The 57,671-nt window shown below is 64.3% G+C and carries 48 protein-coding genes (1 of these 48 running past the window's edge); 32 read left to right on the top strand and 16 right to left on the bottom strand.

From position 1 onward, the window contains the following. Positions 1-485 carry the 3' portion of a RibD family protein gene (locus CIC12_RS21055; protein ID WP_168666610.1) on the top strand. The gene continues 193 nt to the left of window position 1, outside the view, so only the last 485 of its 678 coding nucleotides appear in the window; the start codon falls outside the window, past its left edge; it ends in the stop codon at positions 483-485. Positions 486-578: 93 nt separating this feature from the next. On the opposite strand, the gene CIC12_RS21050 is transcribed toward CIC12_RS21055, so the two are convergent. Both CIC12_RS21050 and CIC12_RS21045 read right to left on the bottom strand, forming a co-directional pair. Continuing rightward, on the bottom strand, positions 579-1,346 hold the full coding sequence (locus CIC12_RS21050; protein ID WP_168666608.1) for a DUF4410 domain-containing protein: 768 nt from the start codon (positions 1,344-1,346) through the stop codon (positions 579-581). 637 nt (positions 1,347-1,983) lie between these two features. Further along, positions 1,984-2,442 carry a hypothetical protein gene (locus CIC12_RS21045; RefSeq protein ID WP_168666606.1) on the bottom strand — a complete coding sequence of 153 codons (459 nt, stop codon included), beginning with the start codon at positions 2,440-2,442 and terminating at the stop codon, positions 1,984-1,986. Between the two features lie 367 nt (positions 2,443-2,809). On the opposite strand from CIC12_RS21045, the gene CIC12_RS21040 reads away from it, so the two are divergent. The 3 genes from CIC12_RS21040 (at position 2,810) to CIC12_RS21030 (ending at position 5,542) form a co-directional block, all read left to right on the top strand. Further along, entirely contained in the window at positions 2,810-3,235 is a 426-nt protein-coding gene (locus tag CIC12_RS21040) for a phasin family protein (RefSeq protein ID WP_121323486.1), read from the top strand. A gap of 565 nt (positions 3,236-3,800) precedes the next feature. Further along, a complete protein-coding gene (locus CIC12_RS21035; protein WP_174772127.1) occupies positions 3,801-4,253 on the top strand; it encodes a DUF2844 domain-containing protein in 453 nt (150 codons plus the stop codon). 11 nt (positions 4,254-4,264) lie between these two features. Next, positions 4,265-5,542 carry a DUF3443 domain-containing protein gene (locus CIC12_RS21030; RefSeq protein ID WP_168666602.1) on the top strand — a complete coding sequence of 426 codons (1,278 nt, stop codon included), beginning with the start codon at positions 4,265-4,267 and terminating at the stop codon, positions 5,540-5,542. Here CIC12_RS21030 and CIC12_RS21025 read toward each other — a convergent pair. Beyond that, complete coding sequence (locus CIC12_RS21025; protein WP_168666600.1) at positions 5,536-6,609, bottom strand: zinc-binding metallopeptidase family protein; 1,074 nt, start codon at positions 6,607-6,609, stop codon at positions 5,536-5,538. The two genes, CIC12_RS21030 and CIC12_RS21025, sit on opposite strands and share 7 nt — an antisense overlap. A 330-nt stretch (positions 6,610-6,939) precedes the next feature. On the opposite strand from CIC12_RS21025, the gene CIC12_RS21020 reads away from it, so the two are divergent. The 18 genes from CIC12_RS21020 (at position 6,940) to CIC12_RS20935 (ending at position 28,023) form a co-directional block, all read left to right on the top strand. After that, entirely contained in the window at positions 6,940-10,425 is a 3,486-nt protein-coding gene (locus CIC12_RS21020) for a transglutaminase family protein (RefSeq protein WP_168666598.1), read from the top strand. A gap of 30 nt (positions 10,426-10,455) precedes the next feature. Then, positions 10,456-13,116, top strand: a complete 2,661-nt coding sequence (locus tag CIC12_RS21015; RefSeq protein WP_168666596.1) for a circularly permuted type 2 ATP-grasp protein — start codon at positions 10,456-10,458, stop codon at positions 13,114-13,116. Continuing rightward, positions 13,113-14,003: a transglutaminase family protein gene (locus CIC12_RS21010; protein ID WP_168666593.1), complete on the top strand. Its 891-nt coding sequence runs from the start codon at positions 13,113-13,115 to the stop codon at positions 14,001-14,003. The genes CIC12_RS21015 and CIC12_RS21010 overlap by 4 nt, the downstream gene beginning before the upstream one ends. Positions 14,004-14,145: 142 nt before the next feature. After that, positions 14,146-14,895, top strand: a complete 750-nt coding sequence (locus tag CIC12_RS21005; protein ID WP_168666591.1) for an IclR family transcriptional regulator domain-containing protein — start codon at positions 14,146-14,148, stop codon at positions 14,893-14,895. An 82-nt stretch (positions 14,896-14,977) separates the two neighbouring features. After that, positions 14,978-15,733: a transporter substrate-binding domain-containing protein gene (locus CIC12_RS21000; RefSeq protein ID WP_168666589.1), complete on the top strand. Its 756-nt coding sequence runs from the start codon at positions 14,978-14,980 to the stop codon at positions 15,731-15,733. A gap of 17 nt (positions 15,734-15,750) precedes the next feature. Beyond that, positions 15,751-16,419: an amino acid ABC transporter permease gene (locus CIC12_RS20995; RefSeq protein ID WP_121323477.1), complete on the top strand. Its 669-nt coding sequence runs from the start codon at positions 15,751-15,753 to the stop codon at positions 16,417-16,419. Next, positions 16,416-17,192, top strand: coding sequence for an amino acid ABC transporter ATP-binding protein (locus CIC12_RS20990; protein WP_168666587.1), 777 nt, complete (start codon positions 16,416-16,418; stop codon positions 17,190-17,192). Before CIC12_RS20995 ends, CIC12_RS20990 begins: the two co-directional genes overlap by 4 nt. Then, entirely contained in the window at positions 17,189-18,157 is a 969-nt protein-coding gene (gene hutG / locus CIC12_RS20985) for a formimidoylglutamase (protein WP_168666585.1), read from the top strand. Before CIC12_RS20990 ends, hutG begins: the two co-directional genes overlap by 4 nt. Before the next feature lie 247 nt (positions 18,158-18,404). Further along, entirely contained in the window at positions 18,405-18,827 is a 423-nt protein-coding gene (locus tag CIC12_RS20980; RefSeq protein ID WP_168666668.1) for a MarR family winged helix-turn-helix transcriptional regulator, read from the top strand. A gap of 78 nt (positions 18,828-18,905) precedes the next feature. Then, positions 18,906-19,328 (top strand): MarR family winged helix-turn-helix transcriptional regulator, encoded by a 423-nt coding sequence (locus tag CIC12_RS20975; RefSeq protein ID WP_168666583.1) that lies wholly within the window; start codon positions 18,906-18,908, stop codon positions 19,326-19,328. A gap of 81 nt (positions 19,329-19,409) precedes the next feature. Further along, complete coding sequence (locus CIC12_RS20970; protein WP_174772122.1) at positions 19,410-20,510, top strand: HlyD family secretion protein; 1,101 nt, start codon at positions 19,410-19,412, stop codon at positions 20,508-20,510. A gap of 10 nt (positions 20,511-20,520) precedes the next feature. Next, positions 20,521-22,092, top strand: a complete 1,572-nt coding sequence (locus CIC12_RS20965; RefSeq protein ID WP_168666581.1) for a DHA2 family efflux MFS transporter permease subunit — start codon at positions 20,521-20,523, stop codon at positions 22,090-22,092. Between the two features lie 10 nt (positions 22,093-22,102). Continuing rightward, positions 22,103-23,542, top strand: a complete 1,440-nt coding sequence (locus CIC12_RS20960) for an efflux transporter outer membrane subunit (RefSeq protein WP_168666579.1) — start codon at positions 22,103-22,105, stop codon at positions 23,540-23,542. Positions 23,543-23,626: 84 nt separating this feature from the next. Continuing rightward, positions 23,627-24,814 carry a thiolase family protein gene (locus CIC12_RS20955; RefSeq protein WP_168666577.1) on the top strand — a complete coding sequence of 396 codons (1,188 nt, stop codon included), beginning with the start codon at positions 23,627-23,629 and terminating at the stop codon, positions 24,812-24,814. A 282-nt stretch (positions 24,815-25,096) separates the two neighbouring features. Further along, positions 25,097-25,486 carry a cytidine deaminase gene (locus CIC12_RS20950; RefSeq protein WP_168666575.1) on the top strand — a complete coding sequence of 130 codons (390 nt, stop codon included), beginning with the start codon at positions 25,097-25,099 and terminating at the stop codon, positions 25,484-25,486. Next, positions 25,483-26,457, top strand: a complete 975-nt coding sequence (locus CIC12_RS20945) for a nucleoside hydrolase (protein ID WP_168666573.1) — start codon at positions 25,483-25,485, stop codon at positions 26,455-26,457. Before CIC12_RS20950 ends, CIC12_RS20945 begins: the two co-directional genes overlap by 4 nt. Before the next feature lie 259 nt (positions 26,458-26,716). After that, positions 26,717-27,652 (top strand): 2-dehydropantoate 2-reductase, encoded by a 936-nt coding sequence (gene panE, locus CIC12_RS20940; protein WP_168666571.1) that lies wholly within the window; start codon positions 26,717-26,719, stop codon positions 27,650-27,652. Positions 27,653-27,723: 71 nt separating this feature from the next. Further along, complete coding sequence (locus tag CIC12_RS20935; RefSeq protein ID WP_168666569.1) at positions 27,724-28,023, top strand: hypothetical protein; 300 nt, start codon at positions 27,724-27,726, stop codon at positions 28,021-28,023. A 94-nt stretch (positions 28,024-28,117) separates the two neighbouring features. Here CIC12_RS20935 and CIC12_RS20930 read toward each other — a convergent pair whose 3' ends face one another. From CIC12_RS20930 to CIC12_RS20900, 7 genes are read right to left on the bottom strand one after another with little or no spacing between them, the layout of a single operon-like run. Continuing rightward, positions 28,118-29,164 (bottom strand): ABC transporter substrate-binding protein, encoded by a 1,047-nt coding sequence (locus CIC12_RS20930; RefSeq protein ID WP_168666567.1) that lies wholly within the window; start codon positions 29,162-29,164, stop codon positions 28,118-28,120. Between the two features lie 31 nt (positions 29,165-29,195). Beyond that, positions 29,196-30,323, bottom strand: coding sequence for an NAD(P)/FAD-dependent oxidoreductase (locus CIC12_RS20925; protein WP_168666565.1), 1,128 nt, complete (start codon positions 30,321-30,323; stop codon positions 29,196-29,198). Continuing rightward, on the bottom strand, positions 30,316-31,749 hold the full coding sequence (locus CIC12_RS20920; protein ID WP_168666563.1) for an FAD/NAD(P)-dependent oxidoreductase: 1,434 nt from the start codon (positions 31,747-31,749) through the stop codon (positions 30,316-30,318). The genes CIC12_RS20925 and CIC12_RS20920 overlap by 8 nt, the downstream gene beginning before the upstream one ends. Then, a complete protein-coding gene (locus CIC12_RS20915; protein ID WP_168666664.1) occupies positions 31,746-32,123 on the bottom strand; it encodes a (2Fe-2S)-binding protein in 378 nt (125 codons plus the stop codon). Before CIC12_RS20915 ends, CIC12_RS20920 begins: the two co-directional genes overlap by 4 nt. A gap of 20 nt (positions 32,124-32,143) precedes the next feature. Continuing rightward, positions 32,144-32,938 carry an ABC transporter permease gene (locus CIC12_RS20910; RefSeq protein ID WP_168666561.1) on the bottom strand — a complete coding sequence of 265 codons (795 nt, stop codon included), beginning with the start codon at positions 32,936-32,938 and terminating at the stop codon, positions 32,144-32,146. Positions 32,939-32,965: 27 nt separating this feature from the next. Continuing rightward, positions 32,966-33,880: an ABC transporter permease gene (locus tag CIC12_RS20905; protein WP_168666559.1), complete on the bottom strand. Its 915-nt coding sequence runs from the start codon at positions 33,878-33,880 to the stop codon at positions 32,966-32,968. Continuing rightward, the gene (locus tag CIC12_RS20900) at positions 33,873-34,964 is read right to left on the bottom strand and encodes an ABC transporter ATP-binding protein (protein ID WP_168666557.1); all 1,092 of its coding nucleotides are present in this window, start codon (positions 34,962-34,964) and stop codon (positions 33,873-33,875) included. The genes CIC12_RS20905 and CIC12_RS20900 overlap by 8 nt, the downstream gene beginning before the upstream one ends. A 307-nt stretch (positions 34,965-35,271) precedes the next feature. Between CIC12_RS20900 and CIC12_RS20895 the strand changes: the two genes are divergently transcribed. The 8 genes from CIC12_RS20895 (at position 35,272) to CIC12_RS20860 (ending at position 45,414) form a co-directional block, all read left to right on the top strand. Continuing rightward, on the top strand, positions 35,272-36,150 hold the full coding sequence (locus CIC12_RS20895) for an IclR family transcriptional regulator (protein WP_168666555.1): 879 nt from the start codon (positions 35,272-35,274) through the stop codon (positions 36,148-36,150). A gap of 321 nt (positions 36,151-36,471) precedes the next feature. Then, the gene (locus CIC12_RS20890) at positions 36,472-38,013 is read left to right on the top strand and encodes a peptide MFS transporter (RefSeq protein ID WP_168666553.1); all 1,542 of its coding nucleotides are present in this window, start codon (positions 36,472-36,474) and stop codon (positions 38,011-38,013) included. A 211-nt stretch (positions 38,014-38,224) separates the two neighbouring features. Further along, positions 38,225-39,706, top strand: a complete 1,482-nt coding sequence (pdxR, locus tag CIC12_RS20885; RefSeq protein WP_168666551.1) for a MocR-like pyridoxine biosynthesis transcription factor PdxR — start codon at positions 38,225-38,227, stop codon at positions 39,704-39,706. A gap of 405 nt (positions 39,707-40,111) precedes the next feature. Continuing rightward, entirely contained in the window at positions 40,112-40,564 is a 453-nt protein-coding gene (locus CIC12_RS20880) for an HU family DNA-binding protein (protein WP_042326082.1), read from the top strand. Positions 40,565-40,939: 375 nt separating this feature from the next. Further along, positions 40,940-42,349 carry a circularly permuted type 2 ATP-grasp protein gene (locus CIC12_RS20875; protein ID WP_168666549.1) on the top strand — a complete coding sequence of 470 codons (1,410 nt, stop codon included), beginning with the start codon at positions 40,940-40,942 and terminating at the stop codon, positions 42,347-42,349. Between the two features lie 190 nt (positions 42,350-42,539). Continuing rightward, positions 42,540-43,490, top strand: a complete 951-nt coding sequence (locus CIC12_RS20870; protein WP_168666547.1) for an alpha-E domain-containing protein — start codon at positions 42,540-42,542, stop codon at positions 43,488-43,490. An 11-nt stretch (positions 43,491-43,501) separates the two neighbouring features. After that, on the top strand, positions 43,502-44,329 hold the full coding sequence (locus CIC12_RS20865) for a transglutaminase family protein (protein ID WP_168666545.1): 828 nt from the start codon (positions 43,502-43,504) through the stop codon (positions 44,327-44,329). Between the two features lie 212 nt (positions 44,330-44,541). Continuing rightward, a complete protein-coding gene (locus CIC12_RS20860) occupies positions 44,542-45,414 on the top strand; it encodes a proteasome-type protease (protein ID WP_168666543.1) in 873 nt (290 codons plus the stop codon). Positions 45,415-45,654: 240 nt separating this feature from the next. Here the strand turns inward: CIC12_RS20860 and CIC12_RS20855 are convergent, their stop codons facing one another. Beyond that, positions 45,655-46,839, bottom strand: coding sequence for a porin (locus CIC12_RS20855; RefSeq protein ID WP_168666541.1), 1,185 nt, complete (start codon positions 46,837-46,839; stop codon positions 45,655-45,657). 428 nt (positions 46,840-47,267) lie between these two features. After that, positions 47,268-48,557: a YihY/virulence factor BrkB family protein gene (locus tag CIC12_RS20850; protein ID WP_168666539.1), complete on the bottom strand. Its 1,290-nt coding sequence runs from the start codon at positions 48,555-48,557 to the stop codon at positions 47,268-47,270. Between the two features lie 291 nt (positions 48,558-48,848). Here CIC12_RS20850 and CIC12_RS20845 point away from each other — a divergent pair, with 291 nt between their 5' ends. Beyond that, complete coding sequence (locus tag CIC12_RS20845; protein WP_168666537.1) at positions 48,849-49,388, top strand: YbaK/EbsC family protein; 540 nt, start codon at positions 48,849-48,851, stop codon at positions 49,386-49,388. 227 nt (positions 49,389-49,615) lie between these two features. Beyond that, on the top strand, positions 49,616-51,175 hold the full coding sequence (locus CIC12_RS20840; protein ID WP_168666535.1) for a methyl-accepting chemotaxis protein: 1,560 nt from the start codon (positions 49,616-49,618) through the stop codon (positions 51,173-51,175). A gap of 423 nt (positions 51,176-51,598) precedes the next feature. Here the strand turns inward: CIC12_RS20840 and CIC12_RS20835 are convergent, their stop codons facing one another. The 4 genes from CIC12_RS20835 to CIC12_RS20820 form a co-directional block, all read right to left on the bottom strand. Continuing rightward, positions 51,599-53,086, bottom strand: coding sequence for a SulP family inorganic anion transporter (locus tag CIC12_RS20835; RefSeq protein ID WP_168666533.1), 1,488 nt, complete (start codon positions 53,084-53,086; stop codon positions 51,599-51,601). A gap of 264 nt (positions 53,087-53,350) precedes the next feature. Then, positions 53,351-53,941 (bottom strand): BPSL1445 family SYLF domain-containing lipoprotein, encoded by a 591-nt coding sequence (locus tag CIC12_RS20830; RefSeq protein ID WP_168666532.1) that lies wholly within the window; start codon positions 53,939-53,941, stop codon positions 53,351-53,353. A gap of 232 nt (positions 53,942-54,173) precedes the next feature. Next, positions 54,174-55,562, bottom strand: a complete 1,389-nt coding sequence (locus CIC12_RS20825; protein ID WP_168666530.1) for an FAD-binding oxidoreductase — start codon at positions 55,560-55,562, stop codon at positions 54,174-54,176. A gap of 350 nt (positions 55,563-55,912) precedes the next feature. Continuing rightward, positions 55,913-56,674 carry a 3-oxoacyl-ACP reductase gene (locus tag CIC12_RS20820; protein WP_168666528.1) on the bottom strand — a complete coding sequence of 254 codons (762 nt, stop codon included), beginning with the start codon at positions 56,672-56,674 and terminating at the stop codon, positions 55,913-55,915. Positions 56,675-57,671 lie beyond the last annotated feature (997 nt).

The raw sequence follows: 57,671 nt of genomic DNA, 5'->3' as shown, positions 1-57,671 counted from the left end.
AGAGCGCGCTGCCTCGCACGGATCATTTCGTCGAACGCAACGCGGCGCAATACGCGATCTCGATCGATTCGCAAGGACGTGTCGCATGGAAGAGCAACACGGCGCTCAAGTCGCACGTGATCGAGGTACTGACCGAAGAGGTCGCCGACGACTACCTCGCTTATCTGCAATCGATCGGCGTGTCGTACGTGTTCGGCGGCAAGCGCGGAATCGATCTGGACCAGGTGATGCAGACCCTGGCACGTGAACTCGGCGTGAAGAAGCTGATTGTCGAAGGCGGTTCGCATGTGAGCGGGGCGTTCGTGAACGCCGGTCTCGTCGACGAAGTCAGCGTCCTGATTCTGCCGCTCGTGGATGGCCGCAGCGAGCATCCTGCTTCGTTCGAAGTCCCGATGGACAAGTGGCGGGCGCCCGCGTATCTGAAGCTGACATCGGTTGAAAAAGCGCAGCACGACGCGGTGTGGCTGCGCTACACGAAGGCATGAACGACAACGCGCGGCAGGGTGGCGTTTGCTCCACGCCGCCGCGCCGCGTTTTTGCCTGTACCAGCGCTGCCGCTCAGATTCACTGGCGAGTCGTCAGCCCTTCATCTGTTGCGTCGACATCCACCCGCCGCTCACACCAATCTGCGCGATCTGTTTCGCCACCGCATCGGCGAGCCGCTTCGCGTCCGCTGACACGCCAGCCCGTTTGGTTTCGGATACGGCATGCAAACCGCCGCCGAGTGCCGCCGTGGTCGCGATGCTGCCGGCCGCCGCGCCCACGCCGGCGGTTTCGGCAACGCCCGGCGCCTTGCCGCTGTCCGCATCGGCATCGAAGCGCTGTACCAGACGCGGCGTGCCGCCCGCGGGTTTGTACAGAATCTGCACCGTGCTGCTCACCTGGCTCTTGCCTGCACCAAGGCCGATCATCGTGCGACGGCGGCGATTGCCCGAGTCGATCGTATCGAAGCTGCCTTGCACGAGCAGCACGTTCTGGTCGGCCGGGGCGGGGGCATCCGAGCGAACCGCGTGCAGACCCATCGACTGCAGTTGTTGCACGATTTCGTTGGCGACCTGCTCACGCACTGCGTCCGCATCGGCGACCTGCTTCTGTGCATCGGACGAACCGCTCAGGTGCGTCTTGAGTTTCTGCAGCATGCCGCTGTCGAGCTTGACCTGGTCCGGATCGGCGTCGAAGGTGTACACGTAAATGGTGTCCGGCCGCACTTGCAGCTGCGCGCCAGCTTCACTCGTGTTTCTGATGCCGCTGCCGGCGCAACCGGTCAGCAACGCGGTGCAGCAGACCATCGCCACGCAGACCAGACGGGTTGCGTTCTTTTTGAGGAAATTCACTGAAGTCAACATGTTCATCCTGTCGTCGGCACGCGGTGCCGGTAGCTTCGAACGTATCAGCCGATGATCGGGCAACCGTAGGATCGTTGATCATCGGCGAGACGTACTCGCACGTGAAACACCCTTGATCTCATGCGTCCTTGTTTGGTACGCACCGGCAGCGAACGAAGTATGGGCGAGTCGCCTGCCGAACTCCATTCAGCAATTATTTCGCGCGATGTCATGCGAAAAAGCGGGGACGCGCGCGGCGTCGATGCGGTGTCGAAGCGGAGTGCGACCGAGATGGGAGACACGCTAATGTGCCGCGAACGGCGTCATTCGCGTGCCATGTGAAATCGTGAAAGGGCGCGCGGTGTACCGCGAGAATCGGGCATCAGTGCAGTGCAAGCTTGATGATGCAACACAGGACCAACACAAGGAGGATGGCCGCAACTACCAGATTCATCGGGTATCGCATTCTTCACCACGCGCGAGCGTTTCAGTGCTCCTATCCTAATCACCTGATGGAAGATGAAAAGTGACACTGACGCGCGAGTGTGGGACAGCTAACGTTGCATGCCAGACGAGCGCATGGCGGACCGTCGGGAACTCTTCCAGGCGAGCGGCGAGTCGCCGCGTCGCGCATGAAAAGCTCCTGCTGCAGCGCGAATTACTGCGCCTGCACCGGCATCCCCGGCCCACCATGCGGTGCCTTGCTCTCTGCGGCAAGATCCTCCGCCAGACTGGTGCGCAACGTCGCAATCGCCTGCTCGGGATTCGCGGGCTTCAACTGCTCGCGAGCCAGCGAATCGTAGATGTAATGCCGCAGCATCGGGTCCTGCGTTTTGCCGAGCACCTCGTGATACACCGCGACGATTTCACCCGGATGGCCGCTCAGCGCATACAGACGGCGCAACTGCTCCAGATCGTTGATCACCGCAAAACCGGGACCCCTCGGACCCATCATCGGACCCATCGCGCCATGCGAAGGTGGACCGTCGCCGTGCTGCGCTTCGCCATGCATCTGGGCGGAAGGGGGTGAGGGCGGGGGCGCTTCCTGGGCGAGCGCCGCTGTCGCGGACATGGTCAGAACGGCGGCCACCGCCGCGCTGAAAATGGCTTTGTTCATGATGTCGATCCCATTGAGACAGAGCCGGCGCCACAGTGCGCCGGTGTAGGAGCAACGATAGTCGACATGCCGTTTCGTAGGGTTACTGAAGTCGTCATGTAACTTACCAAGCCTTGCATGCGCCGGGGCTCAAGCCGGTCGACATCGTCAAGGCGGAGAAGAACCGGCCTCGAGCCAGGGTGAGTGTCGGCTGGCGCAATGTGCCCGGATGGCGCATGATTGACCCGATGCGCCGTCCGACCCCAGATCCGGCAAGCTTCGGCGGATCGTGGGTCGCGCAGCGCACGTGCCTGTCGGTGCGCGCGTCGGTGCAACATGCCGCGCTTGCACTGCCGGCGAGTACTCAAACCATTAAGGAGGATTTCGAATGGACCGACCTGACGCCGCCAATCCATTTGGCGATTTCACCAAAATGCTGGAGCAGTTCAAGCTCCCCGGCTTCGACGTCCCCGCCATCATGGAAGCGCGACGCAAGGACATGGAGGCTCTGGTTCAGGCGAATCAGACGGCCTTCCAGGGAATGCAATCGTTGGCGCAGAAGCAGGCCGACATGCTGCGCACGACCCTGACCGAACTGCAGTCGCTGACGGGGCAGTTGTCGGCGGGCGGCGCAGCGCCTTCCACGAAAACCGCCGAGTTGATCCAGCAGAGTCTGCACAAGTCGCTCGCCGATATGCAGCAACTCGCGCAAGCCGCGTATCAGACGCAAGCCGAGTCGTATGCGGTCATCGCAAAACGCGTAGAAGAAAATGTGCAGGAATTAAAGTCGCTCCTGCAGCAGCAGAAAAAATAACGGGCACTGTCGCGTCGAATCATCTGATTCGAGCACGATGCAGCCTCTCGCTCGAATATGGACCGCTAATGGCGCTGCGCCATTAGCGGTTTTTTTTAGGGCTTTTTCGTCTTGAGAATACGCTGCACACATTGTTTCTTGTCAGAGGAAAGCGAGGCTCAAGGTCGTTATTTTCAGCGGGTACTTACATCGAACGGTTCGCTGCGGCACGCCTGAACATTTTTCTGAGGCCCGGCGATTTTGGTTTGCCTGTGTTCGCTTTAAACGGGCCGCAATGTAAAAATAACCGTAGAACGCCGTCCCACGGTGGTCGTGTCTTTAACGATCAACGCCGCCGATCGGCATCCCCGCCGCCAAAGGTTTAAATCGCGTCGCAAACGATTGCCGCCGCGTGCCGTTATCGCTCAAGTTTCATCCAGCCGCTCCGTAGACGCATTCACGCAGCCCGACCCGTGTGAAGGCGACACTGGCACCACCGGTCTGACGTGCGCCCCTAGTTTCTCGTTCGTGATCGGCGAATGCCGGGTCATGAGCGTTTCACCTCGAAGGAAATCTCGTGAAACCGATGTTCCACACCCGCAGTGCCCCCGCAATGTTCGGGGCGAGCTGCGCGCTGCTGTCGTTTGCCGCGCACGCCGCGCTCGGCCAGAACGTCAGCACTGTCGACAGCGATCAGATACACCTGCGCGCGGTCGCTCGCGCGGCTACCACGCAGAGCGCCTATTCCGTTCATCTGCTGACGATGCCGTCCGGCACGCAGGTGCGCGAGTACGTCGGGCGCAACGGCATCGTGTTCGGCGTCGCGTGGGAGGGCCCGACGCTGCCTGATCTGAAATCGATGCTCGGCGCCTCGTTCGACGCGTACGTCGCCGCCACCGCGACCCGGCGCGGCACGCCGCTCGCCGTGTCGAACAGCGACCTGGTGATTTACTCCGGCGGTCATCTGCGCGCGTTCTCGGGCCATGCGTATCTGCCGCAGGCGGTGCCCGCGGGCGTCGACGTCGGCGTCATTCAATAACGGAGCGGATCATGCGTCACAAGTGTTCGTGGATGACCCTGTTGTGCGCGACGCTGCTCGCGTTGCTCGTCACCGCGTGCGGCGGCGGAGGCGGCGGCTCCGGCGGCGCGAGTACCACGGCCAATTCCAGCAGCTCGAGCGGCGGTGCCGCCGGGCCGACCGTGACCAACACCTCGCCCGCGCCGCAAGTGCTCGCCGCGAACGCGGTGCGTGTAACGGTCGACGCCGGCGTGAGCAACGTGCCGAACATGCCGTTCGTCAGCATCACGCTGTGCGCGCCGGGTACGAGCGAATGTCAGACCATCGATCACGTGCTGGTCGACACCGGCTCGTGGGGTGTGCGGGTGTTCGCCTCGCAGCTGCCCGCGTCGATGAACCTTCCGCAGCAGAAGGATGCGTCGGGCAATCTGGTCGCCGAATGCATGCAGTTTTTCGACGGCTACACGTGGGGCTCGGTGCGACTCGCCGATCTGCAGATCGGCGGCGAAAAAGCCGCTTCGCTGCCGATCCAGGTGATCGACCCGAACTACCCGACGTTGCCCGCCGACTGTGCGAGCCTCGGCGCCTCGCGCAACACGCCGGGCACCTTGCAGGCCAACGGGATTCTCGGCATCGGCGTGTTCAGGCACGACTGCGGCGCGAACTGCGTGACGCAGGCGCTGGCCGGCACCTACTACGCTTGCCAGGGCTTGCCCTGTACGTCGATTCCGCTTGCCGAAGAATTTCAGGTGGCCAATCCGGTGCCGTACTTTGCGATCGACAACAACGGTTCGATGCTAAGCCTGCCTGTGGTCTCCGGCGGCGCGCCGTCGGTATCCGGACAACTGGTGTTCGGCATCGGCACGCAGGCCAACAATGCGCTCGGCAGTGCGCAGGTGATCGGCGTGAGTCCGTCGAACGGCACGTTCACGACGATGCAGAACGGCACCACGTATTCGCACAGCATCCTGGACAGCGGCTCGACCGGGCTCTTCTTCCAGACCAGCGCGATGGCGGCTTGCCCGAGTCCGAATAGCGCGTACTACTGCCCGGCGTCGACCCAGCAGTTGAGTGCGCTGATCGAAGGCGTGAACGGCGCGACGAGCGCGGTGAACTTCAGCGTGGGCAATGCCGCGTCGATCGCGCAGACCTATGCCGGCGATTCGGCATTGCCTTTGCTGGCGGGACCCGCTTTCGTGACGTCGACGATTTTCGACTGGGGGCTGCCGTTCTTCTATGGCCGCAATGTGTACGCAGCCGTCGAACAGCAGGTGACGCCCGGCGGCACCGGGCCGTATGTTGCCTATTGAGCGCCCTTGTCGCCCGCGTGCGCAATCACCCGATGCACGAAGCGCAGCTTGTCCACCACCGGCGCGGCCAGCGTGAACGGATAGCCGTCGGCCATTCCGAGACTGCGGTTCAGGCTGTTCAACGCATAGGTGAGCGGAAACCAGCGCTTCATCAGATTCTCGAAGCTGGCGTCTTCGACCGGCGTGCGGTCGGTGAGGGTCGGCTCGCTCGGGTCGTCGGGCAGGAGCGCGAGACCGTATGACGTCGACGTGTCCAGCACGTCGACGATCAGCAGATAGTGCGCCCACGTCTCCGCCCAATCTTCCCACGGGTGCATCGTCGCATACGCGCTGATATACGACGCCTGCCAGTCGGGCGGCGCGCCGTCGCGATAGTACGCGTCCAGCGCCTCGCCGTAATCGGCGCGCTCGTCGCCGAACAGCTTGCGGTACGGTTCGAGCCAGCGCGGGTTGTTCTGCACGAGCTGATCAAAGTAATAGTGCCCGGTCTCATGACGGAAATGGCCGAGCAGCGTGCGATACGGTTCGCCCATCGCGGTGCGCACTTTTTCGCGGTGAGCGTCGTCGGCCTCGGCGATGTTCAGCGTGATGAGCCCGTTGTCGTGACCTGTCATCACGCGCGCGCCGTCGCCGCCGTCTTCGAGGAATTCGAACGCGAGGCCATGTTCGGGGTCTGCCTGGCGCGACTTCACCTCGATGCCGAGTTCGGCCAGCGTATAAAGCAGACGGCGCTTGGCCATCTCCAGGCGATACCAGTAGAGCCGGTTGTCCGGTGCGCCGAGATTGGGAATCGTGAGCGTCAGCTGGCAAGCGCGGCACAAGGTGTCGGGTGAGTCGGCGGGGATCATCCAGTTGCAGACATTTTCGACCGCGTAATTGTGGCACTGGCGAAACAGCGCGCCGTCCGCGCCGGGATGCAGGCTGCGCCAGCGTCCGTCGCCGGCGTCTTCGAACGCGCTGAGTTCCGCGAGGTCCGGCACATAGCCGAGCAAGGACTCGCAACGTTCGCAGCGAACGTTCTCGAAGAAGACGAGGTGCGAGCAGCGATTGCAATGGAAGGTTTTCATCGGGCGAGCCTGGTCAGGGTGGCAGTCTTGAGCGAAGGTACGCCGCAATCTTCATGCCGCAATTGCCAGACGTCACCGGTTTAACGCACATTACGTGCATGATCGTGCACGGGCGCTGCGCCGCTTTGGTGCGTGGGCTGGCGCGAAGCGGCCACGCCCCGGCGGCTCGATGGTCGGACGCCCGGCCAATGCGGGGAAGTTCGCAACAGCCGATGCGCCGACGCAGCGCGGAGCCAGTCTATGCGCTTCACAACGCTTCCCGCGCTCGTTCTATCAACGGCATGAAGCTTGCTTTTTGGCGGGCTGCCATCCTTCGTCCAGGAGTCCGGTGTGTCCATACGCGTCGCGTTGCATCACGTCACACATTACCGCTACGACAGGCTGGTTTCGCTGTCGCCCCAAGTCGTGCGGCTCAGGCCCGCGCCGCATTGCCGGACCCCGATCCTCGCTTATTCGATGCGGGTCGAGCCGGCCGAACACTTTATCAACTGGCAGCAGGACGCGTTCGCCAACTATCAGGCGCGGCTCGTCTTTCCGGAAAAGACGCGCGAATTCAAGGTGACCGTGGATCTGGTCGCCGAGATGGCCGTTTATAACCCGTTCGACTTCTTTCTCGAACCGTCTGCCGAGCAGTTCCCCTTCACTTACGAGCCCGGCCTCGCGCTCGAACTCGCGCCGTATCTGATCAAGCGACCGATGACGCCGCGCTTCGCCGAATTCGTCGCGAGCATCGACCGCACGCCGACCGGCACCGCCGACTTCCTCGTCGCGTTGAATCAGCGGCTGCAACGCGAGATCCGCTACCTGATCCGGATGGAGCCGGGCGTGCAGACGCCCGAGGAAACGCTCGTGAGCGCCGCGGGCTCGTGCCGCGATTCGGGCTGGCTGCTGGTGGAGACCCTGCGGCAACTGGGACTGGCGGCGCGCTTCGTGTCCGGCTACCTGCTGCAACTCGCGCCCGACGTCAAATCCATCGACGGCCCGAGCGGCACCGAAGTCGACTTCACCGACCTGCATGCGTGGTGCGAGGTCTATCTGCCGGGCGCGGGCTGGATCGGCTTCGATCCCACTTCGGGCCTGCTCGCGGGCGAAGGGCACATCCCGGTCGCCTGCACGCCCGAGCCGGGGAGCGCTGCGCCGATCTCGGGCGCGGTGGACGAATCCGAAGTCGAGTTCGATCACACGATGTCGATCGAACGGGTGCTGGAGACGCCGCGCGTGACGAAGCCGTACAGCGAAGCGGTGTGGCAGGACGTGCTGAAGATGGGCGAGCAGGTCGATCAGCAACTCGCCGACATGGACGTGCGGCTGACGATGGGCGGCGAGCCGACCTTTGTCTCGGTGCGCGACCGCGACGCCGCCGAATGGAACACCGACGCGCTCGGCCCGACCAAGCGCGGCTATGCGGTCGCCTTGATGGACAAGCTGCGCGCGCGTTACGGCGCGGACGGCTTCCTGCATATCGGCCAGGGCAAGTGGTATCCGGGCGAGCAGTTGCCGCGCTGGGCGATGTCGCTCTACTGGCGCGCCGACGGCGAACCCTGCTGGCAAAACCCGGCGCTGTTCGCCGACGAACGCGAGCCTGGCCGCTATACGGCGGGCGACGCGCAACGCTTTCTCGCGCATCTTGCGGGCAAGCTGTCGCTCGACACGGACTGCATCCAGCCCGGTTTCGAAGACGTCTGGTACTACCTGTGGCGCGAGCGCCGCTTGCCGGTCAATGTCGATCCGTTCGACGCCCGCCTCGATGATGAACTCGAGCGTGTGCGCTTGCGTCGCGTGTTCGATGCGGGCTTGAGCGGCGCGACCGGTTTCGTGCTGCCGCTCGCCCGCGAGCGCGACGTGCCGAACGAAGCGCCGAAATGGGTCAGCGGCCGCTGGTTCTTCCGCGAGGAACGCATGTATCTGATTCCCGGCGATTCGCCGATGGGCTACCGGCTGCCGCTCGACTCGCTGCCGTGGGTGTCGAAGACCGACTATCCGTATCAGCACGCGCACGATCCGTTCGCGCCGCCGGTGCCGTTGCGTTCGTCCGCGCAATTGCGCATGCAGTACGACAACGAACAACGCGACGCAAGCGAGGCGCCGACTCCTGTCGAAACGCGACACGCGGCTGCGTTGTCGCTGTCGGCGGGCGATCTGCTGAGCGGCATGGCGGGCGGCGGCGTGCTCGCGTACGCGCGCCAGCCCGGCGCTGCGCAGGCGCCCGCGCGTGGGCAGTCATCGAAGGAAACGCTGCGCACGGCAATCTGCGTCGAGGCGCGCGACCCCAAACGCGCGGCCGGTCCGAAAGCCGAAGCGGATGCGTTCGGCAGCGGCCGCTCGCTGCTGCATGTGTTCATGCCGCCGCTCACAGAACTCGACGATTATCTTGACCTGCTCGCCGCCATCGAAGCGACGGCCGCCGAGTTGAAGATGCAGGTCGTGCTCGAAGGCTATCCGCCGCCGCGCGACGCGCGTTTGAAGATGCTGCAGGTGACGCCAGACCCAGGCGTGATCGAGGTGAACATTCATCCGGCCGCGAGCTGGGAGCAACTGGTCGATCACACCGAGTATCTGTACGAGTCGGCGGCGCAGAGCTATCTGAGCAGCGAGAAGTTCATGACCGACGGGCGCCACACCGGCACCGGCGGCGGCAATCACCTCGTGCTCGGCGGCGCGACGCCCGCCGATAGTCCGTTCCTGCGCCGGCCCGATCTGCTCGCGAGTCTGATCGCGTACTGGCACAACCATCCGTCGCTCTCGTATCTGTTCTCGGGGCTCTTCATCGGGCCGACCAGCCAGGCGCCGCGTATCGACGAAGCGCGCAACGACCAGGTCTACGAACTCGAAGTTGCGTTGCGCGAGTTGCAGCGGCAGATCGACCTGCTCGGCGGCCGCGACAGCGCGAACCTGCCCGCGTGGATGATCGACCGCTCATTGCGCAACATTCTGATCGACGTGACCGGCAACACGCACCGCGCCGAGTTCTGCATCGACAAGCTCTATTCGCCCGACGGCCCCACTGGACGTCTCGGCCTGCTCGAATTGCGCGGCTTCGAAATGCCGCCGCATGCGCGCATGAGTCTCGTGCAGCAGTTGCTGCTGCGCGCGCTGGTGGCGCGCTTCTGGCGCGAGCCGTATACGCAGCGGCTCACGCGCTGGGGCACCGAACTGCACGACCGCTTCCTGCTCGGCAGCTTCGTGAAGATGGATTTCGACGACGTGCTCGATGAGTTGAACCGCGCCGGTTTTGCATTCGACAGCAGCTGGTTTGCGCCGCACTTCGAATTCCGCTTCCCGCTGGTCGGCGAGACCACGGTGAACGGCGTCGCGCTGACGATCCGCAGCGCGCTCGAACCCTGGCACGTGATGGGCGAAGAGGGTTCGGCGGGCGGCACGGTGCGTTATGTGGATTCGTCGGTCGAGCGGCTGGAAGTGCGCGCGCTCGGTCTGAACGGCAACCGCCATGTGCTGAGCGTCAACGGTGTGCCGGTGCCGTTGCAGCCGACGGGCCGCGTCAGCGAATACGTGGCCGGTGTGCGCTTTCGCGCCTGGTCGCAGCCGTCGGCGCTGCATCCGACCATCGGCGTGGACGCGCCGCTCACTTTCGATCTCATCGACACCTGGACCGGCCGCTCGGTGGGCGGATGCCAGTATCATGTCGCTCATCCGGGCGGGCGCAACTATCAGACCTTCCCGGTCAACGCCTATGAGGCGGAAAGCCGGCGGCGCGCGCGCTTCTTCGCGTCGGGTCATACGCCGGGGCCGCTCACGGTCGACCTGCCGCAGCGCAGTCTCGAGTTTCCGTTCACGCTCGATCTGCGCTACTGGTAAAACCGCACACATACTTAGAACGACACGACCTTGGCCTTTCAATCGACTTTTCCCTTCGAAGCGTCCGCGGCCCGCGCGGACGCTTCGTCCCTGTTGCGGCTGTTGCCGGGCTACGACGGACATTGGGACGAGTTGCGCGACGAAGCGGGCGTGCTGCGCGAGCCGTGGCGGCAATTCTTCGAGCGGCTAGGCGAGGACGGGGTCGCACGGTTGGAGGATCACTGCGCGTCGGTCGCGCAGCAGATTCGTGACAACGACATCAGCTACAACGTCTATGCGGATAACGGCGAGTCTCGTCCCTGGGCGCTCGACCTGCTGCCGCTCCTGATCAGCGAGGACGAGTGGGCCCATATCGAGCGCGGCGTGACGCAGCGTGCGCATCTGCTCAATGCGATCGTCGCCGACATCTATGGGCCGCAAACCCTGCTCGAACGTGGGCAACTTCCGCCCGCGCTGGTATTCGGGCATCCCGGCTATCTGCGGTCCGTGAAGGGCTTCACGCCGCCAGGCGGCCAGTACCTGCAAGTGGTCGCGGTCGATCTCGCGCGGACGCCGAACGGCGACTGGACCGTGATGGCGCATCGCACCGAAGCGCCATCGGGTCTCGGCTATGCGCTGGAAAACCGGCTGATCGTGTCGACGCTGTTTGCCGAGCCGTTCCGCTCGATGCGCGTGAGCCGCCTCGCGCCGACCTATTCGCAATTGATCGCGACGCTCGCGCAATCGGCACAGTCCACGATGCGGCACGATCCCGGCGCGGCGGGGTTACCGCAGTCGCCGCACATCGCGCTGCTGACGCCAGGGCCGTTCAGCGAAACCTATTTCGAGCATGTGTTTCTCGCGCGCTATCTTGGCGTCACGCTGGTCGAAGGCAAGGACCTGACCGTGCGCGACGACATGCTCTATCTGAAGACGCTCGCCGGGCTCGAACGCGTGCACGTCGTGCTGCGCCGGCTCGATGACGCGTTCTGCGATCCGGTCGAACTGCGCGCCGATTCGAGCATCGGCGTGCCCGGCCTGCTGCAGGTGATGCGCGCGGGCAACGTGATCGTGTCGAACGTGCCGGGTTCGGGCTTTGTCGAGTCGCCGGCCTTGCACGGTTTTCTGCCGGGCGTCGCCGAGGTGCTGCTCGGTGAAGACCTCCTGTTGCCGAGCGTCGCGACCTGGTGGTGCGGTGAAAAGGCGGCGCGCGAGCATGTATTCGCGCGGCTCGGCGAAGCGTTCGTCGTGCCGACCTGGCCGGTGACCGGGCGTGATGCGCCGCCCGGCATCGAACAGGGCAAGCAGACGCTGTCGGCGTGGCGCGAGCGCATCGAAGCGATGCCGGACACGTACACGATCCAGCAGGTGCAGCGCTTCTCGTGCACGCCGCGTTACGAGGACGGCACCATCGGCCGCCGCCCGGCGGTGCTGCGCGCCTATGCGATTGCCGATGTCAACGGCGGCTGGCATGTGATGCCGGGCGGCTTCACGCGGATGGCCGCCGAGCGCCAGGCGACCGTATCGATGCAGTACGGCGGCAGCAGTGTCGATACCTGGGTGCTGTCGAGCCAGCCGACGTCGACCTTTACGCTGCTGCCTTCGCCGATGCAGCCAGCCGACCTCGCGCGCAAGCACCGCACCGTGTCGAGCCGCGCGGCGGAAAATCTGTTCTGGGCCGGACGTTACGGCGAGCGCGCCGAAAACAACGTGCGGCTGCTGCGGCTGATTCTCGGCTCGCTGGAAGGCAACGATGCCGACGCGATGTTTCCGACTCTGGTCGAACTCGCGATGCAAGGTGGCCTCGTGCAATCGGGCGACATGTCCGCGCCGTATTCGCCGCAAACGTTCGAGCGCGCGCTGGTCGCGAATCTGAGCGAGAGCACCGGGGCCGCAAGCATCGGTCAGAACCTGAACTGCCAGGCGCGCTCGAATGGCGAAGTGCGGGGGCGGCTGTCGAACGATCACTGGCGCACGATTCTCGCGTCGCGCAACGACTTCCGCGATGTGTTGCAGACCTTGATGCCGGCTACGGGGTCAGGCGGCGGTTCGCTGGGTCAAGGCAGTGGGAACGGCAGCGGCAACGGCGCGAACGGTCGCGGCGAACGCTACGACCGTTATGACCGTATCACGCTGGTCAACGCGCTCGAACGCCTGTCGGTGCAGTTGTCGGCGATCAGCGGCGCGCAAGGCGACCGCATGACACGCGACGAAGCGTGGCGCTTGCTGTTCGTAGGGCGTCACATCGAACGCGTGGCGGCAATGACCTCGTTACTGCGTGTGATCGCCGGGCACCGGCAACTCGCCACGCCCGCGGGTTTCGATCTGCTGCTGCAACTGTTCGACAGTACGCTCACGTACCGCTCGCTCTACCCGGGCCGCTTCGAAGTGCCGGCCTTGCTCGACCTGCTGGTGATCGAGCCGACCAACCCGCGCGGCATCTACGGCGTGTACGAGCGTCTGCGCAAGAAGCTCGACGAGATCGCGCTCGCCGCGGGCAGCGTGCGGCATCGTCCGTTCGCGGAGTTGATGCCGCCTGCGGCGTCCTTGCCGTCGCTCGAATCGCTGTGTGAAGTGGATGAAAACGGCGCTTACCGACACTTGACGGCGATTTGCGATCAGATCGGCGGGTTCGTCGGCGCGGCCGCGCATGAGATCAGCGCGCGCTATTTCAGTCACGCGAGTACCGTGACTTCGCAGGTGTGGTCATGAAGCATGCACCGACCGTGCTGTCTGTTTCGCATCGCACGACTTACGTTTATTCCACCTATGTCGAGACCGCGCAGCATCTCGCGACGATCCGGCCGATCGCCTGTTCGTGGCAGCGGCTGGTCTCGCACAGCGCGCGGATCGAACCGGATCCGTCATATCTGCACAGCCGTGTCGATGCGTTCGGCAACGACGTGCTGTACTTCGCGCTGGATGCGCCGCACGAGCGCTTGCAACTCGTCAGCGAAACGACGGTGTCGCTGACGCCGCGCTGGACCGACCTCGATCCCGACGCCACGCCCCCATGGGACGAATTGGCCGATGCGCTGCAGTTTCGCGTCGGCGGGCAGTTCAGGCCCGAGGTGGAGTTCTGTTTCGCGTCGCCGAATATCGTGCCGAGGCCGTCGCTGCGCGCGTATGCACTGCCGAGTTTTGCGCCGGGACGGCCGATCGCCGCAGGCGCGATCGACCTGATGCACCGGATTCACGACGACTTCGCGTACAAGCCTTCAGCCACGATGTTCGATACGCCCGCCGAGCGCGCGTTCGAATTGAAGAGCGGCGTGTGCCAGGATTTCGCGCAGGTGATGATCGGCTGTCTGCGCTCGCTGGGTTTGCCGGCGCGTTACGTCAGCGGGTATCTGCGTAATGATCCGCCGCCGGGGCAGCCGCGGTTGATCGGCGCGGATGCGTCGCATGCATGGGTGTCGGTGCATTGTCCCGGCAGCGGCTGGATCGATCTCGATCCGACCAACGACGTGCTGGCCGATGTCGATCACGTGACGCTCGCGATTGGTCGCGATTACAGTGACGTGTCGTTGCTGCGCGGGATGATTCTCGGCGGCGGGGCGCATCAGGTGGAAGTGGGTGTCACGGTGATCGCGCTCTAGTGGCGCTCTGTCCTTGCACGCATTTCATGCCGACTCGGGGAAATCCCTTGGCTTTCATTCCCACTCAATGGGAATTTCATTTTTGAAATTTGAGAACGTTCTGGCATCCTGAGCCCCTTGTTGGATTGCGGGCGATGTGATCGTGAACGTGGATCAGGGTGTGACAGGGGCTGAACGGGTGCTGCTGGTGCTGGCGGCGCTCGCCAGTCATGGCAAGGCAATGTCCGTCAAGGATCTGCTAGCCGTGACCGGCCTTGCGCAAAGCACACTGTACCGGCAGATCGCGCTGCTCAAGCGCTGGGGTTTCGTCGCCGAAAACGCGGGGTATTACGCGCCCGGTCCGATCAGCCTGCAGCTCGCGCTTGGCTTCGACGTGAATTCGCTGCTCGTCGAAGCGAGCCGCAGCGAAATGCAGCAACTCGCGCGGGTGTCGCAGGAAAGTATTGGACTGGTGGTCGCGGTCAAACATCAGGTGATGTGCCTCGAGATGGTCGACAGCCAGCATTCGTTGCGCTGCTCGTTCGAGAAAGGCCGCGCCGTGCCGCTGAAGGCGGGCGCTTCGGCAAAATCGCTGCTGGCGTTCATGGCCGACAAGGCGCGCGCCGAAGTGCTCGACAGCGTGTTCGATAACGATCCCGTTGGCCGTGCTGCAATCGAAGCAGAACTCCAACAGATTCGCGCCCAGGGCTACGCCGTCAGCGACAGCGAAGTCGATCCGGGCGTGTGGGGCGTTAGCGCCCCGATCTTTCATCGCAGTGGACGCAGCGCCGGCAGCGGCGCATCGATCACGCTGATGGCCCCGTCCACGCGCGCCATCGGCCGCGAAAGCCAATTCATTGACGGGACGCTACGTACGGCCCGCGCCATTTCCGAGCATATGCAATCCGATTGACTGGACCAGGCTTTCCGGCTTCGCCATCAATACGGATTCCGAACGACCATACGAATCGATAGAACCACAAGGAGCCTACTTCATGAAACTGCAACGACTGTTGTCCCTCGCATGCGTCACGTTCGCCGTGACGTTGGCCGGATTCTCCAGCGCAGCGTCGGCACAAACGCCGGACGTGCTGAACGTCGCCACCGACGCCACCTTCCCGCCGATGGAGTTCACCGAGAACGGCGCGCGTACCGGCTTCGACGTCGACCTGATGAATGCGCTCGCAAAGGCGATGGGCAAACACGTGCAATGGACCGACATCGACTTCAAAGGACTGATTCCGGGTTTGATCGCGCATCGTTTCGACGCTGCAATCTCCGGTATCTACATTACCGACGAGCGTGCGAAAGTGGTCGACTTCACCGATTCGTATTACGCGGGCGGCTTGGCCGTGCTGGTGAAAAGCGATTCGCCGATCAAGACGGTGGCCGATCTGAACGGCAAAAAAGTCTCGGTCCAGGTGGGCACGAAGTCGGTGAACTTCCTGCGCGACAACTTCCCGCAGATCAATCGCGTCGAGGTCGAGAAGAACCAGGAGATGTTCGATCTGGTGGGGATTGGTCGTGCCGACGCTGCCGTGACGGGCAAGCCGGCCGCGTATCAACTCGCGAAAACGCGCAGCGGCTTCCGGGTGCTCGACAAGACGCTGACGACCGAAGCCTACGGTATCGCCGTGCGCAAGGACGAGCCGCAACTGAAGGCCGCTTTCAACACCGCGCTCGCGAAGATCAAGGCTGACGGCACGTATGCGGCGATCGTCAAGAAGTGGTTCGGCGCGAGTGCGCAATAAGCGGCCGGGCAAACGAAATGGAACTTGATTTTTCGCCGGTGATCGCCGGTTGGCCGGACATCATGCACGGCGCGTTGGTGACGGTCGAAGTGACCGCCGCGTCGCTCGCGCTCAGCTGCGTGCTTGGTCTGTTGATCGGCATTGGCCGGCTGACGCCGAAGCGGCGCATCGTGTACGGCCTGTGTACCGCGTACCTGACGTTCTTCCGCGGCACGCCGTTGCTTGTGCAACTCTTCCTGCTGTTCTTCGGCCTGCCGCAATTCGGCATTCTGCTGCCGGCGTTCGTGTGCGGCATGCTGGGACTCGGCCTGTACTCGGCCGCTTATGTTTCGGAGATCGTGCGCGGCGCGATTCAGTCGGTTGATCGCGGACAGATGGAGGCGGCGCGTTCGATCGGCATGTCGTCGGGGCAGGCGATGCGCGCGATCATCCTGCCGCAGGCCATCGTGCGGATGATCCCGCCGCTCGGCAATGAATTCATCGCGTTGATCAAGAACTCGGCGCTGGTGTCGCTCCTGACGATCGACGATCTGATGCACGAAGGCCAGAAGATCATCAGTGTGTCGTATCGTTCGCTCGAAGTGTATCTGGCCATCGCGCTCGTGTATCTGGTGTTGACGCAGGCGACCAACTACGCGCTGCATCGCGTCGAGCGTCGTTTGCGTGCGGGAGGGATGGTGCAATGAATAACGTGGCCAAAACCATTGAGCCTATCGTCAGCATTCGCGGGCTGACCAAATCGTTCGGCGCGCATACGGTGCTCAACGGCATCGATTTCGATATCCAGCCACAACAGGTCGTGGTGGTGATCGGGCCGAGCGGCTCGGGCAAAAGTACCTTTCTGCGCTGCTGCAACGGACTGGAACAGGCCGAAGGCGGCACGATCGACATCTGTGGGCATCGACTCGTCGAGCAAGGCGAGATGCTCAATGAGCGGTCGTTGAATGCGCTGCGCACCGAAGTCGGCATGGTGTTTCAGTCGTTCAATCTGTTTCCGCATTTGTCGGTGCTGCATAACATCACCGTCGGTCCGCGCATGTTGCGCGGTCTCGGCAAGGCGCAGGCCGAAGCGGCTGCGATCGCGCTGCTGGAAAAAGTCGGACTGGCGCACAAGGCGCATGTGATGCCGGCGAGTCTGTCGGGCGGTCAGAAGCAACGGGTTGCGATTGCTCGTGCATTAGCGATGCAGCCGCGCCTCATGCTGTTCGACGAGCCGACATCTGCGCTCGATCCCGAACTGGTCGGCGAAGTGCTGCAGGTGATGAAACTGCTCGCGAGCGAAGGCATGACGATGGTGGTCGTCACGCACGAAATGGGCTTCGCGAAGGAAGTGGCCGACGTGGTGGTCGTGATGGACGGCGGTGTGATCGTCGAAGCGGGGCCGCCGGCTGAGATTTTCTCCGCACCTTCGCAGCCGCGCACGCGCGCATTTCTGCAGGCGGTGTTATCGCGCGCATGAGAGTTCCATTCGATGACAAGGTGTGGGCGGGCCGCTCCGACGACGGTGAGCCCGGGGACACGCGGCGTATTTTCAATCAGGTAATGCCGTTCAATGAAGCGGTGCAGGTGCAGCGCGACGCGCCGGTGATCGTGGGCTTCGGCTCGGACGAAGGCGTGCGCCGCAATCAAGGCCGGATCGGCGCAGCGCATGCGCCGAGAGAACTGCGCCGTGTGCTGGCGGGGTTGCCCGCCAACACGTCGATGGCGGCACTCGCCGATGCCGGCGACGTGGTGTGCGACGATGGCGATCTCGAAGGCGCGCAGGCGGAATTGGCGGACGTGGTCAGCGAAGTGCTCGCGAGCGGTGGACGGCCGTTGGTGTTCGGCGGCGGTCATGAAGTCGCGTGGGGCACGTATAGCGGCTTGCGGCTGCATCAGCAGCGTGAAGCCGGCAACGCTGCGGCGCCGCTCGCGTCGCGCAAGCTGCTGATCATTAACTTCGATGCTCACTTCGATTTGCGTCAGAAGCGTCCCGCGAATTCCGGCACGCCGTTCGATCAGATCGCGCTCGACTGTGCGGCACGAGGGGTGCCGTTCAACTATGCGTGCTTCGGTATCAGCGATCTGGGCAATACGGCCTCGCTGTTCGCGCATGCGGAGCGACTCGGCGTGCACTACGTGCTCGACGTCGATATGCAGGAAACGCAACTGCCGCAGCGTCTGAGTGAGCTTCAGCAGTTGCTGGACGCGGCGGACGACGTCTATCTGACGATCGATCTCGATGTCTTGCCGGCCGCCACCGCGCCGGGCGTGTCTGCGCCCGCCGCGCTGGGCGTGCCGCTATCGGTGGTCGAAGCGATGGTGCTGCGCGTGCGGGCCTCGGACAAGCTGCGGGCGGCGGATATCGCGGAGTACAACCCGTCGCTCGATCAGGACAAGCGCACCGCGAGAGCGGCTGCACGACTGGCGTACCGGCTGCTGTAAATCGGGCTATCGCGCTCACTGTATCGCGCGGATGGAAAAGGCGGCTCGCCGGTTGCACCGGCGAGCCGTTTCGGTTTCCTTGATGCCGTAAGAGGCTATCCGGGGCGCCGTCGTCAGAATTTTGATGTTGCGCTGAACATTGAGTCAGTGCTACGGACTCGCCTATCCGGGACGGCCAGTCCAGCAACTTCGGCCCGACTCGAAATAAAATTTGACTCTGTGCGTATGCACATATAGACTGCCTGTCATGACCCGCCCTCTCTCTTACGACGAATGTAATTGCTTCGCGCTGCGCCAGGCGGCGCGGCACGTCACGCAAATCTACGAACGCCATCTCGGGGGAGTGGGGCTGACGGCCGCGCAATTCACGATTCTTGCCAAGCTCGCGCGCACGCCGAACCTCCCAATGGCGGACCTCGCCGACGCGATGGTCATGGAGCGCACCACACTGGTCCGCGCCATGAAGCCCTTGCAGCGCGATGGCCTGGTGGTGGCGGAATCGGCGGAGCATGACGGCCGCACGTTTCTGTTCAGTCTGACGGAGCGGGGCGAAAAAACCTTCGACCAGGCCGCCGTCGCATGGCGCGCCGCCCAGGACGAGTTCGAAAAGAAGTTCGGCCAGGCGCGCGCCAGGACGCTGCGCGCCGAATTGTTCAGCATCACCGGTTAGTCAGGCCCACGCTCGTTTCGACGAGCGTTGTTGTATCTGCTTGTGTGCATACGCACTCACAAATAGGGAAACGCAGCAATGGAAGGGCTATTCGACGACGACTGCTTTGCGATCCGCCAAGCCGCACGTTACGTGTCGCAGATTTACGACCGGCATCTGTCCAATGTCGGACTGACGATTACGCAGTTTTCGCTGCTGGGTCGTCTCAAACGCACCGGCCCGATGACGATGAAGCAGATGGCCGAAGCCATGCGCATGCAGCGCACCACGCTGGTCCGCACGATTCAGCCGTTGCGCCGCAATGGCCTCGTGTCGAGCGAGGCGCTCGGTGCGGATGCGCGGGCGTTGACGATCGCGCTCACGTCCATCGGTGAAGAACGGCTGAACGTCGGGCGTGAGCATTGGTATAGCGCGCAAGCCGAATTCGAACATCGCTTCGGCGAACAGCGCGCGGCCGCATTGCGCGGCGAACTGTTCGCTCTGACTCGGGATTCAATCTGAGGCCACTGTCGGCGGCAACCAAGTCCGGCGCGCTGCGCCGTTTTTTTCAACGTAACGAGTGCATACGCACAGACAGACATCATGTCCACTACACCTTCGACTGTCGCCCCGCCGAGTGCGGCACATACGGCCCGTCCGGCAAAGCGCATTCCGTGGATGTTGCTCGCGATCCTCACCGTGATCGTCGCCCTGGCGCTTGCCGTGTCGTACTGGTTCTTCGTCGGCCGCTTCGTCGAAACGACGGACGACGCGTACGTGGGCGGCGATGTCACCGTCATGGCGCCGAAGGTGAACGGCTTTGTCGCCGACGTGCTCGTGCATGACAACCAGTTCGTTCACGCGAACCAGGTGCTGGTCCGCCTCGACGCCCGCGACTATGACGCCCGTCTTGCGCAGGCCAGCGCGGAAGTGCGGAGTGCGCAGGCCGCCGTTACCGAGTTGCAGGCGAAGAAATCGCTGCAACTTGCCACCATCAACGAACAGGCGGCCGAGGTGCGCGCCTCCGGCGCGGAACTCACGCGCAGCGCCGCAGACCAGGCGCGTTACCGCGAGTTGGTGAAGGACGACGCGGTATCGAGCCAGGTGGTTGAGCGTGCCGATGCCGATCTGACCAAGGCGCACGCCGCGGTCGAGCGCAGCAGTGCGGCGCTGATTGCGGCGCAACGGCAGATCGCCGTGCTCGACGCACAGATCGGCGACGCCGAGGCGCGCATCGCCACCGCGCAGGCCGCGCAGCGCGTGGCCGCCTTGAACGTGGAGTACACGACGATTCGCTCGCCGATCGACGGTTTTGTCGGCAATCGCAGCGCGCGAGTAGGGCTGCTCGCCAACACCGGCGTATCGCTGCTGACCGTGGTGCCGTCGAGCGGCCTGTGGATCGACGCCAACTTCAAGGAAGACCAGTTGAAGAAGATGCAGGTCGGCGATAGCGTCGACGTCGATCTCGACGCATCGAACAAACGGATTCATGGCGTGGTGGAAAGCCTCGCACCGGCCACCGGCGCGACCTTCAGCGTGCTGCCCGCGGAAAACGCCACCGGCAACTTCACGAAGATCGTGCAGCGGGTGCCGGTTCGTGTGCGCCTCGAGGTGCCGAAGGATATGCGGGGCGTGCTTCGTCCGGGACTCTCAGCGACGGTGAAGGTGCATGTCGATGCCGGCCGCGCACAAGTACACGGATGATGAGCCGACCATGACTCAAGTCCTCGACAATCCCGCCGACCAGCCGACCCGCACCAAAGTCTTCGCGTTCGCGCTGATGTGCGTCGGCTTCTTCATGGCCACGCTCGATATCCAGATCGTGGCGTCCTCGCTGCGCGACATCGGCGGCGGCCTGTCCGCGAGCCAGGACGAACTCTCCTGGGTGCAGACCTCGTATCTGATTGCGGAAATCATCGTGATTCCGATGTCCGGCTGGCTCACGCGCGTGTTCTCCACGCGCTGGCTCTTCACGTTCTCCGCGCTCGGCTTCACGCTCACGAGCATGTTGTGCGGACTCGCGTGGGACATCAACTCGATGATCCTGTTTCGCGGTTTGCAGGGCGCGGCCGGCGCCGCGATGATTCCGACGGTGTTCACCACCGCGTTCGTGCTGTTTCCCGGCAAGCAGCGACTGATCGCGTCCACCACGATCGGCGCGCTGGCGTCGCTCGCGCCGACCATCGGTCCGGTGATCGGAGGCTGGATCACGTCGCAATGGTCGTGGCACTGGCTGTTCTATCTGAACCTGCTGCCGGGCATTGCCGTCACGGTGATGGTGCCGAAGTACGTTCATATCGATAAGGTCGACCTCTCGCTGCTGAAAAAAGGCGACTACCTCGGCATCCTGCTGATGTCGGGTTTTCTCGGCTGCCTCGAATACGTACTCGAAGAGGGCCCGCGCAAGAACTGGTTTGGCGACGACGTGATCGTTCTGTGCACATGGGTCTCGGCGATCTGCGGTTTTCTGTTCATCGTGCACGCGTTCACCGCGAAAGAACCGATCGTCGATTTGCGCGCGCTCGCGGTGCGCAACTTCGGTATCGGCAGCCTGCTGTCCTTCATCACCGGCATCGGGATCTTCTGCACGGTATTTCTGACGCCCATGTTTCTGGCGCGGGTACGCGGCTTCGATTCGTTGCAGATCGGTCTCGCGTTGCTCTCGGTCGGCTGTTTCCAGTTGATTGCGTTGGCCGCGTATTCGATGCTCGCGCGTGTCGTCGATATGCGCCTGCTGATGGTGTTCGGGCTCGCACTGTTCGGTATCGGCTGCTATTTGTACGTGCCGTTGACGAGTCAATGGGGCTGGCAGCAACTGCTGATTCCACAGGCGTTGCGCGGTATCGGCCAGCAGTTCTGTATTCCGCCTATCGTCACGATGGCGCTGGGGGCGTTGCCGCCGTCGAGGCTTCGCTCCGCCAGCGGCCTCTTCAACCTGATGCGCAATCTGGGCGGCGCGATCGGCATCGCGGTGAGCAGCACGATGCTCAACGATCGCCTGAACTTTCATTACGAGCGGCTCGACGAGCACCTGAATGCGGGCCGGCCAGCGGTCGAATCTATCTTGCAGAAGCAGGCCGAATACTTCGCGGCCATCGGCGGGAATGTGCTGAATGCGGCGCACGCGGGGCTCGACCAATTGCACGACGTGCTGTTGCGCGAAGCGCTGGTGCTCACTTTCTCCGACACGTTTCTTGCCGTGTCGCTCTGTTTCGTGGTCGGTTTGCTAAGCGTGCTGTTCTCGCGCCCATTCGGCAACACCGCGCCGCCGCCCGAGGCCCATTGAGGATTTCGACATGAAGCCGATCTTAATCAAAGTACTGGCGAGCGCGGCCTTCCTGACGCTCGCGGCGTGCGCGGTGCAACCGGCCACGCACGCGGATTTGCCGCAGACGGTCAAGACTGTCGCGCCGACAGCGTGGAGCGTCGATGCACCGCAAGACAACGTCAGCCCCGACGCGTGGTGGTCGCAATTCGGCGACCCGGTCATGCATCAGCTGGTCGAGTCGGTTCTGACCGGCAATCTCGACGTGCAGGCCGCCGTGGAGCGCGTGCGGCAGGCACAGGATCTGGCGAAGCAGAATCGCGCGGCCTTGCTGCCCGAATTGAACGCTAGCGCAACCGCCTCGAACACGCGGCAGAACACGCCGCCGCCGCTCGGCTATGTGCGCGAGGCCGGCATTGGCCTGACAGCGAGCTGGACGCCCGATGTATTCGGCGGCGAACGTCTCGCGGTACTGGCCGCGCAGGCCCAGGTGTCCGGAAGCGAGGCGGCGCTGAATCAGGTGCGGCTCGCGCTCGCCGCGAACGCGGCGGCGGCGTATATCGATCTGCGCTGGGCACAGACGCAATTGCAGATTCTCAGCGACAACGAGCAGATTCGCGCTCGTGGGCTGAACCTCACGCAACAACGTCTGCACTACGGACTGTCGACGCAACTCGATGTCGCGCGTGCGCAGAATCAGTTGGAGGATTTGCAGTCGCAGATTCCGCGCATGCAATCCGCCGTGCAGCATCAATTGAGTCTGATCGCGGTGTATTCGGGCCGCACGCCGGAGAGCGTCGACGGTTTGGTGCTGGCCGACGCCCGCGAGATTCCGCTGCCCGCGCAAAGCGCACCGCAGATGCTGCCCTCCGACGCGCTGTTGCAACGGCCCGATGTGCGCACCGCCTATGCGCTGGTCGAGCAGCGCGCGGCGCAAGTGGGGGTGTCGAAGGCGCAGCGCTATCCGCAGTTCAGGATTGATCTCACCAATGGCCTGCTCGCTTCGTCGTATCTCGGCTTGCCGACGCTCACCGACAACCTCTTTAGCGCCGCGTTGAATGCGGCGAGCCCGATCTTCAACGCGGGCCGCATCACCGCGAATATCGACGCGAGCGAGAGTCGCATGCGCGAATCGCAGCTCGGTTTGCAGCAGACTATGCTGCAGGCGCTGAAGGAGATCGAGGACAACCGCAGCGATCTGGTGAGCGGTGCGGTGCAGGTGCAACGGCTCGGCGGCGCACTGGATGCGTCGAACCAGGCGCTGCGTTTGTCGACCGAACTGTACAAGGGGGGCGCGTCGAGCTTTCTCGACGTGCTCGCCGCGCAGGAGGCGTATCTGCGCGACGCGCAATCGCTGAATCAGGCGAAGCGCGAGCATGCGCTTTCGGCAGTCGCGTTGTACCGCTCGCTGGGTGGCGGGTGGGATGTCGTGGCGGGCGAGACGGTGGCGGCGGTATCGGCGAAACGCTAATTCGTGGCGGCGACCAATCGGCGCCATTCAATGAGCAGACAGGCGCAGTAGAAAACGCAGTGCAGATTCAACTGGAGAGAAACCATGACGAGTACGCGAGAAGTAGTGATCTGCAATCCGGTGAGAACGCCGATTGGCGCATTCGGCGGATCGCTGAAGGACGTGAGCGCAGCCGAACTCGGCGCGGCGGCCGTGCGTGAGACGCTGCGGCGCAGCCGGCTCGATGCGGGCGCGCTGGCGTCGGTCGTGATGGGTAACGTGATTCAGGCCGGCAATAAAATGAACCCGGCGCGTCAGGCGTCGATTGGTGGCGGCGTACCGGTGGCGGTGCCGGCGCTGACCGTCAATCGCGTGTGCGGCTCCGGCGCCCAGGCCATCGCGTCGGCGGCTCAGGAGATCTGGTTAGGCCTTGGCGATGCCGTCGTCGCGGGCGGTATGGAGAACATGGATCGCGCACCGTATCTGCTCGATGGTGGGCGCCGGGGGTATCGGATGGGTAACGCGCAGATTCACGACAGCCTGCTGCGCGACGGCCTGAACGACGCGTTTTCCGGCGAGCATTCGGGCTGGCATACCGAAGACCTCGTCAACCAGTTCGACATCACGCGAGAAGCCCAGGACCGTTGGGCCGCGCGCTCGCAACAGCGCTTTACCGAAGCGCAGGCGCGCGGTGACTTCGACGCCGAACTGGTAGCGGTGGATATCCCCGCGCGCAAAGGTCCGCAGCAGTTCACGCGCGATGAACAGCCGCGCCCGGACACCACCGTGGAGACGCTCGCCAGATTACGTCCGGCCTTCCGCCCGGACGGCACGATCACCGCGGGCAACGCGCCGGGGTTGAACAGCGGCGCGGCCGCGATGCTGGTGGCCGAGCGGAGTTTCGCCGAAGCGCGCGGCATCGAGCCGTTCGCGCGGCTCGTCGCGTATGGGGTCGCGGCGGTCGAACCGGGCATGTTCGGTCTCGGTCCGGTCCCGGCCGTGCAGATCGCTTTGGCGCGCGCGGGTTGGCAACTGGACGATGTCGAGCGCTTCGAAATCAACGAAGCGTTCGCTGCGGTGCCGATCGCGGTCGCGCGCCGGCTCGGCATGGCGGACGAACTGATCAACGTGCAGGGCGGCGCGATTGCGCACGGTCATCCGATCGGCGCGACCGGTGCGGTGCTGACCACGCGCCTCGTTCATTCGATGCGGCGCGACGGACTCAAGCGCGGCATCGTGACGTTGTGCATTGGCGGCGGGCAGGGGATCGCGCTGGCGCTGGAAACGCTGTAGGTTCGGCGGCTGTATGCCCGGACGTCGCGAGCATGAACACGACTGGCCCGTGACCACTCCATCAGCGTACTATTGCTACCCTGTCGTGCGCGTCATCCGGCTTTGCGAAGGTTGCTGCGATTGATCGCGAAGCCGGCCCGAGGGTTTGGCACAGTCACGCATCGAACCGCGCGACATCGCGCGACGGCGTGCGTACCAAGCCCGCCCTGACGCTCACGAACCCGATGGGCGCCATTATCCCCGGCATGTTCATCACGCAAAACCGAATCGAGGACCGCCCGCATGAACATGGAGCAACTCCTGGAACGCGCAAGCGTCGCGCGAGAAAAGGCCTACGCGCCTTATTCGACATTCAAGGTCGGTGCCGCGCTATTGACGCGCGACGGCCAGGTGTTCGACGGCTGCAACGTCGAGAACGCCGCTTACGGCTTGTGCAATTGCGCTGAACGCACGGCGTTTTTCAGCGCAATCGCCGCGGGTTACGGGCGCGATCAGTTCGCAGCGCTTGCCGTGATCGGCGACACCGACGGCCCGATCGCACCGTGCGGGGCATGCCGCCAGGTGATCCTCGAACTGGGCGGCCCCGCTCTGCCGATTCGCCTTGGCAATCTGCGCGGCGCCACGCGCGACACCACCGCGCGCGAGCAACTGCCGGACGCGTTCTACCTATGAGCGGGCATAAGATCATCTACGACACCGACCCAGGCGTCGACGATGCGATGGCGCTCGTCTTCCAGGTGCTGCACCCCGACATCGAACTGCTCGGCCTGACGAGCGTGTTCGGCAACGCGACGATCGAGACGACGACGCGCAATGCGCGCTTCCTGGCCGGGCGCTTCGCTGCCGGTGTGCCGGTTGCGCAGGGCGCGGCGGCGCCGCTCAGGCGCGCCGCGCCCGCGCCGCTCGCGCGGATTCACGGCGACAACGGCCTCGGCAACATCGCGTTCGACACTCGCTGCACGGCGCCGCTCGACGCGCGGCCTGCGCACCGCTTCATCATCGACACGGTGCGCGCGCATCCGGGCGAAGTCACGCTGCTCGCGGTGGGGCCGCTGACGAACCTCGCGCTAGCGCTCGCCGACGATCCGCAGATCGCGCCGCTCGTCAGGCAGGTGGTGATCATGGGCGGCGCATTTGGCACGGGCGGCGTGCACGGCAATGTGACGCCAGCCGCAGAGGCCAACATTCTCGGCGACCCCGACGCGGCCGACCGCGTGCTGGGCGCGGCGTGGCCGGTGGCGGTCGTCGGGCTCGACGTCACGCAGCAGACCATCATGAGCCGCGCGTATCTCGCGTCGCTGCGCGAGCGCGGCGGTGCGGCGGGGCAATTCGTGTGGGACGTGTCGCGTCATTACGAGGCTTTTCACGAACAAAGCGCGCAATTGGCCGGCATCTATGTGCACGATTCATCGGCGGTCGCTTACGTGCTGGCGCCGCACCTCTATACGACGCGCAGCGGTCCGGTGCGCGTGTTGACGCAAGGCATCGCGGTGGGCCAGACCATCCAGAAGCCGGCGACGCTGCCCGTGCCCGCGCCGGACTGGGACAGCCGCCCGGCGTGCAAGGTCTGCATCGGCGTGGACGTGCCGGGGATGCTGGCGCTCTACGAACGCACCATTTGCGGCTCGCCGCAATCGAGGTAGCGGTTTTGAAAGGCGCCGCACCGCGCGGGCGGCCGATACTGAAGAAGCTGTGAGCCAGGCGGCGCATCGCTACGATTCATCTGACCTGAGCAGCCGCGAGCCGCGGCGACGCTGCATCGCACCACGCACAGTTCGGCAATCGTCGCCCATGCGTCGCGGCAATCTTTGCTACATTTCCTGCACACACACTGTGTACGCGAGCCGGAACTCTCCAACAAGGCGCGGCGCGCGTGACCGACATCTATCAAGAGGCCAAAAGATGCGAATTCTAGTTGTAGGGGCGGGCGCGGTAGGCGGGTACTTCGGCGGGCGTCTCGCGGCGGCGGGTCAGGACGTGACCTTCCTCGTGCGCGCGGGCCGGGCGGAAAAGCTGCAGCGCGACGGACTCGTCATCAGCAGCCCGCGTGGCGACCTCAAGCTGGACGGCATCAAGACGATTCTTGCCGGCGTCAGCGCCGAGCCGTTCGACCTGGTGCTGCTCAGCTGCAAAGCCTACAGTCTCGACGACGCCATCGATTCCTTCGCGCCGCTGGTCGGCGAGTCGACGCTGATCCTGCCGATGCTCAACGGCATGCGCCATATCGACGTCCTCACGGAAAAGTTCGGCGCGTCACGCGTACTCGGCGGTCAATGCGTAATCGCCGCGACGCTCAACGCCGAGCAGCACGTCGTCCATCTGAACGACATGCACGCGATCACTTTCGGCGAACTGGCGGGCGGCACGTCCGAACGTGTGCAGGCGATTGCGGACGCGATGGCCGACGCGAACTTCGACGTCTCGGTCAGCGACAACATTCTGTTACGCATGTGGGAGAAGTGGGTTTTCCTGGCCACGTTGGCGGCGAGTACCTGCCTGATGCGCGGGTCGGTCGGCGATATTCTGGCCGCGCCGGACGGCAAGCGCGTGATCGAGAATCTGTTGGGCGAGTGCCGCGCCGTGGCCGAACACAACGGCTTCACGATGGGCCCGGACTTCGACGCGCGCGCCACCCAGACGCTGTTCACGCCTTCGCCGCTGACCGCGTCGATGCTGCGGGATGTGGAAAACCACTCGCATACCGAGGCGGATCACATTCTCGGCGATCTGATCGTGCGCGGCGGCGATGCACAAAAGGGCGAGCACGGCGTGTCGCTGCTGCGCATCGCTTATAGCCATCTCAAGACCTACGAAGCGCGCCAGGCGCGCACGTCCTGAGCGCGGGCCGCAGGGGCAGGCAGGGGGATGAGGAAGGACCGTCATCGCAGCCTAACGATCGGAGGTGAACCATGCCGAGTCCAATTGGATCGGTGCCCGCGCTGAGTGCCGCTTCGGCAACGATCTTCTCGATCGGCATCGTCTTTCTGGGCTACTGGGGCCTGTATGAGCCGACCAAATGGCGTGCCGCCGACATCATCGTCTTCATCTGCGCGCTGATTGGCTTCGCTTGCCTCGGGCTCGTGCCGTGGATGGCGACGAGTCCCGTCGAGCCGGAAGATAGCGATGCGCGCATCCGCGTCGCGCGGCATCTGTTTCTCACGGGCGTCATCGCGATCTGGCTCGCGGTGGCGATCTCGGTGGTTTTCTGAATGCCACGGGCATCACGTACGCCGCGTAGAGAACGCGCCTTGTAGCGCCAAGGCGCGTTCTCTTCCATTAAACCTGAACCAGAACCCGGCGGATCTAGCGCTCGATCTGCCGGTTCCAGCGCGTGTCCCATTGCGCGCGATGCGCGTTGATCGTGTCCCAATCCACCACGGTCACCTTGCGGACCAGATCGTCGACGTTGCCGAGACTTTGTTGCATCGGCGGCGTCATCTTCGCGAGATGGTTGGTCGGGATCTGTTTGCCGGCCTCAGCGGCTTTCGTCTGCGCCGGCGCGGACAGCAGGAATTGCGCGAGCTTTTGCGCCAGTTGCGGATCCGGGTTGTTGTTGACCACGCACAGATCGACCAGCAGCAGCACCGGTCCTTCCTTCGGATTCACATAAGCGACCGGAATGCCCTTGTCCTGCAGATCGCCGACGCCGGTCGGCGTCAGCGGGAACAGACCCGCTTCGCCGGTCTGAACCATTTCGGAAATCTTCGCCGAATTCGGCACGTACTCGACCACGTTCGGGCCCACCGTGCTCGCCCATTTCGTGAAGCCCGGTTCGACGTTCTGCTCGCTGCCGCCCATCAGCCGGTTGATCGCGAGAAAGCCGTGCAGCCCGAAGGTGCTGCTCGAAGCCGACTGGAACACCACCTTGCCCTTGTACTTCGGATTGGCGAAATCCATCCACGAAGTCGGTGGCGCCCAGCCTTTTTCGGCGAACAGCTTCTTGTTGTACGCGATGCCTGTCATGCCCAACTGCACGCCCGCGCCCATGTCGTCTTTCATGCGCGCGAACGGATAGAGCTCCTTGAGCACCGGCGAGTCGTCGAGCTTCTTGCACACGCCCATGCTGACCGCGCGCGCCATCACGCCGTCATCGAGAAACACCACGTGAATCTGCGGACTGGCTTTGTTGGCGAGCAGTTTCGCGAGAATATCCGACGACGTGCCCGGCACCACCACCACGTGCACGTTGTTGGCTTTTTCGAAATCGGGCAGCACCTGGCTCGTATAGGCCTTTTCCATCGGACCGCCGTTCATGCCGATGTAGATCGTTCTGGTCTGCGACCACGCCGGCGCGGCGGCGCCGAACGCACACAGGGCGGCGAGTGCCGCAAGCGTCTTCAACAGTTTCATAGGGGCTCCTGAGTTTCACTGGATTTGAGACTTAAGCGACGGATGAGGTGGTCGCCGCGGCAAAGCGGCCAATCGAAAAGGCGTCGAGTGGCGTGGGCGTGGTGCCGTCGATCACGAGGTCGGCCAGGACTTCGCCGACGCCGGGCGCAAGCAGAAAGCCCCCGCCCGAAAAGCCGAACGCATGCAATAGACGCGGCATCGTGCGGCTCGCGCCGATCACCGGCTTGCTGTCGGCGGTCTCGCCTTCGACGCCGCTCCACGTGCGGATCAGCAGCGCCTCGCGCAGCGCGGGCAGCAGCGCACACGCGTCGCGCATCACGGCGCGTGTGGTTTGTGTCGACGGCTGGCCGTATTCGCCGTTGCCATGGCCGCGTCCGCCGCCGATCACGCAATTGCCGCGCGCCACCTGCCGCGCGTAGATGCCGCCGCCGTACACGCCGAGGTTGTGCGTGATGAAGAGCGGTAGCGGCTCGGTGACCCACATGTTCGGGTAGATCGGTTTCATCGGCACGGTCTCGCCGAAATGACTTGCGACCTTGTTCGCCCATGCACCGGCGGAGTTGATCAACCAGTCGGCGCTGATGCGCGTGTCGCCGGCGCGCAACTGAAATCGCGTGCCGTCATGATGAATTCCGGTCAGTTCGGTTTGCTCGCGTACGTCCGCGCCTGCGGCTCGCGCGGCACGCGCGAAGGCCGGCGACACGAGACGCGGGTTCGCATGACCGTCGCTCGCGCACAACGAGCCGCCGATGGCTGCCGCGCCGAGCCACGGGTAGCGTCGGCGGAAGTCTGCGCCATCCAGCACCTGCGAGCGCAGTCCGTAATCGCGCGCCATGTCGGCCCATGCCTGCAGCGCGGCAAGATCGGCTTCGCTGCGCGCGAGCCGCAAATGGCCTGACACCGCAAACTCGCCGTCGATGCCGATCAGTTCGGGCAAGCGGTCCCAGATGCGCCGCGCGCGCATCGCGAGCGGCATCTGTTCGACCGGGCGGCCCTGGCAGCGCACGCCGCCGTAGTTCACGCCGCTCGCCTGCGCGCCGCAATAGCGCCGCTCGAACAGGCCCACGCGCAGGCCACGGCGCGCGAGCGCCAACGCGGCCGACGAACCGACGAGACCGCCGCCCGCAATGACGATGTCGTAATGCAGCGCGTCACTCATCACGGGCCTCCGCGGCGATCTCGGCGACGTCGTCGGCGTACATGGCGGGTGAAAGCGGAATCGGTTTCACGGGCGGCTGGCTGCGCAGGCGGCCGACCGCTTCGAGCGGCTTGCCGGTTTCCTCGGCGAGCAGCGCGAGCGCCGCTTCGCCGCACATACGCCCCTGGCAGCGGCCCATGCCGACCCGCGTGAGCGCCTTCAGACGGTTGATCTCGTTCGCTTCGCCGCCGCGAATGCAGCGCCGCACGGTGCCCGTGTCGATCTCTTCGCAGCGGCACACGGTCATGTCGTCGGGCCATTGCGCGGCGCACTGCGCGGGCGGCGCGAAGGCCGCTTCGATGCCCTCGCGAAACACGGCGATACGCTTCAGGCCGCGTTCAAGCGACGCCGCGTCGGGCAGACCAGCGCCGCGCGCCGGTTCGATACCGAGATCGTCGAGCAAGGCGAGCGCCGTGCGGCGGCCCGCCAGTTCGGCGGCGTCGGCGCCCGCAATGCCCGCACCGTCGCCGGCGAGGTAAATGCCGCGCACCGAACTACGGCCGGCGGCATCGAGTTCGGGCAGCCAGCAGCGGTTGGTCGGATCGAAACGGAAACGGCACCCCGCGAGGTCGGCGAGTTGCGTTTCCGGCTTCAGCCCGAAGCTGATGCCGAGCGCGTCGCAGGCGATCGTTTGGTTCGCCGCACCGTCGCCCGGCTTGCGCCATTCGATCGCCTCCACGCCGTGTGCGCCGCGAATACCCACGAGTTTCACCGCGCGTTCGATGCGCACGCCACGCGTTTTCAACCAACCGACGTAGTACAGGCCTTTGGCGAACGTTGACGGCAGACGCGCGAGTTTCGCCGTGGCGGCGATCTGTTGAAAGAGCGGGCTGGTGTCGAGCACGGCCAGCACCTGCGCCCCCGCCTTGACGTACTGATACGCCACCAGGTAGAGCAGCGGCCCGGTGCCTGCCAGCACGACGCGTCGGCCGATCGCGCAGCCTTGCGCCTTCAGCGCGACCTGTGCCGCGCCGAGCGTGTAGACGCCGGGCAGCGTCCAGCCCGGCAGCGGCAGCACGCGATCGGTCGCGCCGCTCGCGATGATCAGGTGCGAGAACGCCACGCGGGTTTCGCGTCCCGCTTGCAGCGTATCGAGCCAGCCTGTTTCGCAGGCCCACGCAAGCGTGTCGGGACGGTAGTCGAGATGCGGCAGCAGCGTGGCCATGGTCGTATGCAACGCGTCGGCCTTGTGCGCTTCGAAACCGTAGAGTGCTTTTTTCGAGCGCTGAAAGTCGCCGTGCGCGGGCGGTTGCCGATAAATCTGGCCGCCCCAGCGGGCGTTTTCATCGATCACGATGGGACTGAGGCCCGCCGCGACCAGCGTCTGCGCGGCGCGCACGCCGGCCGGACCCGCGCCGACGATCACGATGCGGCGTTCGTCGTTCATCGCGCGTTTCCATCGACGGGAGCAACGGCAACGGCGCCCGCTTCGCTCGCGGCAAACCGCGTGAGCACCCGCAAGCCGTCGGTCACCGGCGTCGAGCACGCGCGCAGACGCCGGCCGTCTTCGGTACGCATCCAGCAGTCCTGGCAGGCGCCGATCAGGCAGAAGCCGGCGCGCGGTGCGCCGCTGAATTCGCTGTAGCGCACGCGGCGCTGGTGCGTCAACACCGCGGTCAGCAGCGTGTCGCCTTGCAGCGCGGCGACTTCGCGGCCATCGAGAAAAAACCGCAGCGGCTCGCGCTGCGTTTCGGCGAGACGAACGAATTGCGGCTCGTGTGTACGCGTGGCGGCATCGGAAAACGGCGGGCTGGATGGCATTGCAGAGTAGGAAGAAGACATCAGTGCTGGCCGATCAGAATCCGGTTCAATCCGTACGCACGATCGAGTAGCAGCATCGCGCCGGCCGTGATGAAGATCACCAGCGCGGAGACGGAAGCCATCATCGGGTCGATCGATTCGGTCGCGTACATGTACATGCGCACCGGCAGCGTGACGGTTTGCGGCGAAGTGACGAAGATCGACATCGTCACTTCGTCGAAGCTGTTGATGAACGCGAGCAGCCAGCCGCCGGTAATGCCCGGCAGAATCATCGGGAAGGTGATGCGACGAAACGTGGTCCACGCGTGCGCGCCGAGCGAGTGCGCGGCGTGTTCGACGCTGCGGTCGAGACCGCTCACCGAAGCGAGCACGAGCCGCATCACGAACGGCGTGATGATGATCATGTGCGCGAGCACGAGCCACGCGAACGAACCGGTCGCGCCGATCAGCGCGAAGAAGCGCAGCAACGCGATACCGAGCACGAGGCCGGGAATCACGAGCGGCGAGAGCAGCAGACCGTTCAGAAACGCGCGGCCCGGAAAGCGCGCCCGGCCGATCGCGAGCGCGGCGGGCAGCGCGACGAGCAGAGACAACGTCGCCGACGCGAACGCCAGCTTCAGGCTGTTGAAGAACGCGGAAATGAAGTCCGGGTAATTGAGGATCGCGCGGAACCAGCGCAGCGAGAGGCCGTGCGTGGGCAGCGTGAGCGTTTCGTCAGGCGTGAACGCGACCAGCACGACGATCACGAGCGGCGCGAGCACGAACGCAATCACCAGCGTGTGGAAAATCAGCGCGACGGGGCCGTTTTTTCTCATGATGCCTTCACTCGATGAGGCAGTCGATCAACCCAGGCTTCTGGCGTATCTGCGTTCCAGAACCCGGTAGTAGGTGAGCATCACGATCAGATTCGCGACCAGCAACAGCAGCGCGATGGTCGCCCCGAGCGGCCAGTTCAGCGAGCCGAGGAATTCGTCGTAGACGGCGGTGGCGGCGACTTTCAGGCGCCGTCCGCCGAGCAGGCCGGGAATCGCGAACGCGCTCGCCGACAAACCGAACACCATCAGACTGCCGGACAGAATGCCGGGCGTGAGTTGCGGCAACACGATGCGGCGCAGCACGGTGGTGGGCGAAGCCATCAGCGAGAGCGCGGCGTTTTCCGTTTGCGGGTCGAGCTTCTGTAATGCGGTCCACACGGGGATCACCATGAACGGCAGCATGACGTGCACGAGGGCGATGACGATCGCGAAGGTCGTGTATTCGAGCTTGTAGGGGCCGAGGCCGACCAGACCGAAGGCCTGATTCACCAGACCGTTGCTGTTGAGCAGCATGCTCCAGCCGAACGCGCGCACCACCACCGACACCAGCAGCGGCGCGAGAATCACCAGTAGAAACATCGAGCGATACGGATCGCGCATGCGCGACAGCACGTACGCTTCGGGCGTGCCGATCGCGACGCACAGCAGCGTGACGAGAAACGCGATGCCGAAGGTTCGCAGGAAGATCGTGTGGAAATACGCAGAACCCAACACCTCGACGTAGTTGCCGAACTGGAAGGCGGCGAGCGGACCGCTCGCCGGGTCGAAGCGGTAGAAGGTCAGCACCAGGGTCATCGCAAGCGGAATCAGCACCAGTGCCGCGAACAGCAGAAAGGCCGGCGCGCACATCAGCCAGAGCGGCAGGAACGCGTGCCACGGCGCGCGCCGGGCGTCGCCGGACGGCCGACTGCCGTTGTCGGTGGCGGGCAGCGTGCTAGCCATGTTGTGCATCCCGTTGAATGAAGCGGATTGCTTCGCTGTTCCAGTCGACCCCCACCGCAGCGCCTTCCGGCAGCGGCTCTGCGCCTTCGTTCTGGCAGCACACCAGCACTTCGCCGAGCCGGCTGTCGAGCCGGTACAGCCACTGGCTGCCGAGAAAGAAGCGGCTTGTCACGGTGGCCCGCACCCGACCCCTGTCGGGCGCGCACAGGCGCAGCTTTTCCGGGCGGATGCACAAGGTCACCGCGTCGCCGACCGCGACCGCGCGCTCGCGCGCCGGCAACTGCGCGGTGCGGCCGGTTTCCGCGAGGTCATGGCCGAGGTCGATGCGGATCGCGTCGCCGTCGCGCGCCGCCACGGTGCCCGGCAGCATGTTGGCCTTGCCGATGAACTGCGAGACGAAGCGGTTCTCGGGGCGCTCATACGCTTCATACGGCGTGTCGATCTGCGTGATGCGGCCGGCTTCCATCACCACCACGCGATCGCTGATCGACAGCGCTTCGGACTGGTCGTGCGTGACCATGATCGTGGTCGTGCCGATCTTGCGTTGAATGCTGCGCAGTTCGAATTGCATGTCTTCGCGCAGCTTGGCGTCGAGATTCGACATCGGTTCATCGAGCAGCAGCACCGGCGGGGCGATCACGATCGCGCGGGCGATCGCCACGCGTTGCCGCTGACCGCCGGACAACTCGCGCGGAAAGCGATGCGCGAGCGTGTCGAGCCGCACCAGGGCGAGCGCTNCGCGCACCCGCTCCTGCCGCTCGGCCTTGTCGATGTTGCGCATTTCCAGACCGAAGCCGACGTTGTCGGCGACGCTCATATGCGGAAACAGCGCGTAGCTCTGGAACACGATGCCGAGCCCGCGTTTGTTCGGCTTCATGTGCGTGATGTCGCGGCCGTCGAGCGTGATGCGCCCGCGTGTCGTTTCGACGAAGCCCGCGATCATCTGCAGCGTGGTGGTCTTGCCGCAGCCGGATGGCCCCAGCAGCGAAACGAACTCGCCTTTTTCCACCGACAGGTTCACGTCGGCGACTGCTTGCAGGTTGCCGAACGATCTGGCGACATCGGTGAGTGTGAGGAACGACATGGTCTGGCCTTTTGATGGTTCGACTCGATTCAAACGGCAACTGCTGTGAGCCGCGATGGAGCCGACTCTAGCCAGCCAAATTACCAGGCGTCAATTTGAAATTCCGTTTGGCGAGATAAGATTGAAAAAAATTCCGTTAATTGGAATATATTTAGCGAGGTACAAATGAACTATTCCGCTGCGTGGGGTCCGGAATATCCCTATGCGTCAGCCCAATCGGTGGCTTCGCAGTTGCCGGGCAAGCTTCCGTTTGCGGAGAAAACGTTTTAAAGTATTCCGAACAATGAAATGATTGAGAACCGACAGGATGAATGCTGCCGCCAAACGAGACACCGCTGCCGCACCGGCCCAGCCGTGCGACGCGCCCGGCCCGGGCATGCTGGAGCGCGCCTTTGCCGTGATCCGGGCGTTGTCGGAAGCACAACCGGACGGCGGCCGCGTCACGCGGCTCGCCAAAGCTGTGGGGCTGACCCAGGGCACCGTGCATCGCATCCTCCAGGCGTTGATTGCCGAGGGCATGGTCGAACAGGACGAAAGCTCGAAGCTGTACCGGCTGAGCGTCGACTTCTTCGCACTCGCGGCGCAGGCCGGCAATCCGAGCGGCATGCGCACGCTGTGCCGTCCGGCGTTGCTGCGGCTGTGCGCGAGTCTTGGCGACACGATCTTCCTGCTGGTCAAAAGCAGCTTCGACGCGGTGTGCCTCGACATCTGCGAAGGGCCGTTTCCGATCCGCTCGTTCACCGGTGACATCGGCGGACGCGTCGCGCTGGGTGTCGGCCAGGGGAGCCTCGCGATTCTCGCGTTTCTGCCCGAAGCGGAGCGCGAGGAGATCATTCGCTTCAACGTGCCGCGGATTCGCGGGTACGGCGTGCTCGACGAAGTGTATTTGCGCACTGAGATCGAACGCGTGCGTCAGTTGGGCTACGCGGGGCGCAATAGTGGCGTACTCGACGGCATGGCGGGCGTGGCGGTGCCGATTCTGGACCGCACCGGCGTCGCGGTGGCGGCGCTGAGCGTCGGTACGCTGGCCGCCCGCCTGGGTGACGACCGTTTGCCGATGGTGGTGGAATTGCTGCGGCGCCAGGCCGATGCGATCGGTCCGCAAACCAATCCGTTCGATGTGGCGCTGCGTCGCCCGATGCATGGTTTGTCGCGCGCGATGACGACCGAACGGATCACGGGATAAGCGGCGAAAGAACACGCGCTGAGCGGCGCGGCGCCCCCCGCGGCGCCTCCTTTTCCGCGATGCTTTATCATTGAGCCCGCTCCGCTTGCCGGAGCCCGAGCCCGATGCGGCGCAGCTTATCGCGAGGCGGGCCTCCCTACTCCATCCTCTGGTTTTTCCGCTGGTAATTGGCGCATGGGCATGCGATCGAGCACGCCGATGATGACGCCAACGCGTATGCGCCAACCGCGCAGGCTTCGCCGACCGCTTTTTCCAGATCCGTATTTCGCGCCGCGCGGCCCGTTCGCGCGACACCGCAACTGTTTGAACAAGAGGTACACGATGAATGCATCCCGCCCGTCTGGCGCGCGCGTGTCGCAGACCCGTTCGTTTTCGACGGTCTTTCTGATCGAGATGTGGGAACGTTTCGGCTATTACGGCATGGCCGCGCTGCTCGTGCTGTTCATGATCGACAAGCTGAACTTCACCGACAGCCACGCGACGCTCACGTGGGGCGCATTCACGGCGCTGGTGTACGCGTCGCCGTCGATCGGCGGCTGGATCGGCGACAAGATTCTCGGGGCGCGCCGCACGATGATCTTCGGCGCGGGCGTGCTGGGCGCCGGCTACTTCATGCTGGCGCTGCCCAACGACCAGCTCGCGTACATGTACGCCTCGCTCGGCGTGATCGTGGTCGGCAACGGGCTCTTCAAGGCGAACGCGGCGAACCTCGTGCGCCGCATTTACGAAGGCGACGACGCGCGCATCGACAGCGCGTTCACGATCTACTACATGGCGGTCAACATCGGCTCGACCGCGTCGATGCTCGCCACGCCATGGATCAAGGACCACTGGGGCTGGCACGCGGCGTTCGCGGTGTGCTGCGCGGGCATGCTGCTGTCGGTGCTGAATTACTTCGTCATGTTCCGCACGCTCGCGCATATCGGCTCTGCGCCGGATGCCGAACCGGTGCGCTGGAGGCGTGTCGGCGCGCTCGCGCTCGGCGGCCTCGTGCTCGGTGCGGCGACGATGTTCGTGCTGCAGCACAAGGCGATCGCGGTGGCCTGTGTGTATGCAGCGGGTATCGCGATTCTGGCGATCTTCGGCTACATGCTGATGAAGTGCGAACGCTCCGAGCGCGCAGGACTCGTCGCCGCGCTGATTCTGACCGCGCAGGTGGTCCTGTTCTTCGTGTTATACGTGCAGATGTCGACCTCGCTTACGCTCTTCGCGCTGCGCAATGTCGATCCGCGTTTTACGCTGTTCGGCACGACGCTGTTCACGTGGAGCGCCGCGCAGTTCCAGGCGCTCAACCCGATCTGGATCATGCTGCTGAGCCCGTTGCTCGCGCTGTTGTACACGAAGCTCGCGAGGAACGGCAAGGACATGCCAGTGGCGGTGAAATACGCGTTCGGTTTCGCGGTGGTGGCGGCCGGTTTCTTCGTGTACGCGGCGAGCGGCAACTACGCGGTGGATGGGCGCGTGTCGTCGTGGTTCATGGTGGGCGGCTACGGCCTGTATTCGCTGGGCGAATTACTGGTGAGCGGGCTGGGACTTGCGATGATCGCGCGCTACGTCCCTGCGCGGATGAGCGGCTTCATGATGGGCGCTTACTTCGTGGCGACCGGCGTGTCGCAATACCTCGGCAGCGTGGTCGCGAACTTCGCGCAGATGCCGGCCGGCAATCTCGATCCGCTCGAATCGTTGCCGCTCTACGTCAAGCTGTTCAACGGTCTGGGCTGGCTCGCGGCGGCTGGCGCGCTGGTGGCGGTCCTGTTGCTGCCGCTGATGCGCAAGCTGTCGCGCGACCATCAGCGTTGCGGCGACGAAGCGCGGGAAAGCGCGCGGCAAAACGCGGCACTTAATAGCGTGGCGGCGGAGTAGTCCGCTACGGCTGCGCAAGCGACGCGAGCCACTTGCGCGACCCACGCACAATCACAACGGCGCCCTTGCATAGCAAGTCGCGCCGTTTTGCATTTCAGGCGCGCAGCGCTTCGTCTATATCCGCAGCGGTAGCGGTGCCAGAGGTAAGCTTACGGTTCGTCACTGGTCTGTCGAACCAACCATTTCCCGGATATTTGGGGTAGCCACCGGCATGGACATACATATCGCGGTCGAAGGCCATCACGATCTGGCCGGACAGATCTATCGGCAGTTGCGGGCCGGCATCGTCGAAGGAAGGCTCGCCGGCGGCACGCGGCTGCCGTCCACGCGCAATCTCGCGACGCAACTCGGCGTGTCGCGCAAGACCACGCTCGACGTCTTCGAGCGGCTGCTCTCCGAAGGCTATCTGAGCGCGCGTGCCGGGTCGGGCACCTTCGTCGCCGACGGTCTCGAGCGTTTGCCGGTGGAACGCTCCGCGCAGGCGCGCGCGGCGGAGTCGTCGCGCGAGCGGACCCTGGCGAAGGCCAAAGTCGCGGCCGCGCGCGCCCAGCCGCTGTGGGAACAGATGCCCGAGAGCTTGCCGCTGCCGCGACCGTCGGTGCCGCCGCCGCAGGATTTCGTCGGCGGCGCGACCGACAAGGCGTTGTTCCCTTTCGATGTCTGGCGCCGCTGCGTGAATCACGCGTTGCGTGCGCAGGCACGCGGCCCCGGCACGTATCGCGACGCAGCGGGCGAGCAGGCGCTGCGTCTCGCGATCTCGCGCTACCTCGCATTCAACCGCGCGGTGGCGAGCAATTGGGAAGACGTGATCGTCACGCAGGGCGCGCAGCACGCGCTCGATCTGATGGCGCGCATCACGTTGCGGCCCGGTGAAGTCGCCGCGCTTGAAGATCCCGGCTATCCGCCCGCGCTTGCGTGTTTCAAGGCCACCGGCGCGCGCGTCGTGCCGGTGCCGGTGGACAGTGAAGGGTTGATCGTCAGCAAGCTGCCGGACAAGGCGAGGCTCGTCTACGTGACGCCGTCGCATCAGTTTCCGCTGGGCATGCCGATGAGCCTCGAGCGTCGAGTCGAACTGCTCGAATGGGCGCAGAAGCGCGGTGCGGTGATCATCGAGGACGACTACGACTGCGAATACCGCTTCGAAGGCCGGCCGATGGAGCCGCTAAAGAGCCTCGATCGCGCCGGACTGGTCGCCTACGTAGGCACGTTCTCGAAGACGATCTTTCCGGAGCTGCGGGTCGGCTACGTCGTGCCGCCGGCGTCGCTCCATGGCGCGCTCGTCAAGGCGCGTCAGATCGCCGACTGGCATGGCTGCACGCTCACGCAAACCGCGCTCGCGTCTTTCATGGTCAACGGCGACTTCGCCAAGCATCTGCGGCGCATGCACAAGATCTACGCGGCGCGCCGCGCGATGCTGCTCGAGCATCTGCGCGGCGGGCTCGCACCGTGGTTCGAACCGATCGTGCCGACCGCGGGCATCCACATGGCGGCGCGTCTGCGCGCGCCGTTGACGGAGCCGGCGGTGGTCAACGCGGCGCGCGAGGCGTCGATCGGTTTGTATGGGTTGGCGCCGTTTCATCTGCATGCGCAGCCGCGAGCCGGCCTGATGTTCGGCTACGGCAGCATCGCGGTCGAACACATCGATGCGGCGCTCACGACGCTCGCCGCCGTCCTGTCGCGTCTGTCGCATTGACGCTTGTCGTCAGCCGGGGTTCGTGCGGGCTGGCACGTTCTGCCGCAGGTCGAATCGCCATGGGTTGCGCTGCGACGCGCGCTCGATCCGCGATTTAACAGTGTTCTTCGCCATCGCAAAGCACCTGGCGCAGTCGCACGCGGAAGACGAATGTGCCTGTATACATGCATCGAAACGAACTGTAACGTGCGTTACGTGTTCGTGTTGCGCAGCGTGCCGACACACGTTTACCCGCTAAAACAAGCATCAAAATGTGTTGTGGAGTCTGCGCCACGCAACAAACCTTCGAGGGAATACATAAAAGAGTCGCGCAAATCGTCTTGACGCTTGTAGAATCCGGCGTTGAAGCGTGCGCATACGGTGTGCGCTTCATGCAATTCACTGACCACAACAGGTAGGAGAAACATGCCGACTTCCGCAAAAAAGGTGGCCAAGAAGGCTGCTGCCCCGGTACCGACCAAGAAGGTTGCTGCAAAGAAAGTCCCTGCGAAGAAAGCCGTCGCAGCTAAGAAGGTCGCCGTGAAGGCTTCCAGCGCACCGTCGCCGATCAAGGACACCTTCACGAAGGCCTCGCTGGCTGCTCACGTCGCTGAACGCGCCGCTGTCGAACCGAAGACCGCCAAGGCCGTGCTGGCCGCGCTCGAAGACACGATCCTCGGCGCCGTCCATAAGAAGGGCGCTGGCGAATTCACGCTGTCGGGTCTTCTGAAGATCGTCGTGCAAGCTGTGCCGGCGAAGAAGAAGCGCTTCGGCAAAGACCCGTTCTCGGGCGAAGAGCGTTGGTTCCCGGCCAAGCCGGCTAGCGTGCGCATCAAAGCGCGTGCGCTGAAGAAGCTGAAAGACGCTGCAGCAGGCTGATCGCGCATCGAGCGTGGCCTTGATGTTGACCATCATGGTTTGACTTGACCATGGCTCACGTATGAGCCGGTTCGCTATGCGAGTTGTCTCGAAGTCCCCGTGGATGAAAATCCACGGGGACTTTTTTTGTGCGGCGTTAGCGTGCGAGTTCCGCTCGCGTGCATCACGGTGCCGCGCATGCACTGTACTGGCGCATCGTGATCCGCCGCAGTACGATGGCAGCGAAGCGTTGCCGGTGTGGGATGCGCTGTTAGCGTGCATGCAACGTGTTCCGTTCGCTAAAAGCTCAATGGCATAGCGCTTGCTTGATCGATTGTCGAACACCGAATGCGCAGCGCATTCGCCTTCTATCCGACAACAAGAGCGGGGCGTGACATGCGATGCTATGACGAGATGCGTCATCATGACGATGCCGTGCGGCCACACTACGCACGCTTCGAGCGATGGTTGGTCAAGCAGGGCAACGAAGCGATCGCACGCAAACGTGCGGAAGCGGACTTGCTGTTTCGCCGGGTGGGCATCACCTTCGCGGTGAACGGTGATCTGTCAGGCACGGAGCGGCTGATTCCCTTCGACCTGATCCCCCGCATCATCCCGCGCGGCGAATGGCAGACGCTCGAAGCCGGTCTGCGTCAGCGCGTGCAGGCGCTCAATCTGTTCATCCACGACGTCTATCACGATCGCAACATCGTGCGCGCCGGCGTCGTGCCGGCCGAGCAGGTCTATACCAATGCGCAGTACCGGCCCGAGATGCAAGGCGTGAATGTGCCGCTCGGTGTTTACGCGCATATTGCCGGCGTCGACGTGGTGCGCGCAGGCGACGAGGGCGAGTTCTACGTGCTCGAAGACAATCTGCGGGTGCCGTCGGGCGTCTCCTATATGCTCGAAAACCGCAAGATGATGATGCGGCTTTTCCCCGAGCTGTTCGTGCAGAACCGCATCGCGCCGGTCGCGCATTATCCCGATCTGCTGCTCGATACATTGCGCTCGGTTGCACCCGAAGGCGTCGACGATCCGGTCGTGGTGGTGCTGACGCCGGGCATGTACAACTCCGCGTATTTCGAACACACCTTCCTCGCGCAGCAGATGGGCGTCGAACTGGTGGAAGGCAAGGACCTGTTCGTCGACGACAACTATGTGTTCATGCGCACCACGCAGGGGCCCAAGCGCGTCGACGTGATCTATCGCCGCGTCGACGACGACTTTCTCGATCCACTTGCGTTCCGCAACGACTCGGCGCTCGGCGTGCCGGGCTTGCTGACCGCGTATCGCGCCGGCCGCGTGGCGCTCGCCAATGCGATGGGCACCGGCATCGCCGACGACAAATCGATCTACCCGTATGTGCCGGAGATGATCGAGTTCTACCTCGGCGAAAAGCCGATCCTCAACAACGTGCCGACGTTCCAGTGCCGCAAGCCCGACGATCTGGCGTACACCCTCGCGCATCTGCCCGAGCTGGTGGTCAAGGAAGTGCATGGCGCGGGCGGCTACGGAATGCTGGTGGGACCGGCGTCGACCTCAGCTGAAATCGAGGCGTTCCGTGAACGCCTGATCGCGCGGCCCGCTGGTTATATCGCGCAGCCCACGCTCGCACTGTCCGCGTGTCCGACCTTTGTCGAAGCGGGCATCGCGCCGCGCCATATCGATCTGCGGCCGTTCGTGCTGTCGGGCAAGACCGTCACGATGGTGGCGGGCGGCCTCACGCGTGTCGCGTTGCAGGAGGGGTCGCTCGTCGTCAATTCGTCGCAGGGAGGCGGGACCAAAGATACGTGGATGGTCGACTGACGCGGTTGCGATGCGCTGCCGCTGCCGCTCATCGGGCAGCCGGGCAAGCGCGTTCGCAGCCCAGCGCGCAGCGGCGGCACGCCAAACGTAGTACGCACACGCGGCACGCCGCCCGCGCATCCGGATAACCAGCGAGCCTGTACTTTTACTTTTAGCATAAGCCTCGCCTCATCAGACACGGAACGCCGTCATGCTAAGCCGCACCGCCGATCACCTTTTCTGGATGGCCCGTTACATGGAGCGCGCGGAGAACACCGCCCGCATGCTCGACATCAACCTGAAGGCGCTGCTGTTGCCGCAGACGTCCGAACAGGAGGCGCGCGCGCAACGTTCGGTGCTGCGCATCTCCGAGCTCGAAAGCGCGTTCGCGCAGCGCTACGACGAGCCCACCCGCGAACACGTGCTCGACTTCATGGTCGCGGATGCGAACAACCCGTCGAGCATTCATTCGTGCCTGCAGGCCGCGCGTGAAAACGCCCGCGCGGTGCGCGGCACGTTGACGACCGAATGGTGGGAAACCATCAACGACACGTGGCTCGAATTCAACGAGCGCATCTCGTCCGGGCAGGCGGCGCACAATCCGGGCGCGCTGTTCGAATGGGTGAAGTTCCGCTCGCATCTGTCGCGCGGCGTGACGATCGGCACCGCGCTGCAGGACGACGCATTCTTCTTCACGCAGCTCGGCACCTACCTTGAACGCGCCGACAACACTGCGCGGATTCTCGACGTGCGCTTCGCGGACGTCGAACCGAATTCACGCGACGCCGCGCGCCAGCTCGAAGACTTCTATTACTGGACCTCGATTCTGAGTTCGGTGTCGGCGCTCGAAATCTACCGCAAGGTGTATCGCGACGTCGTCACGCCAGCACGGGTGGTCGAACTGATGATCCTGAACCAGCAGATGCCGCGCTCGCTGCTCGCATCGGTCGACGGTGTCTGCACGAATCTGGCGATGCTGCGCACTTCGGGCTCGAACCAGTGTGAGCGTTTCGCCGGCAAGCTGCGCGCCGAGCTGGTCTATTCCGATATCCGGCAGATTTTCGAAGCCGGCCTGCACGCCTATCTGACTCAGTTTCTCGCTCGCGTGTTCGAGCTGGGCAATCTGGTCGCGCGTACCTATCTGATGCTGCCAGTCGCCTGACGGAGTTTTATATGTACCTGACGATCCGCCACGACACGTCGTATCGCTACGAAGCGACGGTCCATTATTCGATCCAGCAATTGCGCCTGACGCCGGCGAGCGGCGCCGCCCAGGTCGTGCGGCGCTGGAGCATCGATGCGCCGGGCAAGCTCGACGCGACCTTCGATGCGTACGGCAACGTGCTGCATACGCTGGTCATCAACAAGCCGCATAGCGAGATCCGTCTGCAGGTGTCCGGCGAAGTGGACACGATTGCGCTCGTCGACGGCCTGCTGCGCGACGCGGTCGGCCCGATTCCGCTCGAACATTTCACCTGCGCGACGCGGCTGACCGAGGCCGACGCGGCGATCCGCGAACTGGCCGAATCGGTGCCGAGTCTCGCGAGTTCGGCGAGTCTGATCGAGCTGTCCGAGCAGATCGTGCAGCGCGTGAAGTATCGCCCCGGCGTCACCGAAGTCACCAGCACGGCGGCCCAGGCGCTCGCGCTCGGCAACGGCGTGTGTCAGGACCATGCCCATTTGATGCTGGCGTGCTGCCGCGCGCGCGGCATTCCGGCACGCTACGTGAGCGGCTATATCGAGCCCGGCGACCTGTCCGCGATGGAAGCCTCCGCCGCGGCGCCGCATGGCGCGAGTCATGCGTGGGTGGACGTGTGGCTCGACGGCAAGGGCTGGATTTCGATCGACGTTACGCATGCCGCGTTTGCCAGCGAAATTTATTGCCGGCTCGCCGTCGCACGCGACTACGAGGCCGCCGCGCCGGTGCGTGGACGGCGTATCGGCGGACTCGAAGAGCAGTTGAAGGTGTCGGTGACGGTCAGCGCGCAGCTGCCTCAATAGACGGCCAGGAAGGCGCCTCGCGGACCCCGTGCAGCTCCGGCTCGCCACGGGGTTGCGACGGAGCGTTCGAACGCTCGTCCTTCAGGATGAGCCCGTCCAGGCCGACATACGGACAGAGGCGCAAAACAGACGCGCAAAGGAACGGCGCAGAACAGAAACGCATGCGCGCCGCATTACAATAGCGCCGTTCAGTTGCTTTTCGCGGGTACCTTATGACCTACTGCGTAGCGATGGCCGTCGACGACGGTCTCGTGTTCCTGTCGGACACGCGCACCAATGCGGGCGTCGATCATATCAGCACGGCGCGCAAGATGTCGGTGTTCGAGCAGCCGGGCGAGCGCATGCTCGTACTGATGGGCGCCGGCAATCTGTCGCTCACGCAAGCGGTGCTTCACGAGTTGTCCGAACCCACCGATCCCGCGTTGCCCACGCTCTGGAGCGCTCCCACGATGGCCGACGCCGCGCGCGTGGTCGGCCGCGCGGTGCGCTGCGTGCATCAGCGCGAGGCGCAGGCGCTGCAGGAGTTCGGCGTCGATTTCAATTGCAGCTTCATTCTCGGCGGGCAGATCGCGGGCAACCAGATGCGCCTGTTCATGATCTACTCGGCGGGCAATTTCATCGAAGCATCCGCTGTCAATCCCTACTTCCAGATCGGCGAGGCCAAGTACGGCAAGCCGATCATCGACCGCGTGCTGACGCCGTCCACGCCGCTCGACGAAGCCGCCAAGTGCGCGCTGATCTCGATGGATTCGACGCTGCGCTCGAACCTGTCGGTGGGTTTGCCGCTCGATCTGCTGGTGTACGAGAAGGACGCGCTGCGTGTCACGCGGTTCGTGTCGATCGATCACGGCAACGCGTACTTCGAGATGATCCACAGCACGTGGGGCGAGCAGTTGCGCCAGGTGTTCGGCTCGATTCCCGATCCGGACTGGCAGGACGCGGCCGATGTGCCGTCGTTGCAGCGCGAGCGGGCGCTAGTGTTGCATCGCGCGCCGGTCGGCGCAGACGGCATCGAGCATGAACTCGAAGCGAAGCCCGCGCAGACGCTCGCGCAGGCGGACAAGGCCAGGACGCAGCGGCGGTAGGAATGCCGACGCATACGAAGCTCGTTGTGAGCCCGGCAAGCGGCTCGTCGGCGGCTTTGTTTTTGCCACGTCACTTTCCGTTGCCGCGCTTGCGGCCGGTTCTCGCCGACGGATAAGCACATCGACCCGCACCCGCCCAGCCGCAAAAACCATTACCTCAAGACGAAAAAAAGCCAGCCATCGGCATTGCCTCTGGCTGGCTTTTGACTACGTCGCTTTCAGCTACGTAGCACGTCCCGATCAGAACTTGTGACGGATACCGAGGCTGACCATGACCTGGTTGTCGGTGCTCGCCTGATTGCCGTACGAACCGATCGAAGCCGTAGCGGAGACGAGCTGACCCGTGGTCGGATCACGCTGTTCGCCGCTTGCATGCTGCCATGCGCCAACCAGGTACAAGTCCGTGCGCTTCGAGAGCGAGTAATCGCCGCCCAGCGACACCTGGTGATACGTCGCCGATGCGTCGCCCGAGCCCTTCGTGTATGCGTAGCCGAGACCCAGCAGCGCTGCCGGCGTGACCTGGTAGCCCAGGTAGACGCGGCCGACGTTGAACTTCTGCGTGGTCAGGAAGCCCGACTGCGAGTCCGGCTTGTATTGCGCATTGCTGTAGCTCAGGTTGGCCGTGAACGGGCCCGTGACGTACTGGACAGCAGCCGAAGCGATGCCGATCGACTTCGACGAAGCGTAGGCCGAGTTGATGCCGGCAGCATCCGGGAACGCGGAGTCGAACGTGCCGTCAGACGTAGCCGTCGAGCTCCAGCCCGCGCGCTGCGCCAGCGTCGTCGACGAGTTGCTTGCGTGCAGGTAGCCTGCAGCGATGCTGAACGGACCGGTCGCATACGTTGCCGCGCCCGACCACGTCTGGCCCGAACCCGTCGAGCCTGCCACGCCGCCGAGGGCGTACATGCCTTCGACCTGGAAGCCAGCGAACACCGGCGATACGTACTTCAGTGAGTTGCTGATGCGGAAGCTGTTGTCGTTGTTGTCGACGTCACCCGGCGTAGCGAACGTGCTGCCGAAGTAGTTGTCGCCCGTCAGCGGCTGGATCATGTCGACCAGCGGGTCGTATTGACGACCGGCGGTGAACGTGCCCCACTGATCGGCGGCGAGACCGACGTAAGCTTGACGACCGAACATGCGGCTACCTTGCTGCAATTTGCCGCTGTTGATGTCAAAGCCGTTTTCCAACTGGAAAATGGCCTTCAGGCCGCCGCCCAGATCTTCCGAGCCTTTCAGGCCGAAACGGCTACCCTGGAGGTTGCCGCCGAACAGTTGCACGAGGCTGCCACCCGCCGGGGTGGCGTTGTTCACGTATTGGACCGATTCATCGATCAAGCCATACAGGGTGACGCTGCTTTGAGCATGTGCCACGCCGGTGACGCCCAGAAGCGCCAGCGAGAGGGTAGACAGTGCGATTCGTTTCATCCATTTCTCCACGCGATGATTAGTTTCGTTGTTGCGGAAAGCAGAATAGCTCACGGCGTCTACCGGCAAGAACTGGAAAAAAAAGAGTGTCGTCAAAAACTGACAAAACACGCCAAAGCCTTGTATTTAAAGAACGTTAAGGATTATTTCTGTTTGAGCAATATTTATTCGTTGATTGAGCATTATTGTTGTTTTGTTGACAGTGACGGATTGGTTATCGCCACATTCGGCGTTGAATTGAAGGTGTTTTGTAATAAAGTCGTCTATTCGTCTGGGTGATTCCGGTAAGGAAAACATCAAGGCGGAAAGGCGAGCGACCGGCGGCAAGCTGGACAGAATCGATATGCTCTGGACAGGCGCAACCCGGCGCACGCGCAGAGGTGCAGCCATTGGCGTGCGGAAAGCGGGGTTTGAAATTGCGCCGGGGATCAGCGATCGTCGCTCTCGCCCGCGCGGCGCGCTACGGTTGCCGCAGCCAGGCCGGCCGCCGCGGCGAGCAGCACCGAGGTCCATGGATTACGCCTGACGTAGCGGTCGGCCGCCGCCGCTTTGCGGCCGGCTTCGACGAGCGCGTCGGCGGCGAGGCGGGTGGCCTGCGCTTCAGCCATGGCGACGCCGCGGCCAACCTTGACGGCGGTTGCGCGCGCCGAGGCGACGCTGCGCGCCGGTGTGCGGGAAGGGGCTGCAGAGGCTACTGCGGACGGCACTCCGCGCGCGGGTGTGAGCGCCGCGTGGCCGGATACCGTTGCATCGGCATACCCTGGTACCGTCGACGCCGCCAGCACCGACGCGAGTTTCGCGCGGCTGCCCGGCGGCGCGGCCGCCTGCATGCCCCAGCCGCCGCGCGGATCATGCAGCCGTCCGCGCGCCGCCGAAAATTCCGCGCCGAGCAGCAGCACAACGGCCGAGAAGTACAGCCACATCAGCAGCACCGCGAGCGAGCCCGCCGCCCCGAACGACGTCGCCATCCCCGCGTGCGCCAGATACAGGGCGAACAGTTTCTTGCCCGCCGAAAACAGCACGGCCGCGACAATGCCGCCGACGAACGCATCGCGCCAGCGCACCGTGGCGTCCGGGAGAAACTTGAGCAGCGCGGCGAACGCGAACGCGAGCACCAGCAGGCCGACGCCCAGTTGCAGCAGGTTGCCGATCACCACGTACGGCGAATTGCCCCACAGCCAGTTGCCGACAAACGTGATGACCGTATCGAGCACCAGCGAAACGATCAGCAGGAAGGCGACGCCCAGCACCAGTCCGAACGAGATCAGGCGGACCCGCACCAGCGCGATGACGCTGGAGGTGCGCGGGCCGGTGTAAGGCCACACCTGATTGAGCGCGGTATTGAGCGACGAGAAGGTGGCCGACGCGCCGATCGCCAGCGCCGAAAACGAAATGATCGCCGCGATGCCGCCCGCGTTGCCGCTGTGATGCGCGTTTTCGACGATGGTCTGGACACCCGCGGCGGCCTGGTCGCCGAGCAAGCCGTTGATGTGGTGGTACAGCTCGCCGCGGGCGGCGGCGGCGCCGAAGAACCAGCCGGCTACCGCGATCACCATCACCAGCGTGGGCGCGAGCGAGAAGGCCGCATAGAAGGCGATGCTGGCGGCCATCGCGGCGCAGCGGTCGTCGGCGAACTGCTTGAATGCGCCGATCGCCCAGTTGGCCTGCTTGCGGGCCACATGCTGGAGGTTCTCGGAGGAAAGGGAGTCGATGTCCATGTCGTGTTTCTCGATGGGATCCCGGCGTGGCACACGCCGTGTGCGAACCGTTGAGGTGGCCCCGACGCACGCTTCGCCGCCGTCTTCGCATGAGTGCCTTTCGCAAACCTTGTGCCCGTCACTATATACAAGCAAATAGCGCGGCGGGCGCTCGTTGCGGTAAAGGGGTCACGAGGGGCCGGCGCGGCCAGGCGGTGTCGGCACGCGCTCGCGCCACCCGCCACGCGATGCGTGCAAGCGAAGTGTGCCGTTAGAATGCGGAGGCATTCACAACCTCTTGCTCATTTCACTATGCATTCGCACGAACTCGTACAGCAGCTGGACGTCATTGCGTCGGAACAATGGAGCGCGCACTTGCCCGTGCACGTGATCGAGCAGTTGCCGGCTCATGGTGTAACGGTCTTCCCGGTCACCGACGATGCCTCCGACACCGCCGCATTCAGCGCGCGCTATGGCTTCGGCCTCGAAGACTGCGCGAACACGATCGTGATCCGCTATAAGAAAGAGGGCGCCGAGCACTACGCGGCGGTGGTCTCCTTGGGTTCGCTGCTGCTCGACATCAACGGTGCCGTGAAGGCGGCACTGGGCGCGCAGCGGCTCTCGTTCGCCAAACGCGAGCAGGCGGTGGAGCACAGCGGCATGGAATTCGGCGGTATCACCGTGTTCGGCTTGCCGGCCGATTGGCGCATCCTCGTCGACGCCGCCGTGATGCAGCGTGCGCAGATCGTGATGGGCGCAGGCGTGCGCGCGGCCAAGCTGCTGCTCGCGCCTGACGTGCTGCGGCAGTGGCCGCGTTGCGAAGTCGCGTCGCTCACGTTGCCGGCTGAGTGAGGCCACACGTGCCCGACGTGCCGGCAGGCGAAGCTGGACCATCGCACGGCATGTGCGGGCAAAAGCCTCCGCGCTCAGTCGGCATGGTGGTCACTACCGGCTACCCACGCGCATTGAAGAATAAAACCTGAAGTTTTCCCCCGTTCCGCCGTTAATCCAGCAGTCGGCATGAACCGTCGCGGCACACGCTCGCGCGGATGCCAGCGACAAGGACAAAGGATACGGAGATGGAACGGTTTCGCCTGAAAGTGCGGCTTTGGCTCGCGCTCGCTGTGATGTGCATGGGCATTCTGGCGATCGGCCTGTGGGGCGCTTTCAAAGCACGCGACACGATGATCGCCGACCGCCAGGCGGAGCTCAAGAGCGTCGTCAGCGTCGCATACAGCGTGCTGGATCGCTATAACGGTCTGGCCGCGGCCGGCACACTGTCGCTCGCCGATGCGCAGCGCGCGGCGATGGACGACCTGCGCGCGATGCGCTACGACGGCGCCGGCGGCTACCTCGTGCTGGAAGACAGCCACGCCCGCGTGCTGATGCACGGCACGCGCGCCGATCTGGTCGGCAAGGACATGACGGGCGTCACCGATCCGGATGGGCGGCATGTGTTCAAGGAAGGCTCGGAGCAAACCCAGCGCGAAGGCGAAGCGTTCGTCCATCTGCAATTTCCGAAGCCGGGCTCGAGCCAGCTCGCGCCGAAGATCAACTACATGCGTCTCTACAAGCCGTGGGACTGGACCATCGTCACGGGCGTCTATACCGACGACATCGACAGCGCGTTTTACACGGCGCTCATGAAGTACGCGGGCGCGTCGCTGCTGCTGGGCGTGCTGGTGTCGCTCGTGATAGGCGTGATTTTGCGCAGCATCCTGCGGCAGCTCGGTGGCGAACCGGCCTACGCGGCACAGATCGCTTCGCGGATCGCCGACGGCGATCTCGACGTGGTCGTCGAGACGAAAGCCGGCGACGAGACCAGCCTGCTCGCCGCGATGCGGCGCATGCAGCATCGCCTCGCGCAGGCGATCACGCAGATTCGCGGCGGCGCCACGCTGATCGCGACGGTGTCGCACGAGATCGCGGCAGGCAACGCGGACCTGTCGCGCCGCACCGAGCAGCAGGCGAGCGCGCTCGGCGAAACGGCGTCGAGCATGGAGCAGATCACCGCGACCGTGAAGCAGAACGCCGACAACGCGAAGCAGGCCAGCCAGCTCGCGCACAACGCATCGGAGACGGCGGCGCGCGGCGGCGAAGTGGTCGGCCAGGTGGTCGAGACCATGCGCGGCATCTCGCAGTCGTCGCACCGGATCGGCGACATCATCGGCGTGATCGAGGGGATTGCGTTTCAGACCAACATTCTCGCGTTGAACGCCGCGGTCGAAGCGGCGCGCGCCGGCGAGGAAGGGCGCGGCTTCGCCGTGGTGGCCGGCGAAGTGCGCACGCTCGCGCAACGCAGCGCGGCGGCCGCGAAGGAAATCAAGGCGCTGATCGAGGAGTCGGCGGCGCAGATCGCCGGCGGCGCGCAGTACGTCGGCCGCGCCGGCGACACGATGCAGGAAGTCGTGCTGGCGGTACGCCGCGTCACGGACATCATGGGGGAGATCAGCGCGGCGTCGGTGGAACAGAGCTCGGGCATCGAGCAGGTCAACATCGCGGTCGCGAGCATGGATCAGACGACCCAGCAGAACGCGGCGCTGGTGGAGGAAGCGAGCGCTTCCGCAGAGGTGCTCAAGGAGCAGACCGGCCAGTTGTCCGCGGCGATCGCGGTGTTCACGCTGCCGCAGCAGCGCTGAACCGGCGCTCGCTCACGCGGGCGCGAAGAAGCCTTCGACGATATCGACCACGCGCCACAGCGAGCATGGCCGCCTGCAATGGCCGTCGAACCGGCTTCCTTGAGCGGACCGATCGGATCGAGCGGCCAGATAGTGCTCATTGCCAGCAACAGGACGTTGGCGTGGGCGGGCTCGGCGCGCACCGTGCGAGTGAATGGATAGCCCGCCGGCGAGTCGAGCCAGGTGTCCAGCAACACTGCGTGGGGACCCCACCGCTTCAGGAAACACTGCGACCTGCTCAGATCCGCGGCATGGATCGCATCGTATCCCTTCACCGACAGCAGCCCCACGAGCGAGTCGCCGATGGCCTTGTCGCGATGCGCGATCAGGATGCGGCGCGAAGGATGCCCGGCCGTGGCGCTGCGCCGGTTTGTGCCGCACGCATCATGCGAGGCCAATTCCCGCGCGAGTGAGCAAACGCTGATTGCGCTCTGAGAGGTTCTTCATGCGCAACTGCTTGCCGGCTTTGCGATAGCGCTCGACCAATCCCTGCAACGCGGCGAGCGCGGAATGGTCCGCGAGCAGCAGGTGGCTGCAATCGACCGTGACGCGTTCAGGATCGTCGAGCGGGTCGAACAGTTCGTGAAAACGCGTGGTCGACGCGAAAAAGAGCGTGCCGCGCGGCACGTAGGTCTTGTCGCCGGCACTGTCTTCGACATGCGCGTGGATTTCGCGGGCATGTTGCCACGCGAAGTTGAGCGCGGCGATCACGATGCCGCACATCACCGCAATCGCCAGATCGGAGAACACGGTGATGATGGTGACCGCGACGATCACCAGCGCGTCGTTGCGCGGCACCTTGCCGAGCACGCGCAGCGAACCCCAGGCGAAGGTCTGCTGTGCCACCACGAACATCACGCCCACCAGCGCCGCGAGCGGAATGCGTTCGATCAGCGGCGACAGGAACAGGATGTACATCAGGATCATCACGCCGCTGATGATGCCCGACAGCCGCGAACGGCCGCCCGAATTCAGATTGATCATGGTCTGGCCGATCATCGCGCAGCCGCCCATGCCGCCGAACAGACCCGACGCGATATTCGCCGCGCCCAGCGCGAGGCATTCGCGGTTGGGCTGGCCGCGCGTTTCCGTGATCTCGTCGGTCAGATTGAAGGTGAGCAGTGTTTCGAGCAAGCCGACGATCGCCATCAGCACCGCGTAGGGCAGTACCGCGTGCAGCGTGTCCAGATTCAGCGGCACGGTGGGCAGATGCAGCGTGGGCAGCCCGCCTGCGATGTGCGCCATGTCGCCGAGCGTGCGCGTAGGCAGATGCAGCAGCTGCGTGAAGAGCCCCACGCCGACGATCGCCACCAGTGCGGGCGGCGCGGCGCGCGTGAGCCGTGGCAGCAGATAGACGATCGCCATGGTCAGCGCGACGAGGCCGCACATCATCGCCAGCGCGCTGCCGTGCAGCCATTGTTCGCCTTGCGGCGTGCTCTGTTTGAAGTGCGCGAGCTGCGCGGTGGCGATGACGATCGCGAGGCCGTTGACGAAGCCCAGCATCACCGGATGCGGGACCATGCGGATCAGCTTGCCGAGGCGCAACGCGCCGAACAGCACCATCAGGATGCCGCTGAGTATCACGGTGGCAAGCAGATATTGCGCACCGTGCTGCACGACCAGCGCGACGATGACCACCGCCATCGACCCCGCGGCCCCGGAAATCATCCCGGGCCGGCCGCCGAACAATGCGGTGATGGTGCAGATGAAGAACGCCCCATAGAGGCCCATCAACGGGTTGAGGTGGGCGACCAGCGCGAAGGCGATGCATTCCGGCACCAGCGCGAACGACGAGGTCAGGCCTGCGAGCACATTGCTTCTGATGCCGGGCAGCGCGGCGGGCCGACCGTGAGTGGGACTAGCGGTGTTCATTGTCAACGAGGTGGGGAGCGTGGGAGCGCGTGGGCAGCTGCGTACGTGGCGAGGCACGTGGCGCGGCGCAGGTTGCGTCCGTTGGCGAGGCATTGAGCCCCAGGCCGGAGAGGAACGCAAAATGGCGAAAGCGGGGGATTTTACAGCAGTACGGTCGATGTGACCGGTGAGGCGGGCCAGGTCGCGACCGCAAGGGACACCGCGACCTTGCTTGATGCCGGCGTCACGCAACCGGCGAGCGGCTGCGTGACGAGGTGCGCACGCTTAGATCATCAAACGCGACACCTTGGTCCCTTCGACCGACACACCGGCCATCAGGCCGCCGTTCGTCAGCACGAACGCTTCGACCGGGCTGGTGGCGGTGGAAGTGTCGACCGCGCCGTTCGCACCGACCTTCAGCACCGCGACGGTGGCATCCGCGCCGGCTGCCCATCCCTGGCTGTGGAGGAATTTGTCCAGCGCTTCCTGCGTCATGAACAGGAAGATGAGCGCCTTCGACTGCGCGCCGATCTGCAAACCGAACGACCCCGCGACGGTGCTATAGAAGCCCGTCGTCTGCCCGTTCACCCGCAGAGCGCCTTCGCCGTATTGTCCGCCGACCCAGAAGCCCGCCGAGATGACGGACGGAAACACCAGCACGCCACGCGCCTTCGCGACCAGCTCGCGCGAACCGTGGACGTTTTCGTAGAGGCGTGCGAGTGTCGCGTCGACACCGGCGTTAATCGTATCGCGCTTGCCGGCGTTGGCCGAAGGCGAAGCGCTCGAGGATGGCGAAGTCGTCGTGCAACCGGCGAGGCTGAGGCCAGCGCAGGCCAGAGCAGCGCTGCCGGTCAGGATGAATTGTCGTCTGCGCATGTTGGTTTTGTCCTTTTACGTTATGGAGGTGACGGGAGGGCGGCCGCCGCTTCGCTTCCCGTGCGTTTCCCGGGGCGATGATGCCTTTGCCCCCGCTGGCGGCACGCCCCACGACGTTGGCGAATCAGCAAATAGCGTACCCGACGCCGCGCGTCTGCGCAGGGACGGCGGCGTTGGCTCGGAAGATGGTGTGAATCGGCGAGCTCGTGGGTGGTTTGCTCGCCTTTATTTGTTAAGCCGCCGGTCGAATATTCTGGTTGTGGCGGAAAAGATTGTGCGGGTCGTAGCGGCTTTTTACCGCGACGAGCCGTTCGTAGTTCGGCCCGTAGGCTTCGGCGACACGGCCGCCTTCCTCCTGCGTCATGAAGTTGACGTACACGCTGCCGAGCGAGAACGGCGCGGCGGCGTCGAAGAAGGCACGCGCCCATGCGATGCAGCGCTCGTCGTCGGCGGCATCGTCCCAGCGGCCGTGGACGTTCATCGCGTACTGCGTATCGCGGCTCGGGTAGGCGGTGGCCGCGACCGGCACGCGCTGCGTTTGCGCACCGATCTGGCCGAAGAAAATTTCGCACTGCGGCGACGGCAGGTTGCCGATCGCACTGAGCAGCGCATCGATCAGACCATCGTCGATGCCGCCGAGATTGTGCGACTTCCAGTAATTGCGCGCGCCCGGCGTGAGCAGCGGGTCGAACGCCTGCTGCCACATCGCGTACGGCATCGGGCCGAGATGTTCGCCGACCGGCGTGCCGAAGCCTCGCACGGCTTCCACCACGGACGGCCCGTCGTCGACCGGGCCGGCATAGCACATCGCGAACACGATCACCGGCGTGCCGTGCACTTCCGGCGGCAGGAAAGGCAGCGGCGGCGCAAGCCGCAACACCGCCCACACGCTGAGGTCCTCCGGCATGCCGGCGTGTGCGGCGCGGTACTTGACGAGCGCGTCTTTCGCCTGCGCGATCGGCAGCACGACGAGGCCGCCGTACACGAGCGGTCCGACCGGATGCAACTGGAATTCGAATGACGTGACGACGCCGAAATTGCCGCCGCCGCCGCGTATCGCCCAGAACAGGTCTTCGTGCGAATCGGCGCTGGCGCGGACCAGTTCGCCGTTGGCGGTGACGACGTCCGCCGACAACAGATTGTCGACCGTCATGCCGTATTTGCGGCTGAGCCAGCCGAAGCCGCCACCGAGCGTCAGGCCCGCGACGCCGGTCGTCGAGTTGATGCCGAGCGGCGTCGCGAGTCCGAAGGCCTGGGCTTCGTGGTCGAAGTCGTGCAGTGTCGCGCCCGGTTCGACATAAGCCCGCCGCGCTTGCGGGTCGATACGCACCGACTTCATCGACGACAGATCGAGCACGAGGCCATCGTCGCAAAGCGCGCTGCCGCCGATGTTGTGACCGCCGCCGCGAATCGCCAGCGGCAGGTCGTTGTCGCGCGCGAACGCGACGCCGCAGCGCACGTCGGCGGCGCCGGCGCAACGCAGGATCAGCGCCGGACGCCGGTCGATCATCGCATTCCAGATACTGCGTGCCTGATCGTAGCTCGCATCGCCAGGCTGCAGGAGCTGGCCTCGGATCGCGGATTTCAATTCGTCGGTAGCGCTGCTGGACACGTTAGCCATGACTTGCCTCATCGGAGAGTGAACGGCGAATCCCTCATCGCTATCTGGATGACCAAAGCAAATGGAACGCCGAAACAGAAAGCTGATTGAGAGCTTTGCTTGGGTCCAGTAAACGGGGCAGTCTGGCTAAGTCAAACAAAGGTAAACCCGCGCTCGCCGGCGATCTCGCGCAAGCGCTCATGCGACAAGCGTCCGGGGGCCACGCAGGCGAAGACGAGCCGGCCTGCGTCACGGATGGTGGAAATACTTCGGGAAAAGAACGCGCGGCGAAGTGTTGGATTGCGCCGCGCTGATGGCTGCGCAGCGACACTTTTGGTGCGGCATGCATGCGGGCCGGCCGCGCTGAAGAATCAGCCTTTCACGAGACCGCCGTCGACGATCAGATTCTGGCCCGTCACCGCGCGCGCCCAGGGCGACAGGAAAAACAGCACGGCGTCGGCGAATTCCTCGGGCGTCGTGACGCGCCGCAGCGGCGTCGAATTCGCGATCAGGTCGAAGACGAACTCCGGGGTGGCCGCGCTCGCGTCGGTGGTGCGCAGCAGACCGCCCGACACCATGTTGACCGTGATGCCGTCGGGGCCGAGATCGTGCGCGGCGGTGCGTGTGAGCGAGAGCAGTGCGGCTTTGGCCGCGGTGTAGTCGTGATACGGGACCACGGGGTTCTGAAACAGATTGGTGCCGACGTTGACGATGCGCCCGAACCCGCGCGCGCGCATGCCGGCCGCGGCTGCCTGCATCGTGTTGAGCGCGCCTTTGAGCGAGCCGTCGAGTTGCTGCTGGAAACGCGACCAGTCGATGGAGTCGATCGAGGGGCGTGCGTCGCCGTCGAACTGGAAGTCGGCCAGTGCGTTATTCACAACCGAGACGATGGCTTGGCCGGTTTGCGCGTGCGCGGCTTCGAACAGGCGCGCGACTGCAGCGGTATCGGTGACGTCCGCCTGCAACAGCAGCACGCGCTCGCCGAGTTCCTCTCTCAGCGCGTGCGCCAGCGTCTCACTCTTGCGGTAATTCACGATCACGCCCGCGCCTTCGCGCACCAACGCTCGCGTGATGGACGCGCCGAGTCCGCGGGCGCCGCCCGTCACCAGCACCCATTGATCGGATAGAAGCATCTGTTTTTCCTGTTGTCGATGAAGTTGCGAGGTTGGTATTGTCGCCTGAGTTGGAGACTGACTCGCTGTGTGGGATAGCGCACGAAGTGGCCAGCCGCGGTTCGAAGGCGGTATCAGGTTTGTGGACGGTGTCTGATGAGGGGCTCTTTGCCGGCTTTTTTGCGACTGTTGCCGTAATGGGTTGTGGTGCCGGGTCGAGGTCAAAAAGTGAGTGCGCACGGTACTCTCTTCGATCCTGTCTGTGGGATTGCGCTCACTCGGTTTCGGCAGCCGCTCGCTTGTGTGCGGATGAACACGCAGAAAGATCTGCGGCGTACGTTTTAACCCTGGTGGTTTGACGAAAATCGCGTTGAACTCTGTTGACGGCTATTCGATTAAAGCGGGGGCGAGAGACGTATGGCTCACGACATAATAGTTTGGACTGCGTATCTAAATATGAAAAAGTCCGCAGTTTAAGAAGCTCTTGAATTGACTATTTCCGACAGTTCTACCCGTGCCATTCGCTGGCAATAGATCCGCGATATCGCATTGCGTGGTCTAGCGCACGGTCGCCGTATGGCGCTCCGCATAACTTCAACGTCCATCAGGCCATGCTGTGCCGTTCTAACGACGAAGTTCGCGCACAGCCAGTTTCTTCTCTCGGATCACGCCAAATCGGACCGGGATTTTTCGCGAGAGAGGTACCACGCACGATGCATTTTTGCATCGCCCGCGGCGACGTCGACTGGGCTTTGAATTTTCGTTTTTAACAGTGAACAGGGATTCGTTCGTTATCTGGCCGGTCACTCTAGGTTGATAGTTAGGAGAATGAAATGAAAAGGCAAAACGGGGACGCGCGGACGTTGGGAACGCGGCGGGCGGTAATGGCAGTCGCGGTGAGTCTGTATGCGGCGATGGCGGGAGCGCAAACGAATCCGGCGGACTCGTCGACCGGTTCTGCGGGGCTGGTCGTGGCGCAGGCGTCGGCGATGGGTTGTCCTGCCGGCGGGGGGCCTGG

The sequence above is a fragment of the Paraburkholderia sp. SG-MS1 genome, from assembly GCF_012275575.1.
In the GTDB taxonomy this organism is placed as follows: Bacteria; Pseudomonadota; Gammaproteobacteria; order Burkholderiales; family Burkholderiaceae; genus Paraburkholderia.
Note: the sequence above shows the minus strand (reverse complement) of the source record. Positions and strands in the feature narration are given on the sequence as shown.

Coding starts and splice junctions, on each gene's coding strand:
- CIC12_RS21050 (WP_168666608.1), bottom strand. CDS start 1,346: ATGTTGACTTCAGTGAATTTCCTCAAAAAGAACGCAACCCGTCTGGTC.
- CIC12_RS21045 (WP_168666606.1), bottom strand. CDS start 2,442: ATGAACAAAGCCATTTTCAGCGCGGCGGTGGCCGCCGTTCTGACCATG.
- CIC12_RS21040 (WP_121323486.1), top strand. CDS start 2,810: ATGGACCGACCTGACGCCGCCAATCCATTTGGCGATTTCACCAAAATG.
- CIC12_RS21035 (WP_174772127.1), top strand. CDS start 3,801: ATGTTCCACACCCGCAGTGCCCCCGCAATGTTCGGGGCGAGCTGCGCG.
- CIC12_RS21030 (WP_168666602.1), top strand. CDS start 4,265: ATGCGTCACAAGTGTTCGTGGATGACCCTGTTGTGCGCGACGCTGCTC.
- CIC12_RS21025 (WP_168666600.1), bottom strand. CDS start 6,609: ATGAAAACCTTCCATTGCAATCGCTGCTCGCACCTCGTCTTCTTCGAG.
- CIC12_RS21010 (WP_168666593.1), top strand. CDS start 13,113: ATGAAGCATGCACCGACCGTGCTGTCTGTTTCGCATCGCACGACTTAC.
- CIC12_RS21000 (WP_168666589.1), top strand. CDS start 14,978: ATGAAACTGCAACGACTGTTGTCCCTCGCATGCGTCACGTTCGCCGTG.
- CIC12_RS20995 (WP_121323477.1), top strand. CDS start 15,751: ATGGAACTTGATTTTTCGCCGGTGATCGCCGGTTGGCCGGACATCATG.
- CIC12_RS20990 (WP_168666587.1), top strand. CDS start 16,416: ATGAATAACGTGGCCAAAACCATTGAGCCTATCGTCAGCATTCGCGGG.
- hutG (WP_168666585.1), top strand. CDS start 17,189: ATGAGAGTTCCATTCGATGACAAGGTGTGGGCGGGCCGCTCCGACGAC.
- CIC12_RS20980 (WP_168666668.1), top strand. CDS start 18,405: ATGACCCGCCCTCTCTCTTACGACGAATGTAATTGCTTCGCGCTGCGC.
- CIC12_RS20975 (WP_168666583.1), top strand. CDS start 18,906: ATGGAAGGGCTATTCGACGACGACTGCTTTGCGATCCGCCAAGCCGCA.
- CIC12_RS20970 (WP_174772122.1), top strand. CDS start 19,410: ATGTCCACTACACCTTCGACTGTCGCCCCGCCGAGTGCGGCACATACG.
- CIC12_RS20965 (WP_168666581.1), top strand. CDS start 20,521: ATGACTCAAGTCCTCGACAATCCCGCCGACCAGCCGACCCGCACCAAA.
- CIC12_RS20960 (WP_168666579.1), top strand. CDS start 22,103: ATGAAGCCGATCTTAATCAAAGTACTGGCGAGCGCGGCCTTCCTGACG.
- CIC12_RS20955 (WP_168666577.1), top strand. CDS start 23,627: ATGACGAGTACGCGAGAAGTAGTGATCTGCAATCCGGTGAGAACGCCG.
- CIC12_RS20950 (WP_168666575.1), top strand. CDS start 25,097: ATGAACATGGAGCAACTCCTGGAACGCGCAAGCGTCGCGCGAGAAAAG.
- CIC12_RS20945 (WP_168666573.1), top strand. CDS start 25,483: ATGAGCGGGCATAAGATCATCTACGACACCGACCCAGGCGTCGACGAT.
- panE (WP_168666571.1), top strand. CDS start 26,717: ATGCGAATTCTAGTTGTAGGGGCGGGCGCGGTAGGCGGGTACTTCGGC.
- CIC12_RS20935 (WP_168666569.1), top strand. CDS start 27,724: ATGCCGAGTCCAATTGGATCGGTGCCCGCGCTGAGTGCCGCTTCGGCA.
- CIC12_RS20930 (WP_168666567.1), bottom strand. CDS start 29,164: ATGAAACTGTTGAAGACGCTTGCGGCACTCGCCGCCCTGTGTGCGTTC.
- CIC12_RS20925 (WP_168666565.1), bottom strand. CDS start 30,323: ATGAGTGACGCGCTGCATTACGACATCGTCATTGCGGGCGGCGGTCTC.
- CIC12_RS20920 (WP_168666563.1), bottom strand. CDS start 31,749: ATGAACGACGAACGCCGCATCGTGATCGTCGGCGCGGGTCCGGCCGGC.
- CIC12_RS20915 (WP_168666664.1), bottom strand. CDS start 32,123: ATGCCATCCAGCCCGCCGTTTTCCGATGCCGCCACGCGTACACACGAG.
- CIC12_RS20910 (WP_168666561.1), bottom strand. CDS start 32,938: ATGAGAAAAAACGGCCCCGTCGCGCTGATTTTCCACACGCTGGTGATT.
- CIC12_RS20905 (WP_168666559.1), bottom strand. CDS start 33,880: ATGGCTAGCACGCTGCCCGCCACCGACAACGGCAGTCGGCCGTCCGGC.
- CIC12_RS20895 (WP_168666555.1), top strand. CDS start 35,272: ATGAATGCTGCCGCCAAACGAGACACCGCTGCCGCACCGGCCCAGCCG.
- CIC12_RS20890 (WP_168666553.1), top strand. CDS start 36,472: ATGAATGCATCCCGCCCGTCTGGCGCGCGCGTGTCGCAGACCCGTTCG.
- pdxR (WP_168666551.1), top strand. CDS start 38,225: ATGGACATACATATCGCGGTCGAAGGCCATCACGATCTGGCCGGACAG.
- CIC12_RS20880 (WP_042326082.1), top strand. CDS start 40,112: ATGCCGACTTCCGCAAAAAAGGTGGCCAAGAAGGCTGCTGCCCCGGTA.
- CIC12_RS20875 (WP_168666549.1), top strand. CDS start 40,940: ATGCGATGCTATGACGAGATGCGTCATCATGACGATGCCGTGCGGCCA.
- CIC12_RS20870 (WP_168666547.1), top strand. CDS start 42,540: ATGCTAAGCCGCACCGCCGATCACCTTTTCTGGATGGCCCGTTACATG.
- CIC12_RS20865 (WP_168666545.1), top strand. CDS start 43,502: ATGTACCTGACGATCCGCCACGACACGTCGTATCGCTACGAAGCGACG.
- CIC12_RS20860 (WP_168666543.1), top strand. CDS start 44,542: ATGACCTACTGCGTAGCGATGGCCGTCGACGACGGTCTCGTGTTCCTG.
- CIC12_RS20855 (WP_168666541.1), bottom strand. CDS start 46,839: ATGAAACGAATCGCACTGTCTACCCTCTCGCTGGCGCTTCTGGGCGTC.
- CIC12_RS20850 (WP_168666539.1), bottom strand. CDS start 48,557: ATGGACATCGACTCCCTTTCCTCCGAGAACCTCCAGCATGTGGCCCGC.
- CIC12_RS20845 (WP_168666537.1), top strand. CDS start 48,849: ATGCATTCGCACGAACTCGTACAGCAGCTGGACGTCATTGCGTCGGAA.
- CIC12_RS20840 (WP_168666535.1), top strand. CDS start 49,616: ATGGAACGGTTTCGCCTGAAAGTGCGGCTTTGGCTCGCGCTCGCTGTG.
- CIC12_RS20835 (WP_168666533.1), bottom strand. CDS start 53,086: ATGAACACCGCTAGTCCCACTCACGGTCGGCCCGCCGCGCTGCCCGGC.
- CIC12_RS20830 (WP_168666532.1), bottom strand. CDS start 53,941: ATGCGCAGACGACAATTCATCCTGACCGGCAGCGCTGCTCTGGCCTGC.
- CIC12_RS20825 (WP_168666530.1), bottom strand. CDS start 55,562: ATGGCTAACGTGTCCAGCAGCGCTACCGACGAATTGAAATCCGCGATC.
- CIC12_RS20820 (WP_168666528.1), bottom strand. CDS start 56,674: ATGCTTCTATCCGATCAATGGGTGCTGGTGACGGGCGGCGCCCGCGGA.